Origin of the sequence: Angustibacter sp. McL0619, assembly GCF_049994355.1 — a bacterium.
Taxonomy (GTDB): domain Bacteria; phylum Actinomycetota; class Actinomycetes; order Actinomycetales; family Angustibacteraceae; genus Angustibacter.
In genome coordinates, this window is record NZ_CP188257.1 from 737,253 (window position 1) to 794,923 (window position 57,671).

Consider the following 57,671-nt stretch of genomic DNA (forward strand, 5'->3'; position numbering starts at 1 on the left):
TGTCGCTGGAGGCCTCGGACGACGACATCGACGCGGTGCTCGCGGCCGGCCTGGGGTTCGGCCAGGGTGAGTGGTGGGGGTTGTCCGTGGCTGCCGGGCGTGATCTGGCCGAGCAGTGGTTGGCCCAGGCCCAGGACCCGTACGGGCTCCCGGTCGTCGACGAGGCCGCGTGGGTGTTCGCTGGCGCGGAGCGGGACGACGCCGATGGCTGGCTGCTGCCTCCCGGTCCGGGTGCGCCCGGCCTCGAAGCAGGGCTGCTTGACGGGCAGCTGGACCGGCTGCGCCCGCTGACGCCGGCGACTCCTGAGGTCGTCCCGATGACCTGGCTGCGCGACCACCGTGAGATGGCCCAGCTGCCCGACCTGGCCGCGCGGCGGTTCCGGCTCCGTGCTGACCTCACCGGCGAGCGGCTGGTGGTCGTGGAGGTCCTGCTCGGTGCGGAGCTGCTCTCGACTCGCGACCCGGATCCGCTGCTCGGCTTGGCAGCCGCGGCACGCTCGCTCACCGCGGGCACGTCAGACGTGCGCATCAACGGCGTGCGACACGTCCTGCGCTTCCGGCTCGACGAGGGTGTTCGTGTCGCGGCCGCTCCGGACGGCATCGGGCGCGAGTGGGCGCGGCCGCCGGCGGAGGTGCTCCAGCCGCCCGACGACGTCACGTTCCGCCAGATCGTGGCGGCCCTGGACCGGGCTTCGCTTCCGCGCTTGTCGCCCGAGCTGCAGGCCCGGGTGACCGCCGCACTCCAGCAGGATCTACCGACCAGGCGCGTCGTCGTCCGAGAGCATTCGCCGTTGCTCGCGAGCAGGCGCTCGCTCGTTCCGGGACACACCGACCGGCACCTTCCCAGGTTTGGTTGGCCTCCTGCGACCAGCTTCGACGTCCGCTCGACTATCGTGGCCGATCCGAGTTCTGGTGCGCCGGTGGCAGTCGTCGAGATCGTGGTGCGGGTCCTGCTGGCACGCGAGCCGGGCTCAACCAAACCGATGCGGGACGAGGACCTGGCTGCGGTACACCTGCAGATGCTCAGTGCGGCGCAGGAGGTGTGGTCGCAGAACCGTCCGGTGGCATGGCGTGGGCTGCCGACGCTGGTCCGGGTCCGTTGGGAGCTGGCACTTTCGACGGCGGATGCCCATCGGGTGCTCTTCGTGGCGCCTGGGGAGGAGAGCGAGCTGCGGGTGCCGCCGGACCTCGCCCTCCCCATCGCCGCCCACGAGCTGGGCCACCTGGTGGGGCTCCCCGACCGCTACGAAGACAAGTCGCATGCACTGCGTCCGCGCGCCATCGTGCGGTCCGGTGGGACGGCGCCGGTGCGGCCGACTGGGGTGCAGCGGAATGTCGAGCTGATGGGCCGCGGCCACCGGAAACGCGTTGCGCCGAGGCCGACGCAGGCCGACCTGGTGCAGATCCTGGACCAGATCGGTGATGCGGTGTACGGGACGGCGACAGCCGAGGAGATCCTGCCCGCCTTGATCAGGGTGGACCAGCGTCAGTGGGTGGTCCCTGAACTTGCGGACGTTCGGGTGAACGGCTACTCGGTCCGTACCGCCAGCAACCCGGACGACACTGGGGTCACTCTCCGGGTGCGTCCACACCTCCAGGTCGCGTGGTCGTCCCAGGTGCGAGCGCCGGAGCGAGCGGCCTTCTGGGTCAGGCTCGGGGAGTCGGCCTCCGATGCGTGGCAGTCGGCTCGCGTCGATCTGGATGGTGTGCCTTGGTCGGTGCTTCCGGAGCTGATGGCCCGGCCGCTCGCGCCGAACGGACCTGACCGGCTCGTCATCTTCGAGCACCCCAGCGCTGCCGGGCGGACCATGCAGCCCTGGGAGTACGCACTGGACGAGGACCCGGACGTCGTTCAAGCCCGCCTGCTGGGCTTCGCCCTCGGGCTGACCGCCCTGGCCCCCTGCGAGGCGCCGTCACCCGACCAGGTACGTGCCCTGTTCGACCAGGCTCGAGCCGCAGCGGTCACTGCCGCAGCCGATCTGCCGGTGTCGAGCACCCCCTCCTACGGCCCGGTCGTTCCGGTGCCGCCGTCGGCGCTGGCCGGGCCGCTGGTCCCGCTGGGCTCTGGCACCGGCGTTCCGCCGGCGCTGACCGACGACCTGGGCCTGCCCGCGATGCTGAGCATGGCGGCTGCGTTCGAGCCATGCACGGTCGTCTATCACCCGGCGCCGGCGGGCGGCTCCCCGCGCAGTTTTGACCTGCACACGTACGCACTGCACGACGGCGCCCGGGTGACCGCGCACCTGGTGGAGATGGCCGTGCGGGTGCAGCTCGTTGCGGCGCCCGGCTTCGAGGCCGCGGTCACCGAGGATCAGCTGGGCGGCCTCGCCGTCCGGATGCGGCGCGCCAACTGGTTCGGACCCTTCGCACTGGGCGAGGGACCCGTGAGGCCACCGGTGTTCGTCCGGGTGGCAGCCCACGTGAACGGCGGTGGGCTGAGGGTGACGATGGCGTCCGCGCACTATCAGTGGCGGGTGGCGCCGCCCGGCGAGCGGCCGCCCGCCGGCACGTTCGTGGCGGCCGACATCACCGACGGCGATCTGGCTGCGCAGGTCCTTGCGCTGGTCGGGATGCGTCCCGGTGACGCGGAGTCCGCGCGCACCGCCGTCGAGCGTGCGCTGGGCGCGACCGCTCGCTCACGGCAGGATGACGACCCGCTTCCGCTGACGCCGCACGGTCCGTGGGTCGGCGCGGGAGTGGCCAACGACGGGCAGTGGGACTGGACGCAGGATCTGGACGCCCTGCGCGCCAGCACGCAGCCTCGTGCGGACGGTGTGCCATCCTCGCAACTGCAGCTGGGCGGCCAGCCTGGGCCATTGCTCCAGCACGACGTGCGCGAGTACCGGCTGCGCAACGGCCACACCGGTGCGGTCGTGCGGATGCTCGAGGTCGAGCTGCGGGCGAGTATCACCGACCAACGGGCCGTCAGTAGCAGGACCGCTCGACTCATCGACGACTCCATGGCTTCATCGGTGGCCCAGCGGCTGTCCGGCCTGATGGCGCGAGACGCGCGCGACGGAGTCCGCGACCTCGTGCGGGTGCACTGGGTGGGTGTCCCGGACGGCAGCCCGGACTATCACGTCCAGTACCGGGTGCAGGACTGGCAGCGGGTGCTCGAGGATCGGCGCGCCGAGCTGCTGGCCCGTCAGGTGGGAGAGCCGTCGCCGACCGGCCGGGTGATGGACGGCATCCACCAGACCCTCGAGCAGACCCTCGGGCGGCCGCCCGGGAGCGTGTCGGGCTGGGAGACAGCTGGCGCGCCCGCCCGACCGGACGCGATGCCGCTGGTGGGGTCGGTTGCCTGGGTGCGGGCGCTCCTGCAGCCCGGTGCGCCGGTCGCGGTGCAGGAGCGGGCGGATCAGGTTTGTGAATTGCGGCTGCCGCAGTGGCGGGTGGCCCCGTCGCGGGTTCTGGACGTCGGCTATGTGGCCGCGATGCTGGCCGGCGACTTCGGCGCGGCGGTTGAGGTGGTGGCCGGCGCGGAGACCGAGGGGACCGCCGAGCCAGATCAGCAAGTGCGGGTGCTGGTCCGGCCGGTCGACACCGGGCAGGAAAATGCCGGGCAGGGGGATGCCGAGATCGTGCCGCTGATCCAGGCGGTGACTGGCCTTGTGGGTCGGCTGTTCAGTGTGTCGCCGGTGATCGTCGAGTCGGCGTCCGAGGGTGTTGCGGCCGCTGTCCGCAGTACCGCGACCAGGGCCATGGTCAGCTATCTGGGCAGCCATCCTCGCGCCGACGCTCGAGCGGTGGTGGAGCGTTTTGGTGAGCTGGCTGGCCTGGCTCGGCGGGACAGCCAGGACCGCCCCGGTCTGCGCGGCGGAGCCGACCCGGCCGACCCTGAGGCCGGCTGGGCCGACCCGGCCGGCGGCCGGCCGGCCGGGCAGGGCTCCTCCCGTGACCACGACCCGATCCAGGACGACCTGCTGCTGCACCCCGCCGCTCCCCGCGACCTGGCGGCTGTGCTGACCGCGATGAACTGGGCCGGAATCGACGCGGCCACGCTGGGCGTCGGTCCCGATGCACGGGGTCCGCTGCCGGAGCCGGCCAGCGCGACCCTGGACGCGCTGGCCGGCGCCTGGCCGGCGGACGACGAGTCGATGCCCCCCGACGCCCTTGACGAGCTCGGCCGGTTGAGCCGCAACGAGATCCGGGCGCTGTCCGAGCTGGTCGAACGGGTGTCGCTGGTGCGCGGGCCGGACCGGCGGACGATGATCGCCTCGCTGGCCACGATGGGCCGGGCCGGGCTGCTGGACGACGCGCTGGCCGCGGTGCAGGACCTTGCCGATAGCCGGGCCCTCGATCCTGCCCAGCTTCAGCGGCTCCGCGAGGTGACGGCGAGTATGAACGGTCCGGCGGTGGTCCGGCCACTGCACGCGGACCCTGAGGCCGACGTGCAGCACGCGGTCTTCCAGCTGGCCCGGGCGTCCCGGAGGGGCGAGCAGATCCAGGACGACGTGCTGCTGCGGGCCGCCGCACCGCCCGACCTGCCGACGGCGGCCTTGGTGGCGGACTACCTGGTTGGCCACGGCCTGAGCCCACACTGGCAGACCCTGATGACGAACCTGGACCGCCCGACTGACCTGATCGCTGACCCGGCCGGCGGGGCAGCGGCACCGACCCGGCGCGGCGAGGCACAGCTGGTCACCGACCTGCGGACCGCGATGGCCCGGACCGCCTTGGAGCAGCTGTCGCCGCAGGTGCGCTCTTGGTTGCAGTCCATCGAGGGCATCGCCAGGGAGGCGACCAGCCTGGCCGAAATCGACGACGAGGGCGTCGTCCGGCTGGCGCTGGTGGCTCACCACCGCGGCCTGCTCGCCGCGGCCGCCCGGCCGCCCGACGAGAGCCGCGCATCCGAGGTTGTCGAGCGGCTGGTCATCGCCGCGCAGCTGGCCGGGATATCCGAGTTCCGGCTCGGCGAGTCGGTGGATGCGGTTGCCGCTGGTGGCATTCCTTGGATCTGGGTGCTGAGGCAATGGGTCGGGAGCTGGCCGGCCTCCCAACGCGGAGTGCGCGAATGGCACCCCGCCGCCGCACGGCTGACGGCGCAGTCACCGCCCATCGAGCTGGCCCGGCTGCGGGGGGTGCTGGCCGACCGGCCCGCGCACGTCCTGGATGCCTTGGCGCGCACGGTGGACGACGCCAGCCAGTTCGCCCGGGCGATCGTCGTCGCACAGCGGCAGGGACTCCTGGGCGCGCTGGATGCCGCGCTGGACAAGGTCGCCCGGGCGGCCGAACATCCCGAGGTCATTCGTTGGGCGGAGCTGAACCACCTGAGCGACCTCGCGGGGAGGGATGTCGATCCCGAGTCGACCCTGCGATCCACGCAGGTCGACTTCGAACGGCCCATGTTCTGGCGGCTGGATCGGTTGCGGCAGTGGCGCGTCTTGACCGTTCAGCACCTGGAGCCGCTGCGGGTGCGCGCCCTGGAGTTGGCGACCGGGACCGGGCCGGCCTCGCCGCACGGCCCGTGGGGGACGGATGCTCAGGGCCGTGCGCTGCTCGACCCGGCGGCCTGGCGGGACCGGGTGGAGACCGCCGAGAGCTGGTTCTGGGGGCTGTCCCCGGACCAACGCCAGGACGTGATGCGCGCCGCGTTGCGAGGCGAACGCCCGGTTGCCGCGATCCTCACTCCGCCCTCCGCCACCGAACTGGGCAGGGCGCTGGCGCGAACCAGTCCGCCTGGGGACAGGACGCCGGACGCTGTCCTGCGCGACATTCGGGAGCCCGAGCCGACCGGCCAGGTCATGGCCAGCGTCGAGCAGGTGATGTCGGACGTCGCCGGAAGCGTGGCGGGCTCGGAGACGGCTGCACCGAGTGCACCACCGAACGCGGAAACGGTGGGCACGCTCGATTGGGTGCGCGCGCTGGCGCAGCCGGGTGCGCCGGTCGCCGTGCAGGAGCGGGCGGATCAGGTTTGTGAGCTGCGGCTGCCGCAGTGGCGGGTCGCCCCGTCGCGGATTCTGGACGTCGGTTACGTGGCCGCGATGCTGGCCGGCGACTTCGGCGCGGCGGTCGAGGTGGTCGCCGGCGCGGAGACCGAGGGGACCGCCGAGCCAGATCAGCAAGTGCGGGTGCTGGTCCGGCCGGTCGACACCGGGCAGGAAAATGCCGGGCAGGGGGATGCCGAGATCGTGCCGCTGATCCAGGCGGTGACTGGCCTTGTGGGTCGGCTGTTCAGCTTGCCGCCGGTGATCGTCGAGTCGGCGTCCGAGGGTGTTGCGGCCGCTGCCCGCAGTACCGCGACCAGGGCCATGGTCAGCTATCTGGGCAGCCATCCTCGCGCCGACGCTCGAGCGGTGGTGGAGCGTTTTGGTGAGCTGGCTGGCCTGGCTCGCCGGGACAGCCAGGACCGCCCGGGTCTGCGCGGCGGAGCCGACCCGGCCGACCCTGAGGCCGGCTGGGCCGGCTCGGCCGGTGGCAGGCCGGCCGGGCAGGGCTCCTCCCGTGACCACGACCCGATCTAGGACGACCTGCTGCTGCACCCCGCCACTCCCCGCGACCTGGCGGCGTTGTTGACCGCGATGAGCCGGAGAGGGCTGACCGCGGCCTCGCTGGGCGTCGGTCCCGATGCGCGGGGTCCGCTGCCGGAGCCGGCCAGCGCGATCCTGGACGCGCTGGCCGGCGCCTGGCCGGCGGACGACGAGTCGATGCCCCCCGACGCCCTTGACGAGCTCGGCCGGTTGAGCCGCAACGAGATCCGGGCGCTGTCCGAGCTGGTCGAACGGGTGTCGCTGGTGCGCGGGCCGGACCGGCGGACGATGATCGCCTCGCTGGCCACGATGGGCCGGGCCGGGCTGCTGGACGACGCGCTGGCCGCGGTGCAGGACCTTGCCGATAGCCGGGCCCTCGATCCTGCCCAGCTTCAGCGGCTCCGCGAGGTGACGGCGAGTATGAACGGTCCGGCGGTGGTCCGGCCACTGCACGCGGACCCTGAGGCCGACGTGCAGCACGCGGTCTTCCAGCTGGCCCGGGCGTCCCGGAGGGGCGAGCAGATCCAGGACGACGTGCTGCTGCGGGCCGCCGCACCGCCCGACCTGCCGACGGCGGCCTTGGTGGCGGACTACCTGGTTGGCCACGGCCTGAGCCCACACTGGCAGACCCTGATGACGAACCTGGACCGCCCGACTGACCTGATCGCTGACCCGGCCGGCGGGGCAGCGGCACCGACCCGGCGCGGCGAGGCACAGCTGGTCACCGACCTGCGGACCGCGATGGCCCGGACCGCCTTGGAGCAGCTGTCGCCGCAGGTGCGCTCTTGGTTGCAGTCCATCGAGGGCATCGCCAGGGAGGCGACCAGCCTGGCCGAAATCGACGACGAGGGCGTCGTCCGGCTGGCGCTGGTGGCTCACCACCGCGGCCTGCTCGCCGCGGCCGCCCGGCCGCCCGACGAGAGCCGCGCATCCGAGGTTGTCGAGCGGCTGGTCATCGCCGCGCAGCTGGCCGGGATATCCGAGTTCCGGCTCGGCGAGTCGGTGGATGCGGTTGCCGCTGGTGGCATTCCTTGGATCTGGGTGCTGAGGCAATGGGTCGGGAGCTGGCCGGCCTCCCAACGCGGAGTGCGCGAATGGCACCCCGCCGCCGCACGGCTGACGGCGCAGTCACCGCCCATCGAGCTGGCCCGGCTGCGGGGGGTGCTGGCCGACCGGCCCGCGCACGTCCTGGATGCCTTGGCGCGCACGGTGGACGACGCCAGCCAGTTCGCCCGGGCGATCGTCGTCGCACAGCGGCAGGGACTCCTGGGCGCGCTGGATGCCGCGCTGGACAAGGTCGCCCGGGCGGCCGAACATCCCGAGGTCATTCGTTGGGCGGAGCTGAACCACCTGAGCGACCTCGCGGGGAGGGATGTCGATCCCGAGTCGACCCTGCGATCCACGCAGGTCGACTTCGAACGGCCCATGTTCTGGCGGCTGGATCGGTTGCGGCAGTGGCGCGTCTTGACCGTTCAGCACCTGGAGCCGCTGCGGGTGCGCGCCCTGGAGTTGGCGACCGGGACCGGGCCGGCCTCGCCGCACGGCCCGTGGGGGACGGATGCTCAGGGCCGTGCGCTGCTCGACCCGGCGGCCTGGCGGGACCGGGTGGAGACCGCCGAGAGCTGGTTCTGGGGGCTGTCCCCGGACCAACGCCAGGACGTGATGCGCGCCGCGTTGCGAGGCGAACGCCCGGTTGCCGCGATCCTCACTCCGCCCTCCGCCACCGAACTGGGCAGGGCGCTGGCGCGAACCAGTCCGCCTGGGGACAGGACGCCGGACGCTGTCCTGCGCGACATTCGGGAGCCCGAGCCGACCGGCCAGGTCATGGCCAGCGTCGAGCAGGTGATGTCGGACGTCGCCGGAAGCGTGGCGGGCTCGGAGACGGCTGCACCGAGTGCACCACCGAACGCGGAAACGGTGGGCACGCTCGATTGGGTGCGCGCGCTGGCGCAGCCGGGTGCGCCGGTCGCCGTGCAGGAGCGGGCGGATCAGGTTTGTGAGCTGCGGCTGCCGCAGTGGCGGGTCGCCCCGTCGCGGATTCTGGACGTCGGTTACGTGGCCGCGATGCTGGCCGGCGACCTCGGCGCGCCGGTCGAGGTGGTCGCCGGCGCGGAGACCGAGGGGACCGCCGAGCCAGATCAGCAAGTGCGGGTGCTGGTCCGGCCGGTCGACACCGGGCAAGAAAATGCCGGGCAGGAGGATGCCGAGATCGCACCGCTGACCGGGGCGGTGACTGGCCTCCTGGGTCGGCTGTTCAGCTCACCCCCGGTGATCGTCGAGTCGGCGCCCGAGGGTGTTGCGGCCGCTGCCCGCAGTACCGCGACCAGGGCCATGGTCAGCTATCTGCGCAGCCATCCTCGCGCCGACGCTCGAGCGGTGGTGGAGCGTTTTGGTGAGCTGGCTGGCCTGGCTCGCCGGGACAGCCAAGACCGCCCCGGTCTGCGCGGCGGAGCCGACCCGGCCGACCCTGAGGCCGGCTGGGCCGGCTCGGCCGGTGGCAGGCCGGCCGGGCAGGGTTCCTCTCGTGATCATGGCGCGAGCGATGGCGATCTGGCGGCGGTGTTGACCGCGATGAACCGGGCCGGAATCGACGCGGCCGCGCTGGGCGTCGGTCCCGATGCACGGGGTCCGCTGCCGGAGCTGGACCGGGCGATCCTGGACGAACTGGCCGGGGCCTGGCCGGCGGACGACGAGTCGATGCCCCCCGACGCCCTTGACGAGCTCGGCCGGTTGAGCCGCAACGAGATCCGGGGGCTGTCCGAGCTGGTCGAACGGGTGTCGCTGGTGCGCGGGCCGGACCGGCGGACGATGATCGCCTCGCTGGCCACGATGGGCCGGGCCGGGGTGCTGGACGACGCGCTGGCCGCGGTGCAGGACATTGCCGATGGAAGCGCCCCCGATCCTGCAATGCTGCACCGGCTCCGCGAGGTGACGGCGAGTATGAACGGTCCGGCGCTGGTCCGGCCCCTGCACGCGGACCCGGAGGCCGACGTGCAGCACGCGGTCACCCAGCTGGCCCGGGCGTCCCGGTTCCGCGAGCGCATCCGGGACGACGTGCTGCTGCGGGCCGCCGCTCCGCCCGACCTGCCGACGGCGGCCTGGGTGGCGGACTACTTGGTTGGCCACGACCTGAGCCCACACTGGCAGACCCTGATGACGACCCTCGACCGCCCGATCACTGACCTGATCGCTGACCCGGCCGGTGGGGCAGCGGCGCCGGCCAGACCCGGCCAGGCACAGCTGGTCGCGAACGTGCGAGCCGCGATGGCCCGGACCGCCGTGGACCAGCTGTCGCCGCAGGTGCGCTCTTGGTTGCAGTCCATCGAGGGCATCGCCATGCCGGAGACCAGCCTGGCCGACATCGACGACGAGGGCGTCGTCCGGCTGGCGCTGGTGGCTCACCACGGCGGCCAGCTCGCGGCGGCGGCGGGGCCGCCCGACGAGAGCCGCGCTGCCGAAGTCCTCGAGCGGCTGGCCATCGCTGCGCAGCTGGCCGGGCTGCACGCGTTCCACCTCGGCGAGTCGGTGGAGCTGGTTGTGGCTGGTGGCATTCCTCCGACCAGGCTGATGATGCCCTGGGTCCGGAGCTGGCCGGCCGCCCAACGCGGAGTGCGCGAATGGCACCCCGACGCCGTACGGCTAGCCGGGCAGGCACCGCCCATCGAGCTCGCGCGACTGCGGTGGGTGCTGACCGACGTGGCCCCGCACGTCCTGGATGCCTTGGCGCGCACGGTGGAGGACGCCAGCCAGTTCGCCCGGGCGATCGTGGTCGCACAGCGGCAGGGACTCCTCGGCGCGCTGGTGGCCGCGCTGGACCAGGTCGCCCGGGCGGCCGCGCATCCCGAGGTCATTCGTTGGGCGGAGCTGGAGCACCTGCCCGACCTGGCGGCGCTGCTGCCGGGCCGGCTTCAGTCACGGTCCGCGACGGCCAGCCTCCGGTATGACGGCGAGCTGCGGACCGGGATGGACGTCGACCCCCAGTCGGCCTTGCGATCCGCGCAGTCCCACTCCGGACGGCCCAGGTTGCTACGGATGGGTCGGTTGTGGCAGTGGCGTTCCCTGACCGTTCATCACCTGGAGCCGCTGCGGGTGCGCGCTCTGGAGGTGGCGACCGGGACCGGGCCGGCCTCGCCACTCGTTCCGTGGGGGACGCACGCTCAGGGCGTGGCATTGCTCCGCCCGGCGGTCTGGCGGGACCGAGTGGAGGCCGCCGAGCGCTGGTTCTGGGAGCTGTCCCTGGACCGACGCCGGGCAGTTGCGCGGGCCGCGCTCAGCGGCGAGCGCCCGGTTGCTGCGATCCTCACTCCGCCCTCGGCCACCGAACGGGGCAGGGCGCTCGTGCATACCCTGCAGCCGGCGTCCAGGCTGCTGGCCGTGTTGCTGCTGGCGGACCAGGCCGGGGTCGACCCGCGGGACTGGCGGCTGGACGCCGCCGGCCGGATCGTCGACCCGAGCACCCAGGCGCCACCGGTGCTGGCGTTGCACGGTCCGCGCGCCGTCCTGGCCGCCGACCTGGAGTACCTGGCGCAGGTCCGGGCGGTGTGGTCACTGCTGGCTGGCCCGGCGCCGGACGACCTGCCCGACTGGTTGCGGGATCCCAACCAGCCCGCACCGCTCACGCCTGGAACGGGGACCCCTGCGCCAGCCGCGACCTTCGGCGTCCGGGCCTGGGACCGGCTCGCACAGGACCTCCTGGACGTCGAGGCGGGTCGGCTGGACGCCGGGGACGCCGCCGGACCTGAGTTCGAGGACTGGCTGCGATCGGTGGACCTACGGCGCCGGCTGGCCGACCACGAGCGCGACGACGGAATCGCGAGGCTTGCGAGGGTGTTTGGACGCCGGTTCGACCTGGTCACCCGCTCCGCCGCGGAGCCGATGCGCCTCGCCGCCGAGTCGCGGCTGCGCGAGCTCCGGGCGCTGGTCGAGGGTCAGGCCGCCGGCACGGTGACCGAGGCGGACGCAGCGCGCGAACTCGACCGGTTGGCTGACGGCATCGTGGGCTTCCGGGGGAACGCCTACGGGGAAGCGCTGGCCGGGCGACTGGTGCGCGGCCGGAACGGCGCGCTGTGGATCGCTGCGGCCCGCCAGCTGGACGACCCCAGCGACATCAGTAGCGACTTCGGCTCCTCGTCGGTGACCGCCGCGGGCACCTCGGCGACGTTGGTCGACGCGGGTGGGGTGACTGCCGACGCATCGGCGAGCCAGCAGGTTCCGCCGCAGCCTTCGCCGCAGCCTTCGGTGCAGCCAACGGTGCAGCCAACGGTGCAGCCAACGGTGCAGCCAACGGTGCAGCCATCCGTGCAGCCATCGGTGCACCAGTGGGTGCACCAGGCCGCCCAGCAGCTGGGCCTCGACCTGCCGGCGGTCGCCGGATCGGCGATGTCTCTCGAACCCCAGCTGCGGTCGGAGGGCGGCCCGGACGGGCCGCTGCAGGTGATTGTGCCGGGCCGAGTCGATCCCCTGGACCTGGGGTATGTGGCCGCGATGCTCGCGGCGGCGTCCGGACGTTCAGTTGAGGTCGTCGCCGATGGCGGCACGAGCCCGGTGCGGGTGGACGTGGAACCGTCGCGGCCCCAGCCCGGCGCCCCGACCACGGCCGAAGCCGACCCAGCAGCGGGACGACCGAGCGCCCTGGAGCGTCAGGTCGCGGTCGCCGCCCAGCGGCTGTTCGACCTGCCACTCGACATCACCGAGCCCGGCCCCGAACGTGCCCGCGCCGAGCTGCGCAGCACCACCCTGTCCGCGATGGTCGGCTACCTGCGGACGCACCCCGACGCCGACCTGCCCACCGTCGTCCAGCGTTTCGGTGACCTCGCCGGCCTGCCGCCCAGGACCGACCGCACGCCACCACGCCTCCAGGGCGGCGGAGCCGACTGGGCCGACTCGGGCGGCGGCCGGCCGGCCGGGCAGGGCTCCTCCCGTGACCACGACCCGATCCAGGACGACCTGCTGCTGCACCCCGCCGCTCCCCGCGACCTGGCGGCTGTGCTGACCGCGATGAACTGGGCCGGAATCGACGCGGCCACGCTGGGCGTCGGTCCCGATGCGCGGGGTCCGCTGCCGGAGCCGGCCAGCGCGATCCTGGACGCGCTGGCCGGGGCCTGGCCGGCGGACGACGAGTCGATGCCCCCCGACGCCCTTGACGAGCTCGGCCGGTTGAGCCGCAACGAGATCCGGGGGCTGTCCGAGCTGGTCGAACGGGTGTCGCTGGTGCGCGGGCCGGACCGGCGGACGATGATCGCCTCGCTGGCCACGATGGGCCGGGCCGGGCTGCTGGACGACGCGCTGGCCGCGGTGCAGGACGTCGCCGATGGAAGCGCCCCCGATCCTGCAATGCTGCACCGGCTCCGCGAGGTGACGGCGAGTATGAACGGTCCGGCGGTGGTCCGGCCCCTGCACGCGGACCCGGAGGCCGACGTGCAGCACGCGGTCTTCCAGCTGGCCCGGGCGTCCCGGAGGGGCGAGCAGATCCAGGACGACGTGCTGCTGCGGGCCGCCGCCCCGCCCGACCTGCCGACGGCGGCCTGGGTGGCGGACTACCTGGTTGGCCACGACCTGAGCCCACACTGGCAGACCCTGATGACGACCCTGGACCGCCCGATCGCTGACCTGATCGCTGACCCGGCCGGCGGGGCAGCGGCGCCGGCCCGGCGCGGCGAGGCACAGCTGGTCACCGACGTGCGGGCCGCGATGGCCCGGACCGCCTTGGACCAGCTGCCGACAGAACTGCAGGACTGGCTGTGGCGCATCGAGGGCATCGCCTGGGAGGCGACCAGCCTGGCCGACATCGACGACGAGGACGTCGTCCGGCTGGCGCTCGCGGCCCACCACCGCGGCCTGCTCGCCGCGGCGGCGAGGCCGCCCGACGAGAGCCGCGCATCCGAGGTTGTCGAGCGGCTGGTCATCGCCGCGCAGCTGGCCGGGATCTCCGCGGACGACCTCGAGGAGTCGGTGAATGCGGTTGCCGCTGGTGACATTCCTCGGTCCGGGCCGCTGAGTCGCTGGGTCGGGAGCTGGCCGGCCTCCCAACGCGGAGTGCGCGAATGGCACCCCGACGCCGCACGGCTAGCGGCGCAGTCACCGCCCACCGAGCTGGCCCGGCTGCGGGGGGTGCTGACCGGCCGGCCCGCGCACGTCCTGGATGCCCTGGCGCGCACGGTGGACGACGCCAGCCAGCTCGCCCGGGCGTTCCTGGTCGCCAACCGGCTGGAACTCTCGGGTGTCCTGCAGGCCGCGCTGATCGACGCCATCCGTTCGCCGGACCCATACCACGTGCACATCCTCGCGGCGCTGCTGCCGGGCCGCCACCAGTCGCAGTCCGCGGCGGCCGGCATCCGGTACGACGCCGAGCAGGGAACCGGGATGGATGTCGACGCCGAGTCGGCCTTGCGATCCGCGCAGGTCGACCCCGATCGGCCCATGTTGCTGTTGGCTCGGTTGCGGCAGTGGCGCGTCCTGACCGTTCGGCACCTGGAGCCGCTGCGGGTGCGCGCTCTGGAGTTGGCGACCGGGAGCGGGCCGGTCTCGCCGCACGACCTGTGGGGGACGAATGCTCAGGGCCGCGTGCTGCTCAGACCGGCCGCCTGGCGGGACCGGGTGGAGACCGCCGAGCACTGGTTCTGGCAGCTGTCCCCGGACCAACGCCTGGAGGTGATGCGCGCCGCGCGCCGAGGCAAGCGCCCGGTCGCTGCGATGGCCACCCCCACGTCCGGGGCCGAACGGGGTAGGGCGCTCGTGCGTAGGCTGCAGCCGGCGTCCAGGCTGCTGGCCGTGCTGCTGCTGGCCGACCGGGCGGGGGTCGACCCGTGGGACTGGCGACTAGCTGCCAACGGCCAGATCGTCGACCCGAGCACCCAGGCGCCACCGGTGCTGGCGTTGCGCGGTCCGCGCGCCGACCTGGCCGCCGACCTCGGATACCTGGCGCAGGTCCGGGCGGTGTGGTCGCTGCTGGCTGGCCCGGACGACCTGCCCGGCTGGTTGCGGGATCCCAACCGGCCCGCGCGGGCCGCGCGTGGAACGGTGACCCCTGCACCAGCCGTGACCTTCGGCGTCCAGCCTTGGGACCGGCTTGCGCGGGACATCCTGGACGTCGAGGCGGGTCGGCCGGACGCCGGGGACCCAGCCGGACCTGAGTTCGAGGACTGGCTGCGATCGGTGGACCTGCGGCGCCGGCTCGCCGACCACGAGCTCGACGCCGACGTCACCAGGCTCGCGAGGGTGTTCGGCGTTCGGTTCGACCTGGAACGTCGCGGCTGGTCAGCACTGCGGAGGCGCCGCGCCGTCGAGACGCGGCTGCGCGAGGTCCGGGCGCTGGTCGAGGGTCAGGCCGCCGGCACGGTGACCGAGGCGGACGCTGCCCGCGAGCTCGACCAGTTGGCTCGCCAACTCGAAATCGGCAGTCATCGCGCTGATCCGCGCCTCGGTCGGTTCCCGGGCGACGCCGCAGAAGCGCTGGCCGGGCGACTGGCGCGCGGCCGGAACGGCGTGCTGTGGATCGCGGCGGCCCGCCGGCTGAGCGACCCCTAGGCCGAACGTCGGCCGTCGAAGGCGTCCGCCATGCGAGTCAGCTCGCGCTCCGCAATGCCGTTGCTGGCCCGGGGGACTTCTTGAGGTAGACGTCGACACTGCGGTTCACTGGCGCACTCGCTTCGGCAGTTCGAGGTTCTGCTCTGCCAGAGCCTGACCGAGAGCCGTCTCATAGGGGTTCATGCCCGCAACGACGAAGTCGAGGATGCCCAGCACTCGGCACACCTCTAGGAAGACGTCGAGGCCGACGGTCGCCTCTCCGTGCTCGAGTCTGCGCAGGGTGAGTCGGGTAATGCCCGCCCGGTCGGCCACCTGCGCTGCGGTCAGCCCCTGCAGGCGGCGGAAGGTGGTCAGGTACTCGCCCAAGGTGTGAGCAGTGCGCCGTGCCTTGCTGGATAGCGGCCGAGTTGGCATAGCGCCCTCCCCGAATAAAGGTCAGTACAGTGATCATCCCGCGCTAACTCATGGTTAGTCTAATGACCATTAGGTCTCTGGGGCTTACGGCTCAGCACGCGGCGGCTCAAGGGCTGAGCGCCAGTCGCAGACGCCGGGGGCGGCTCAGACTGGCCACCAGGTACGAGCCCACGAGAGGCCCCCCGCGGCCACCCAACGCGTCGTCCACCGCACCGCAGATGGCCTGGGTGTCCGTCGCTGCGTCGTCCGACAGCCAGCCGGACACCGTGGGGAACGAGCGCAGCTCGCACCGGAACATCGGCGAGCACAGCGCGCGAACCTCGTCACTCAGGTACGCGCGGGCTGGGACGTGGTACTCGTCGCCGTCGTACTCCACCTCCAGCAGGTCCGGCTGGGGCCCGGCCACCGCGCCGAGCCCGACGGGGTGGAGTCCGGTCGGGGTGAGCGCAGCCACCAGGCTGCGCGCGTTGTAGAAGCTCAGTAAGGCCCGCCCGGCCGGCGCGAGCACCCGGTCGAGCTCGGTCAGCAGCCGCACCGGGTCCCGCAGGAAGCTGACCATCCCGAAGGCCGCGACCACGAGGTCGGCGGCCCCGTCCGGGACGTCGTCGAGAAGCCGCTCGTCGAGGTCTCGGCGGACGAGGCGCACGTGCTCGGCGCTGCCGCGTTCGCCCGCCGCCCGCTCCAGCATGCGGGCCGACATGTCGTACCCGCGGACCTCGGCGAAGCGGCTGGCCAGCCGCATGGTGACTCGTCCCGACCCGCAGCCCAGGTCCAGGGCGAGCTGACGGCGGTCGAGGGCAAGGGTCAGCCGGTCCAGCATGGCGGTCTCGGCCCGCAGGTACGCTGCGGTGCCCGGCCTGGTCGCCGCGTAGTCCTGCCGACCGGTGGCCACGGCGTCCGACAACCGGCGGTGCGTCTGCTTGCCGGACACCCATGGGTCGACCCGGGTCATCAGCCGCCCTCCGCCGCGGTGCTGACCGGCAGCGAGGCGAAGCCGTGAAAGCCCAGGAACGTGGTCCGTTGGGCCCGCTGCACGTCGGCCAGGCGAAACGCGGGTACCCGGGCCAAGAGCGCCTCCAGCGCGAGCCGGGTCTGCAGCCGGACGAGATCGGCGCCGACGCAGAAGTGCCGCCCGAAGCCGAACGACAGGTGGCGGTTGGGCGTCCGCGCCAGCCGCAGCTCCTCGGGCTGCTCGAACACGTCGGTGTCGTGGTTCCCGGAACCGGCGTAGAGCAGCACCGGTTGGCCGCGGCGGATCTGCTGCCCGGAGTAGCTGAAGTCGTTCTTCGCGCGTCGTCCGATGAACTGCACGGGCGTGTCGTAGCGCAGCAGCTCCTCCAGGGCCGACTCCATCAGCCCCGGGTCCTGCCGCAGTCGCTGCTGCTCGGCCGGGTGCCGGGCCAACGCGTTCACCGAGTTGGTGATGATGTGCCGGCACGGGGTGATGCCAGCGAACATCAACAGGATGCACTGGGCGTACACGTCGATCTCGGTGAACTGGTAGCCGTCGGTCTGCACCGTGCACAGCTGGTGCAGCATGGTGGGCGCGCCGGCCGCGAGCGCTTCCGTGCGCCGTTCGCGGAAGTAGGTCACGAACTGCTTCACCGCCCAGTTCGCGGCGGCCGCGTCGGCGGCGACGATCTCGCTCGAGCCGAACAGGTAGGCGACCGGATCGGCCCAGCTCGCCAGCCGGGCGTGGTCCTGCGCGGGAACGCCCACCAGGTCGGCGATGACGCGGGCCGGCAGCGGGCGGGCGAACTGCGTCACGAGATCGATCTCGTCGGCGGCCGGATCGATCTCGGCCAGCACGTCGTCGATGGCACCGCTCACCCGCGAACGGAGGTCCGGTGGCGAGAAGCCCTCCCAGATCCGGCGCAGGTGGTGGCGGCGGATCGCGTGCTCGCCTCCGTCGTAGAAGGCCATCCAGTACTTGATCACCTCGACCATGGCCATGAACGGTTCGCGATCGGCTGCCGGCAGTGCCTCCAACGGCAGGCTCGGCCGGTAGGTCGTCAGGTCGTCGGAGCGCAGCAGCGCCTGCACGTCGTGGTAGCGGAAGAACGACCACGACCCGGCGAACACCGGTGAGAAGAAGATCGGCCGGTGCTCACGCATCCAGGCGTAGGCGGGCAGCGGGTCGTCGATGAGGGTCTGGTTGTTGAGGTTGAAGACCGTGGGGTCGAAGCCGGACGAGAGCCGACTGGTCATGCTCATCCTCCTGGCTAGCGGCGTTCGGCGAGGGCCGCCTCAAGGTCTTGGACGGTCAGCACCTCGAGGTCCGACCGGCTGGGTGTGGCCAGGGTGCGCAGCCGGCCCGCCTGGCGGGTCACGGCCCGGTCCAGCAGCTGCCGTGCGAACCGGCCGTTGCCGAACGTCTCGCCTCGCGGCACCTGGGCGAAGTGGCTGCGCAGCAACGGGTACAGGCCCGGGTCGAGCTCGTACCCGGCGGTGGTGGCCAGCCGCTGGAAGATCTGCACCATCTCGTCGTCGTCGTAGGACGCGAAGACGATGCGACCGCTGAACCGTGAGCCCAGTCCGGGGTTGCTGGCCAGGAACCGGTCCATCTCGGGGCCGTAGCCCGCGACGATGACCACGACTTCGTCCCGGTGGTCCTCCATCAGCTTGACCAGGGTGTCGATGGCCTCGCGCCCGAAGTCGTTGCCCCCGTCGGGTGGGCTCAGCGTGTACGCCTCGTCGATGAACAGCACGCCGCCGCGAGCCCGCTCGAAGACCTCGCGGGTGCGGTGCGCCGTGTGCCCGACGTACTGGCCCACCAGATCGGCGCGAGCCACCTCGACGAGCTGACCGGACTCCAGCACCCCCAGCGCCTGCAGCACTTCGCCGTACAGCCGCGCGACCGTCGTCTTGCCGGTGCCGGGTGGGCCGGAGAAGACGAGATGGCGACCGGTGGACGGCGCGGGCAGCCCGGCCGCCAGCCGGGCGCGGGAGGAGACCAGCAGGTCCACCAGGTCGGCGACCTCGCGCTTGACCCCGGCCAGGCCGACCATCTCGTGCAACCGGTCGAGCAGGGTCTCGACGCGCTCGTCGGTGGCACCCGCGCCTGCCTCCGGGGCGGGACGGACGTCCTGCGGAAGCAGCCGGGCGAGCTCGTACTCCGGCAGCTCGGGTTGCTGGGCGAGCCGGTACGCCTGCCGGCCGAGCATCTCTTCGAAGAGGCTGCGAGCGGCCCGGGCGTTACCGAACGTCTCGCCCCGGGGCAGCTGGTCGAAGTACGTTTCCAGCGCGTCCCTGGTCTCGTACTCGATCGCGTAGTGGTGGGTCCGGCAGAGCCGCTCGACGATGGTGACCAGCTCGGACGAGCTGTAGCTGTCGAACTCGATCGTCTTGGCGAACCTGGACTGCAGGCCGGCGTTGGCGGAGAGGAAGGTGCGCATCTGCGGGGTGTAGCCGGCCACGACCACCACCAGCTCCTCGCGGTGGTCCTCCATCAGCTTGACCAGCGTGTCGATGGCCTCGCGCCCGAAGTCGTTGCCACCGCCGGAATCCGCGGGGCTGAGGGTGTATGCCTCGTCGACGAAGAGCACCCCGCCCAGGGCCTCGGTGAACTTCTCGGTCGTCTTCACCGCGGTGCCACCGATGTGCTCGGCCACCAGGTCGCTGCGGGACACCTCGACCAGCTGGCCACGGCTGAGCACGCCCAGCTCGGCCAGGATCTTCCCGTACAGCCGGGCCACCGTGGTCTTCCCGGTTCCGGGCGGTCCGGCGAACACCAGGTGCCGGGACATCGGCGGCGAGGAGAGCCCGGCTGACGCGCGTCGCCGCGCCACCTGGTGCAGCCCCACCAGCATGGCCACCTCGCGCTTGACCGCAGCCAGCCCCACCATCGCGTCCAGCTCGGCCAGCAGCGGACGTACCTCGTCGTCGGCCGGCGTTGATGTCGCTTCCGCCGCCGAGGCCGGTGTGGCGGCGGCGAGGTCGTGCCCGTTGACCGCGGGTGCGGCCGGTGCGTGGTGCAGGGCGCTGTCGACGGCGCGTTCGGCACCGCGTTCGGTCCGCTGGTCCGTCTCGACGTCCTCGACCTGTACCTGTACCGAGCGCGTGGACGTCAGCACGCCATCGTCGTTGCCACGCAGCAGGCAGCGGATGAGGGTGACCGGCTCGGGGGTGTCCACGTCGATGGCAGGTCCGGCGTTGTCGAGCAGCTCGACGTCGGTCAACCGGGTGGGACCGGACTCGATCCGCACGCCGGCCCCGCCGTTCTGCACCCGGGTTCGCCCGGCCTCGAACCTGGCGTCCTCGGCCACCAGCACGCCCACGCGGCGTGCGCCGCGGATCTCGCCCGATGTCAGCGTCGCGGTAGCGGAACCGAGGACGGCGATACCCGTGGTGCAGTCGGCGACGCGCACGTCGTGCAGGGTGGCCAAGGACTCCTGCTCGACGGCCACGCCAACGTCCGCGCCGGTCACCGTGAGGTCCGACAGCTGTGGGGTGCAGCTGCCGCTGAGCAGCACGCCGCCGAGCTCGCAGCCCTTGATCCGCAACCCTTCCAGGACCGGTGCGGCTTGCTCGAGCACCACCACGCCCACGACCGGCAGCCTTTCGACGCCCAGCTGGTTCAGCCGCGGCGCGGCGGACCCGGCGACGTACACCGCGTGGCCGGTGCAGTCGGCCACGGTGCCGTCGGCCAGCACGGGAGCGGCCTGCTCGAGCACGACCACCGCGTGTCCGCGACAGCCGGACACGAGGTAGCCCGAGACCTCGGCCCGAGCGGCGCCGGTGAAGACCAGGCCGACGTCGCAGGAGTGCACGGCGAGGCCGGATGCGGTCAGCGAGGCGGTGTCCTGGACCACCAGCGCGGAGCCGGCGACGTCCCGCACCTCGCAGTCGACCAGGCTGGGTGTGCCGGCCTGCGCGACCAGCACCCCGGTACCGCGGACGTCGTGGATGCGGCACCCGCGAAGCACCGGGCCGCCGGTGCTGGTGATGACGACGGCCGAGCCCTCGATGTCACCGATCTCGCAGTCCTGCACGGTGCCGGAGCCGGTCTCGATCACGATGCCGGCACCGTCCGGACTGTGCACCTGCCCGCCGATGACGTCCAGCCGTCCGTTGCCCGCGGCGTGCACGGCTGCCACCCCGTGCGCCCGCACGTTGCAGCGGTCCAGTCGCGCCGTCCCGCCGAGCACCTGCACGGTCGGTCGGTCGGCGCTTCCGCCACGCAGCTCGAGCTCGCGCAGCACGATGCTCCCGCCGACCACGAGGACGGCGCTGTCGTCGACTCCTTCCAGCACAACGGTTCCGGGGCCGTCCTCGCTCACCAGGGTGATGTCGCGATCCAGCACGATGGGCCCGCGGTAGGTCCCCGGCTGGATGGCCACGGTCGAGCCGACGGGTGCGCGCAGGACGACCGCGGCCAGGTCGTGGACGGTGCCGGAGGTGTTGCTGGACACGGACACGACGGTGCTGCTCACTGGACGCTCCTAGGAGTCGGATCGGCGTCGTCCGCGGGTGCGGTCGCAAAAGGTTGGCCATCGTGGCCCGCACCCAGCGGCAGGCCGCGGCCGGCCAGCACCAGGTCGTCCTGCGGGTCGTGCTGGAGCGCGACGCGAAGCCGGTCGAGCACCTCTTCGTCGGGCAGTTGGCGGATCGGTGCGGTCAGGTCCTTCAGGAACACGGTCAGCGGCCCGCCGCCGGCGCCGGCGTCGACGTTCAGCACGCCGAACCGGGTGCCGGGCTGGAGCAGCACGGTGGGGCAGGGCGGGTCGGCGGCGGTCAGCAGGCGTTCGGTGCGCCGTCCCGAGGTCGACCACACGGCGTACTGCACCGGGCAGGTCGCCTCGGCACCCGGACGTCGTGCGGCGCCGACGAACGACGGTTCGACGATGACCTGACCCGGCTGCAGGCCGTTCACCGAGGCGCGCGTGACGTCCGCCGGGATGAAGACCGGACCGCGCAGGGCCGGAAGCACCTGCGTGCCGGCCATGGCACAAGACGCGAGCACCTGCCAGGCGGCGGCGTCCCGGCGGGCGGTGTCGTCCTGCCCCGCGCTCGGCTGCGCCGCGCGCAACGCCGCGTCGACCTCGGCGGCCCGGTCGAGCAGGTAGGCGCGGACCGACACCAGCGAGGCCAACGGGTCGATGCCGGCCAGCGCCGACCGCAGGCCGGGCTGGAGCGCCAGCACGCCGGTCACGGCTCGGCTATGAGTCTCGTACCGCCAGCCGAGCAGCTCCTGCAGCGTCTGGCGGTCTTCGACCTGGGCGCCAGGCTGAACTCTGGTCCACGGCAGCGAGCCACCGGCGGTCGCCGGCTGCGCCGGCTCCGCGGCTTGCGCGGTCTGCGCGAGTTGCTCGACATCCGCGGCGGACGCCGCAGCCGGCGGTGCGGACAGGGTCCTGGAGGTCGTTGCATCCGTTGCCGCGGTTACCGCCGCCGGAGCCGTCACGGCTTCAGCGGCCGCAACGGCCACGACGGAATCCGGGGCTCGCCCGCCGGGCGGCTGCGGCCCGGACATCCCGGCCGGCCGCACAGCAGCGGGTACCGGTGAGCGCGCGACGAAGGCGGTCATGTCGAGTGGGACCGAACCGCCCGACCCGGGCCGCCGGGGCGCCAGCTCGGGCAGCCGTCGGCCAACGACGCGCCCGCGAACCTGCAGCGACACAGCCGGCACACCACCGGACGCGAACGGCCACCAGCACCAGAACGGCTCGCTCGCGAGCAGCAGGCCGTGGGCGGCGCGCACCGCACCGCTGCTCGCGTACACCGGGACGCCGAGGTAGGCCACGAGCGTCGTGGCCAGCTGCGGCGCCAGCCCGGCGTTCAGCGGCCTTCCGTGCGCAACGAGGACCACCGGACGACGCGCCCAGTCAGGGGTGCCGGCGACGTGCTCGGCCAAGTCCTGCACCGGCGCGGGCCCCCCATCGAGCACGAGCCCGGAGCCGTCCAGCTCGATGTGCACGGCGAACAGGCCGAGCGGCGGATGCGGCAGCTCGCCGAGGCCGCGTGCCTGCAGCTGGATGCTGTCGGACGTCGTCATGTCGGCGTCACCGCCTCGTGGTGCGCTGCGAGACCGAAGGCCGCCGCCAGCACCCGGTGTCGGGTCACCTCGTCGAGCTCGGCCGTGGCTGGGTCGCCCTGCGCCACCTGCTCCAACAGGTGATCGCCCAGCTCCGGGTCCAGCGGGACGCCGTGCTGCTCCAGGTAGTACGCCAATGACTCCGGCCACACCCAACGACCGTCGCTGCGCAACGACGTGGGCACCACCGCACCGCGGCGGTGGTCGACCCGGTCGTCTACCCGCTCCGTCGCCGCGACGACGAGTGGGGCGGAGCGCAACGCCGTCAGCAACGCCGGAGTGCTGCTGCTCGCCGCTGCGGGACGGTGCTCGGCGGGCTCGCGAGCGAGCCGGACGACGGGCAGCTCGGCTCGCGCCCAGAGCAGCGCCGACGTCGCGCGGGCGCTCGCGGCGTACGGGTTCGGCCGGGTGGCGGCCGCTTCCACCTCGACCATGCAGCACGCGCCGTCCGGTCCGTCGCTGGCCCGGGCCAGCCGGTTCGCGAGATCGGCCGCGACAGACGCGGTCGCCGTCGGGGCGAGCGAGACGAGAAAGATCCGGCACGGAGCCGGCCAGCCGGCCCCGCTGCCGGGCCGGCGCCAGGCGCGCCAGACTGCCACTGATGCTGGGTCGGCGGCGGCGACGTCCAGGACGGCCCGATCCACCGCGTCGAGCTGTCCGGCGGCCGGACCGGTCAGGTCGGCCGGCATCCCCAGGTCGTCGTCGACGAACGGTGAGAAGCTCCACAACCGCGCAGTGCGGGCGCTTGCCGCCAGCACCCCGGCCTCGTCGCTCACGCCCACCTCGTCGAGCAGCGCCACGGCCGGGTCTGACTCGTCCAACGTCGAACGCAGCACGCCCAGCTCGTCCAGCGTCAGCTGCTCGCGGGCGATCAGCAATCCGGTTGCCAGCACCTCCGTCAGCTCGCGGGTGTCGCCACCAGCAAGCAGGCCGCGGCACTCGCGCACCAGCTCGTCCTGCCCGCTCGACGCCAGGCGCAGCAGCAGCTGGTGCAGGGTGGCCACGACCGCCTGCTCGGACCCGTCGGTCCTTCCCGCGGGAGCTGGGCTTGGAGCCTTGGTGCCGTGCATCGAGCCTCCGTGCAGGGTGCGGGCATGGGGTTGACGTGCGTTGCTGCAGGACCCGCCGGCTTCGGCAGACAGACATCACGAGAACGAGCCCTCGACGACGATGGTTCATCGCCGGCGGGCGCCCCGGCGGGCCCGATGAACCCGAACGGCGCGGTCCGCGTTGTTGCTCCTGAACGAGGCGGGCGGGAGCCGTCTGTCATCGTGACTCCGTGCTGACGGACGGCGCGACAGGCGAGGACGCATGGGCAATGAAGTTGGTGGCAGCTGGATCTGGGCGGGGTCAACGTCGGCGAGCGAGGATCCCAGAGCGCCTCGGCGCGACGTGGGCCGGCCAGTCGGTGAGCCGCGGGCAGCCGGCGAACACGCCGAGGAGTTCGAGGACCTGACCATGCTGGTCCTGGCGGCACTGTCGCCGGACGAGCGGGCGGCCACGCTTGCGCACGTGGCCGGGTGCTTGCGCTGCCAGCGGATGCGGGCGAGCCTCGAGCTGGGCGTGCAGGCGCTCGACCGGGTGCCCGCTGAGATGTTCCTCGACGGCCCGCCGAAGGGCGCGCCAGGACTGGTGCGGGGCGCGATGCGCCGGTTCGAAGGTGACGCCGGTCCTGCCGGGGGGCTGCCGTCGATCCCGGCCGGGGGCCGCGCCGATCGCCGCTCCGATCGCCGCTCCGATCGCCGCTCCGATCGCCGCTCCGATCGCAGGGTCGGTCGTCGGGTCGGTCGCTCAGGCAGCCGACTGCTGGCGGCCGCGGCAATCGTCGTCGTGCTGGTCACCGGCGGCGTCGTGCTGGCCGCTCCGGTGAGCCCAGCCCCGTCGGTGACGACGCTGCCGAAACGACCGCCGGGACCGGCCGCGGTGGCCGGCACCCGCATCGGGTCCGTGGTGAACCGGACGACCCGCGCCCGGCTGGAGTACCGTGTCGAGCCCGCGATCGGTTGGGTTCGGCTGCAGGTCTCGGCCCGCAACCTGCCTACCGGGGTCTGCCGGCTGGTGGTGGTCTCAACGTCCGGTCAGAGCGAGCAGGCAGCCAGCTGGTTTGTCTCCGCCGCGGCAGTCGGCCCGGGCCCGACGGTCCAGGGGGCTGCCGCGATCGCTGCGGCCGACGTGGCCAGCGTTCAGCTGCTGGACCAGCGCGGTGTCGTCCTGGTCAGTGCGGCTCTCTAGAGTCGCCTACTCCTCCGGCGCTCAGGTCGGCTGTCGACTCCTGCGTCGCCGCCAGCAGGTCGCGCAGGCTACGCAGCGCGTAGTACGAGCGCGACTTCACAGTGCCGATGGGGATGCCGAGCTGGCAGGCCGTCTCCTCGGCCGTCCGACCGGCGTAGTAGATCTCGATCAGCACCGCACGGTGCGCCGGCGACAGCGTGTCCAGCGCCGCGATGACATGCATCTCGTTGACGACCTGGTCGGCGTGGTCCTCGGTGCGCGCCACCGCCATTGGCGTCTCCTGCACCTCCGACGGCCGGCGGCCGCGGGCTCGGGCCTGGTCGATGACGATGTTGCGCACCACCGTGAACAGCCAACCCCGGCCCGAACCGGGTTGCCCGCACAGCAGGTCGCGGTGGCGCCAGGCTCGGATCAGGGCCTCCTGGACGACGTCCTCAGCCCGATGGCGATCGCGGCACAGCCGCGTGGCGTACGCGAGCATGGCTCCGCCGTGTTCGGCCACGAGCTGCCGCATCCAGCGCTCGGCGTCCGGTGGGGCATCGTTCGACGTGGGAACGTGCAACGCTCAGACCTCCCGTGCTCGGTTCGGTCGCCCCGGTCCGCTGAAGCTGCGGGCCGGGCACGACGCTACGTCGGGTGACCGCCGGACCGGCGCGTCCCTTTCGATGGGTGAAATACGAGCCCCCCGGGTGCGCTCAGCCGACCAGCGTGGCCGACGCTCCGTCGTCCATCGAAATGGTGCCGGGCGAGCTGGTCTGTTGAGGAAGCGCGACCCGCTGACCCAGGCCCAGTCCGTGGGCGAGCACCGGCCCTGGTCCGGTGCTGAACTCCTCGCGCAGGCGACGCGCGACCTCGCCGGCCAGCTCGTCCAGCTCGGGCAGCATCAGGACGTCGGCGTTGCCCAGCGGGTCCGTGCGCAGCTCGATGCCGAGCACCGGTTCGGTCAGACTGAGGTTGACCGATGCGTGCGGGACTCCGGCCGGGACGATCACGAGCTCGTCGTTGCGGTGCGGCTTGGCCCGCATGTCGTCACCGACGAGGGTCACCGCATTGCCCATGAAGGCACAGACCACGATGGTCGAGCCCGGATGGGAGTGCGCTCGGGACTGGACACCGGGCGGCAGCAGTACCGCCAGGATGCTGAACGGGATGTCCGGAACCTCAAGCGCAGTCAGGATCGTGTTGAGGGCGACGCCCTGTGGTGAGTTGGGCGCAGGAACGAAGTGCAGGGTCCGAGACTGGAAACCGTCGATGGCCCAGTCAGAGAAGTCAGCCATGCTACCTCCGTGGTGGGTTCTCAGTGGTCAGGTCGCCGCTGCAGGGGCACGAACCTCGGCCGTGCCGGGCATGGGACGCGACCTGGCGCGGTCCGGTTCATCACAGTCTCCGCAGGTGGGCTGGATCGACTGAACCAGCGCGGCGGCGGATCCGTCTCTCGGCCGTCGCCTGCAGGTTGCCCAGCCTGCAGGCGACACCATGCTTTCGGCGCCCGATATGAACCTCGGCGGTCGGCCGTTCGTACTCCCTGTACTCGGAACTTCTTTTGGGGAGGGGACTCCATGACGACGATTACGGCGACCTGTCCGGTCTGTGGCGTGGTCGATCTGAACAGCTTCCAGGTGCGCCTCGTCCAGTGCACGATCGCTGACTGGTCCTACTACACGTTCACCTGCCCAACCTGTGGTGACAGCGTGCGCAAGCCCGCCATGGTCGAGGTCTGCCAGCTACTCAAGACCGGCGGGGTTGTCGCGGAGCCCTGGCACGTCCCGGCCGAGGCGCTGGAGCAGCACTCGGGTGACGCGATCAGCTATGACGAGATCCTGGACTTCGCCTTGCGGCTCAACGCCTTGACGTCACCGCTGCCGGCGCTGATGGCGCTCGGGCCGCCGCCCGGGGGTGCCTGACATGAGCAGGTCAGGCAGCGACGAACACCGTTGCGTACCAAAGGATCCCGGCTGCGCCGGGGATTGAGGTGGACGAGATCGAGGTCGACACGGCCGGGCTCGAACGCCTTGCAGCAGTGCTGGATTCGTCGGCTCAGTCCCTGCCGGTCGAGTCGGGTAGGCCTGGCACCGAGGCGTTCGGGAACGGTGCTGCGGGGCAGGACGCGGAGGTCGCGTACCGCCACCTCAGCCAGGAGATCGATGCGAACGTGGAGCGCCTGAGGACGGCGGTCGGCGTCCACGCCAAAGCGCTGGCGCGGACGGCGCGCGCCCTGGAGGTGGCCGAGGCGCAGGCGCGCCATGCGGCCGACTGGACCTGATCGTGGACGTCAACGCCGTGGTCAGCGGCTGGATCCTCGGCATCTCCGACGAGCTGGGTGATCCCGAGCAGCTGCGACAGCACGCCGAGCGGGTGCGTGCGCAGTCCGCGCAGCTGTCCGAGCTGACCGACGCTATGGACCGCGAGGTCGCGGCCCTGGCCTGGACAGGGACTGCGGCGCAGGCCCATCTGGAGTCGTGGAGCAGGAAGTACGCGGCTGCCCAGGAGCTCACGGCGGCGATGGACGCCGGTCGACAACAGCTCGAGCGGCACACCGAGGGTTCCCTGGTGATCGCCAGGACGATCGTCGGGCTCTTGCTGGAGCTGGTCGAGCTGCTGGCCGCCGGGTATGCCCTGACCTGGCTGACCGCCGGACTGTCCGACCTGCTGTGGGCCCGAGCGGTGGAGTTGATGGTGCAGATCGAGCGGCTGCTCACCGCCTTTCGCAGCGCGATGAGCTCGTTCGCAGCCGCGGCCCGCGAGCTGGGCGTGGTGGCCGGTCGGATCGGGGCGACCATCGAGTCCCTGGTCATCGACTTCGCACCGGCGTACGTGCGTGCCTTCGCCGGCTTCTACCTCGGTGCCGCGGTCCCGCAGGCAATGAGCGGCCGACCGGTGGACTGGGCCGGCAATGCCTGGCAGGTCGCCGCGTTCGTCGGCCTGGACGCCACGTTCAACCTCGGCTGGAACGCGCTCGAAGCCACCCGCGCGGGGGGCGCGATGCGCCGTTTCGTCACCGGCGAGCCGGCGCCGCCGGGCTCGGCCGCTGCGGCCGAAGCCGGACCGGCGTCGGTCGGACCTCCCAAGCTGCCTACGTTCGAGTTCGAGCAGGTGGAGCGGTCGCCCTTGGCTTCCGAGCGGACCAGCGGGGAGTCCATCGGGTCGACCTCGCCCGCGTCGCCGATGCTGCCGGTTGCTGAGCCGCTGCCCGCGTCATCGCAGGCGGGGTTCGTGCCGATGACGGGGCGGCAGGCGGTGTGGTCCGGACTGAAGGAGGGGATCAACACGGGTACCGGCAACGTGGTGCTGTCGGCCGCTGCCGCGGCGAAGGACCACACAAAGCTGAACGGGCAGGACCTCGCGGTCTCCGCCGCCCTGGGATTCGGCATGGCTGGCACCCGGCAGGGCCTGTACCACTACCTGCCCTACGGGCAGCCGTTGGCGCACGCCAAGGCGCCAGAAGGTGCACCCAGCTGGCAGCGTTGGCTGGCCGAGACGCCCGTGTCATGGTCGTACTACGACGTGTACTTCGTGCTGAAGGACGCCTTGGTGAACGTGATCCACGGCACCACTCCGCCGACCGAGCTCTCTCGGTTGGACCCCGACGTCCCAGCGTGAGTGGTCAGCTGGAGAACCCCGCAGCCACCCGGGCGAAGGCCCAGTCCTCCTGGACGAGGCCGCTGCAGCTGCCGGCCTCCAGGGAGAAGCCGGAGCTCCCGCCGCAGGAGCGGTCACGGTTCGTCGCCCAGTACGACAGGCGGCTGACACCGAGGCGCACCGCCTCGTCGCGGATCGCTGTGAACCCATCGACGGTGAGCTGCTCGCCGGTGTCCGTCGTGCCGTTCATCGCGACGATTCCGGTGTGCCGGTAGGCGTCCTGCTCGGTGTAGCCGTAGGCGGCGCGCAGGTCCTTGTTCAGCAGTGCCGCGGTCCGGGCGGAGGCCTGCACCAGGTTGACCCGACCCGCCGCGAAGTCGAACGGCATCAGCATCCAGGCGTCCGGCGCGACGCCGGCCGCGGCGACCTCGGTCACCAGGCTGGTCTCCGGGCCGGACAGGTCGGTGCCCATCGTGACCAGGAGCTGGGTCTGCGGGTGCTCCTCGCGGATCAGCTCGAGCGCGCCGGCGATCCGCTTGCGCGACCCCGCGTCGCTGAACTCGGTCGACTCGACGTCCAGGTCGATGGCGCGCAGCTGGTAGGCGTCGATGACGGACTCGTACGCGTCGGCCAGCGATCGCGCGGATCCGCAGACCAGGGCGAGCTTGGAGCCCTCCCACCCGCCGAAGGACACGATCACATCACCCCCGGCGGCGCGCACGGCTGCGATGGTCCGCTCCTGCCAACCGCCCTTGATCGGGTCCTCGCCGTCCCAGGCCGGGTTGCAGCCGTTCTTGGCCAGCATCGCCGACATCGTGAAGGCCTGGATGCCGGTCGCCTTCATCACGGCGACCACGTCCGGTGTCTCGTTTCCGCTGTAGTACAGGTACGGCGCCGCGGCGGCGAGGTCGGCGGTCGGCGCGGGTGCGGTGGACCGGGCCGGCGGGTTTGGCCCTGCCGAGACGTGGGTCCGAGCTGTCTTTGCGGCCGGCTCCAATCCTGCGCCGGAGCCGCCTGCGGACCGCAACAGCAGTGGCACGACGGCGACCGCGACGACCGCGGCTCCGAGCGCTGCGGTACGGCGATGGCGGAGCTTCCTCGGTGCGACGGCGTCGTCGTCCACGTCGCCGTGGTTGTCGTCCAGGTTGTCGTCGTGGTTGTCGTCCTGGTCGTCGTCCTGGTCCGTTCGAGTCATGGCGCCTCCCTGGCCTGCCCATGCAACGTGCCGCTCGGGCATCGCGTTCAGCGGGCTTGCGCCCCTTCGGCGCCGCAGGGCGGTTCAGGCGAGGCGCGTCACACCGGCCGGCCTGAACCGCCGCCCGGTGGGCGGTCGTCTTGGTCCTAGGTGTTACAGGTCCGGGCATCGGTCTGCCGCGCTCGAGCACAGTGCCGACGACTGTGGAAGGGGGGTGTGCGGTGGCGACTGGCCTGCCGGGTTGGGTTCGGATGTTGATGTTGGCGTCTAGTGGTGTGTCGCCTCCGGATATTGATGATCGGGCTTGTTTGGCGTTGGCTGCCTCGTTTGAGCGGCTTGGTGTGGATTTGGAGCAGCAGGTGGGGCCGGCTATCCGCACGGCGGTGGGTCAGGCCTCGGGTGGGATGGGTGGGCGGACGCGGCGGGCGTTCTTGGCGTCGATGGAGCGGTTCACCGGTGCTGACGGCGGCGGCGGTGGTGGTGGTGGGTTTGTGGGGGTGGCGGCTGGGCAGGCGCGGGGGGCTGGGGGTTACTCGCGGTCGATGGCCACCCAGGTGACCCAGCTGAACTGGAACTGCTATTTGACGATGCTGTATCTGTTGTTCGAGCTGGTCAGTGCCTATGTGGAGTCGTTTTTTGACCCGGTGGGGGCGGCGGCGCGGGAGGCGGCGGCGCGGGAGGTGGCGGCGGCTTCGGTGCGGGCTTCGGTGCGCTCGTTCGCGATGGGCGCGTTGCGGTCCGAGGCGCAGATGGCGGTTTTCGACGCCGGGTTGCGGTTGGCGATGGATGCCTCTCGGCAGCTGTTGCAGATCGCTGAGGGGATCCGGTCGTTCGGGGTGGGCGCGTTGCGGTCCGAGGCGTACATGGTCGGTTTCCAGGCGGGCATGGACGGGACCGTGCAGCTGCTGCAGATGGCCGACGGCACCCGGGACGGCTTCGACGTCGGGGAGCTGGCGGGCGCGGCCGAGCAGGGTGCGGTGGCTGGGCTGGCGGTGATCGCCACGGTCGGCCCGGCCGCTCAGGTTCTGGCTGGGTTGGCCCGCGCGGCTGGGGTGTCGGAGGAGCTGATCGAGCACGGCGCGGAGCTGGCCGCCGAGAGCGCGGGCGAGATGGTCGGTGGCGCCGCGGCCGGGTTGGCGGCGTCCGGTGATCCGTCGACCGGTTGGTATGACGCGACCTCCGGGGGTGTCGAGGGAATGGCTTCGATCGCCGGTCACAAGCTGGGCCACCGGGGTGGGGTCCATGGCGCCGCGACGACCGAGGGCCCCGACGCCCCGCAGATCCCCGACATCCCCGACATCCCCGAGTTTCCGCTGAGTCCCCAGATCGCCCAGATCTTGGACAGTCCCGCACCGGCAGCCGGACCGGTTGACGCGCCGACCGCCCCACCCGCCACCGACCCCAGCGCAGCGCCGACCGCGCTACCCACCACCGACCCCAGCGCGGCGCCGACCGCCGGACCAGCAGTGGCACCGGAGGTGGCCGACCCGGCCACACCGTCCCTGCAGGCCCCCGACGGTGTCGCTGCCACCGCGCACCATGTGTCGGCCGAATCCGTCCCCAGCCACGCCGGCAGCGACACCAGCAGCGACACCGACTCCGCGTCGGTGACCTCCACGGACACCTCGGACACCTCGGACACCTCGGACACCTCGGCGACATCGGTCGACCCGGGCGGGGTCACTGCCGACGCGTCGGCGGACCAGCTGGCATCGCCGCAGCCATCGCCGCCGCCATCGCCGCAGGCCCCCGACGTTCTCGCTGCCACCGGACACCACCACCCGGCCGAATCTGTCCCCAGCGACACCGGCAGCGACACCGGCAGCCACAGCGACTCCGACTCCGCGTCGGTGACCTCCGCGGACACCGTGGACACCTCGGCTACATCGGTCGACTCGGATGGGGTGACGGTGCAGCCGTCGGTGCACCAGTGGGTGCACCAGGCCGCCCAGCAGCTGGACCTCGACCTGCCGCCGGTCGCCGGATCGGCAATGTCCGTCGAGCCCCAGCCCGCGACGCTGGGTGACGGGCTCTCGGTGGGCGCGCAGCTGCGGTTGGGGGACGGCCCGGACGGGTCGCTGCAGGTGCACGTGCCGGGCCGGGTCGGGTCCCTGGACCTGGGGTATGTGGCCGCGATGCTCGCGGCGGCGTCCGGTCGTTCAGTTGAGGTGGTCGCCGATGGCGGCCCGAGCCCGGTGCGCGTGGACGTGGAACCGTCGCATCCCCAGCCCGGCGCCCCGACCACGGCCGAAGCCGACGCAGCGGCGGGACGACCGAGCGCACTTGAGCGTCAGGTCGCGGTCGTCGCCCAGCGGCTGTTCGACCTGCCACCCGTGATCACCGAGCCTGGCCCCGAACGCGCCCGCGCCGAGCTGCGCAGCACCACCCTGTCCGCGATGGTCGGCTACCTGCGCACGCACCCCAGCGCCGACGCTCAAGCGGTGGTGGAGCGTTTTGGTGAGCTGGCTGGCCTGGCTCGCCGGGACAGCCAAGGCCGCCCCGGTCTGCGCGGCGGAGCCGACCCGGCCGACTCGGCGGGCTGGCCGGCCGGGCAGGGCTCCTCCCGTCACCACGACCCGATCCAGGACGACCTGCTGCTGCACCCCGCCGCTCCCCGCGACCTGGCGGCGGTGTTGAGCGCGATGAACCGGAGAGGGCTGACCGCGGCCTCGCTGGGGGTTGGTCCTGATGCGCGGGGTCCGCTGCCGGAGCCGGACCAGGCGATCCTGGACGAACTGGCCGGCGCCTGGCCGGCGGACGACGAGTCGATGCCCCCCGACGCCCTTGACGAGTTGGGCCGGTTGAGCCGCAACGAGATCCGGGGGCTGTCCGAGCTGGTCGAACGGGTGTCGCTGGTGCGCGGGCCGGACCGACGGACGATGATCGCCTCGCTGGCCACGATGGGCCGGGCAGGGCTGCTGGACGACGCGCTGGCCGCGGTGCAGGACCTTGCCGAGGGTCGGGCCCTCGATCCTGCGCAGCTGCACCGGCTGCGCGAGCTCAGGGCGGGACAGTACGGCCCGGCCGTGGTCCGGCCCCTGCTGGCCGACCCGGAGGCCGACGTGCAGCACGCGGTCACCCAGCTGGCCCGGGCGTCCCGGAGGAACCAGCGGATCCACGACGACGTGCTGCTGCGGGCCGCCGCCCCGCCCGACCTGCCGACGGCAGCCTGGGTGGCGGACTACCTGGTTGGCCACGACCTGAGCCCACACTGGCAGACCCTGATGACGACCCTGGACCGCCCGATCACTGACCTGATCGCTGACCCGGCAGACGGGCCAGCGGCGCCGGCCCGGCGCGGCGAGGCACAGCTGGTCACCGACGTGCGAGACGCGATGGCCCGGACCGCCCTGGACCAGCTGCCGCCAGACATGCAGGACTGGCTGCGGCGCACCGAGGGCAGGGACGTCGTCCGGCTGGCCCGCGCGGCCCACCACCGCGGCCTGCTCGCCGCGGCCGCCCGGCCGCCCGACGAGAGCCGCGCTGCCGAAGTTGTCGAGCGGCTGGCCATCGCTACGCAGCTGGCCGGGCTCTCCGCCCACCACCTCCAGGAGTCGGTGGATCTGGTTGCCGCTGGTGACGTTCCTCGGCCCGCGCCGCTGAGGCGCTGGGTCGAGAACTGGCCGGCCTCCCAACGCGGAGTGCGTGAATGGCACCCCGACGCCGCACGGCTGGCGGCGCAGTCACCGCCCGACGAGCTGGCGCGGCTCAGGCGGGTGTTGACCGGCCGGCCCGCGCACGTCCTGGATGCCTTGGCACGCACGGTGGACGAGGCCAGCCAGCTCGCCCGCGCGTTCCTGGTCGCCCAGCAGCAAGGACTCCTCGGCGTCCTGGAGGCCGCGCTGATCGACGCCACCCGTTCACCGGACCTGGACCACCTGCACCACCTGGCGGCGCTGCTGCCGGGCCGTCTTCAGTCGCAGTCCGCGACGGCCAGCATCCGGTACGACGCCGAGCTGCGAACCGGGATGGAAGTCGACCCCGAGCCGGCCTTGCGATCCGCGCTGGACCACTCCGCGCAACCCCGGTTCATTGGTCGGTTGCGGCAGTGGCGCGCCCTGACCGTTCAGCACCTGGAGCCGCTGCGGGTGCGCGCGCTGGAGCTGGCGACCGGGACCGGGCCGGCCTCGCCGCACAGCCCGTGGGAGACGGACGCCCTGGGCCGTGTGCTGCTCAGCCCGGCCGCCTGGCAGGACCGGGTGGAGGCCGCCGAGCGCTGGTTCTGGGAGCTGTCCCCGGACCAACGCCAGGAGGTGATGCGTGCCGCGCTGCGAGGCGAGCGCCCGGTCGCTGCGATGGCCACCCCCACGTCCGGGACCGAGCGGTGGCGGGCGTTGCATGGCTTCGGCTCCGCGTCGGTGACCTCCGCGGACACCTCGGCGACGTTGGTCGACTCGGGTGGGGTGACGGTGCAGCCGTCGGTGCACCAGTGGGTGCACCAGGCCGCCCAGCAGCTGGACCTCGACCTGCCGCCCGTCGCCGGATCGGGGATGTCCGTCGAGCCCCAGCCCGCGACGCTGGGTGACGGGCTCTCGGTCGAGCCCCAGCTGCGGTTGGAGGACGGCCCGGACGGGTCGCTGCAGGTGCACGTGCCGGGCCCGGCCGAGCCCCTGGACCTGGGGTATGTGGCCGCGATGCTCGCGGCGGCGTCCGGTCGTTCAGTTGAGGTGGTCGCCGATGGCGGCCCGAGCCCGGTGCGCGTGGACGTGGAACCGTCGCATCCCCAGCCCGGCGCCCCGACCACGGCCGAAGCCGACGCAGCGGCGGGACGACCGAGCGCACTTGAGCGTCAGGTCGCGGTCGTCGCCCAGCGGCTGTTCGACCTGCCACCCGTGATCACCGAGCCTGGCCCCGAACGCGCCCGCGCCGAGCTGCGCAGCACCACCCTGTCCGCGATGGTCGGCTACCTGCGCACGCACCCCGACGCCGACCTGCCCACCGTCGTCCAGCGCTTCGGGGACCTCGCCGGACTACCGCTCAGGACCGACCGCACGCCACCTGGCCTACCGGGCGGCGGTAACGGCGTCCCGGCTCCCGACGACGACGTCGTGATGGAGGTCGAGGACAGCCGCCCGTCCGAGGTGAGGCTGCCGGAGCCGACTGACGCCCAGCGGTCCTGGGTGCAGACGTCGGGGATGGAAGTGGTGCCGGTAGCGCACGGCCCCGACCGGCTGTTCGCCGCGATCTCCGCCGCTCTCGGGGTGCAGCGCGCGGCGGCCACCTCACCCGAAGCCCTGCGGGCCGCTGCGGCCGCCGCGCTGGAGACCCGATGGAACGGCTTCGAGGCACAGGTCCGTCAGGCCGGCCTCGATAGGACGACCGCCTTGCGGTCGGTCCGGGACCAGGCCGCAGACGACCCACGGCTAGACGACGTCGTGCAGACCCTGCTGGCGGATGCCCTGTCGACGCGGCTCCAGGTGGTCGACCCGGACGGGACGGTACGCGCGGTCGGCCCGGAGGAGAGGCCGCTCGCCTCGGTGCTGCGGGTCGGATCGGCGGACGCGCAGGCGACCTACCTGGCGGTGCGGCCGGCCCTGACCACGGGCGACGCCGGGACGGCGAGCGAGCACGGCGCACACCATCGAGCCTTCGAGAGAGCCGTTCGTACCGGCCTGGCCGAAGCAGAGCGTCGGCTCGGCCGCGTGCCGGTGGACGTCGAGTCCCTGCCTGAGCTGATCCAGGCCCTGGTGCTGTCCGCGGTCGCACGCGTCGCCGACCGTCACGAGCTGGTGGATGACGTCGAGTTCGCCGACGACGAGCAGGACGTTGAGCCGCTGCTGCCGCTGCTGGCGCGTGATCTGGTGGACTCGTTCCTCGCCAGCACCGGGAACCGCCTGCTGATGGAGCGCCCGGCGACGATCGCGGACCGACTCCGGGGATCGAGCGGCCCGCCTCAGCGGCTGCGCGAGCTCGCCGGTCTCGTCTGCGCCGAGCTCGCCGTGCGACCGCAGACAACAGCGGCTGAGGCGTACGACCTGATTCGGACGGTGTGGTCGCGCTCCCGCGCCGTCGCACCCGATCTGGTGCCGCACCCAGCCACCATCCTGCCGTTCGATGACGTAGTGGCCGAGATCGTGAGCGCCCACCTGAGCCTGGCCCTGCTGCACGAGCAGGTGGCAGTCCTCTACGCCCGCGCCTGGGCCCGTCACCAGACCGGCCGCGCCGGGTCCGACCTGTCGCCGGCGGCTCGCTCCGAGGTGGAGCGTGAGGTGGCGCTGCTGCACGAGTCTGGGCGGCTGCCCGAGGAGGTGGCCCGCGCGGAGGCAGACCTCGCCGCAGTGCGGCCGAACGAGCTTGATGACCTGCTCGAAGGAGGGCTTCGTTGGGCGCAGCGAGACCCAGTGCTGGTGACCGCAGTCCTGCAGGAAGCGCCGCCGGGGTACCTCGACCTCCCCCCCAGCTACCCGGCGCCGCCCCGCTACCCCGCGACCCATGACGCGGCGCCGACCGCCGATGCCCTCGCGTCCGGCATGTCGACGACTGCTGCGGGTCTGCCGGCTGAGCTCCAGGAGCTGGCCCTGCTGATGCTCGCCGCCAGCGTCGAGGTGCGGACCGACTGGTCCGACTCGAGCGCGTTGCCTCCGCTGCAACTGCGCGCATCGATCGCCCCCGTCGAGGAGGTGGGCGAGGAGGTGGGCGAGGAGGTGGGCGAGGAGCTGATGGAGGAGGGCGAGGACGGCGAGGAGGTCGACTATGACATGGGCGAGGAGGCCGGCGAGGAGGTGGGCGAGGAGGCCGAGCCTCAACGGGACGGGCTCCTGCTGCTGCTGGGCACCCTGGAGAACGGCAAGTCGACCGCGACCGAAATCGAGGACCTCCTGCGTGACCTCGTCACAGCGGCGGTTCCGGACGATGGCCCGTCGGGAAGGCAGTTCCAGCATCTGCGCACGGCGAGCGCCGACGGCCGCATCCTGCGGCACTTGGCAAGGGAGCTGCGCCGCTTGCATCGACGTGCCAGCAGGGCGGACGTCGACAGCCTGGTCAGACTGCGACTGCAGTTCAGCGCCGTGTTCGCCATGGACCTGCTCCAGGAACACACTCGCGGCCAGACTTCCGAAGTGCTCGACTGGCTGCACGGGCTGCACGAGACCGCGAGCACAGAGCTGCACAGCCCGCCGCCTCCCTTGGGCCTTCCGGGGGCCCTGGAGCGGGACATTCCCGCAGAGCCTGGCCCGCTCGACTGGCTGGGCGCTCGCGGCCTGGTGGCGGTGCCCGTACCAGCGGATGGGGACTGTGTTCCGTCCGCCGTCGCGGCCTCGCTTCTCGCCAGTGGCGAGCTCGCGCCCACGGTTGGGCAGTTGCGGGAGCTGGCGGCCGGTCAGCTCGAGCGCGAGTGGGACCACTACCAACCCTTCCTCACAGATGGTGCCGATCTGGCCGACGCCGCCAGAGCGCTGCGCACGCCCGGGTTCTGGGCCGATCGGCTCGGCGACCTCATGCCCACGCTCATCGCGGACGGCCTCGGGCGGCGGCTCGTCGTCGTCGACGACTCCGGGCCGCAACCGGTTGGGCGATCGGACCAGCGCCCCGTCGTCGTCCTGCGCTCAGGGACAGGAGGTGGGCACTATTCCGGTGTCGCACTGAGCCGGGGTGAGCTCGCCCGGTCGGTTCCCGAGCTGGTGTTCACCGATCCCGAAGCGTTGGCCGGCCGACGCGAGGACGATGACCGCGTCAGTCGGCTGTACCGAGAATCGCTGTCGGCAGTCGACGCCCCCGACGAGGAGTTCGATCGGGTCACGGTCGAGACGACCGACGCGGGCGGGGTCATGATCGGACTGCGTTCCGTGGTGGACGCGTCCGCCGACCGGTTGACCGTCGGGTACGTGGCGAGCATGATCGCCAGCGACCTGCGTCGTCCTGTCTGGATCGGCTCGGTCGTCACCCCCCAGGTGGCGAGCGAGTCCGTGACCATCGGGCCGCCGCCAGGCGGATGGCCCCAAGTCGACGAGTTCGACCTGAGCTGGGCCCATCCCGCGCTGGCCGAGATGGCTCACCGCGCGCGTGGGTGGTTCATCCTCGACACGCGGGAAGACGAACTCGCGTTCATCGACACCGGACCGGACGTGAAGACGGTCGTGTGGGCCATGGCGCTGTTCGCCATCGCGTACCCCGACGCGGACCGCTCCGAGATCGTCCGCCGGTTCGGTGCCCTCGGCGCCCTGCAGCCCCGTGTGCACCCGGAGGGCGGGCGGCCGCGTCAGGTCGCGGAGTCAGCTCTGGCGGCGATCTGGCGCCGGCGCCCCGCAGCGTTGGCTCGCCCGACCGACGACTGGCGGCGGGTGTGGTCGCTGAACGTCGACCTCGTCGACGGCTGGGTTCGGCTCCAGGTCAGCGAGTGGGTTCAGCACCAGGTCAGCGAGGACTGGGACGGCGCCACGCCGCTGGGCGTCGACGCCCTCGAGGCCGCCTGGCTGGCCAGGCAGGTGTCCGGCGAACTGGGACACGCCGTCCACGTCCGCATCGACCGCCGGTATGGGGGAGCGCTCGACGCCGAGGCAGACGTGCGTGAGGCGGGCGTCCAGTTCGACGAGGATCCGGTGGCAGCGGCGGCAGGGGGCATCGCCCGGACGATGGAGCGGCTGTTCGGTGAGCCGGCCATCACAAACTTCTCGACGCGACAGCGCACCGAGGAGCTCGTGCAGGACTATCTGATCGACCACCCGAACGCAGACCAAAAGTACGTTTCCAGCGTGTTCGGCGAGCTCGCCGGTCTGGGCGACGGGCCGGCGCCGGTGGCCGAGCTCGAACCGGCCACCCAGGTCTCCGGGCTGGCGTCCGTGCACGGTCGGTACGGCGAGCGCGCCTTCGAGGTGCGCCGGCAGCGACCCCAGCCGGACGGCGGCCCGCTCCCTGAGGTGTTCGAGGTGACCCACCGGGACCGCCTGGTACCGCTGCCCGGCGCCGAGCAGGACGTCCCTCCCGCCGACGTCGCGGCGCTGGGGGATCGGCTGCTGGCCCGTTCCGAGGCGGCGTCCGAGACGACCGGTATCCAGTGGGTCCCGGGTGACAACGAGCCGGGCCGCCCGTTCAGCGCGGGTCGCTACGTCGTGTTGCGGTGGGACGGTGTCCTGGGGGCTGGCATCGGCAGGCTGGCCGGGCCGGTGCACGGCCAGGTCGTGGTCCTGCCGGCCGGTGCGTCGCCCGAGACGGTGCCCGGTCGCGCGCTGCCGCTGGATGCCTCCGACGACCAGCTCGACGACGTCCTGCGGTCCGGGTTCGGGCTGGCCGGCCCGGGAGGCCAGGCGCTGTCCGCCGCCGAGGCGGTGGACCTCGTCGAACAGTGGTGGGCCGGGAGAGAGCATCCCTACGGCGTCCCGACGGTCCACGAGTCGGCGTGGGTCGCCGCACCGGCGGTGACCGCAGCCGGCAGCTGGATGCCCTGGTCGGCGCCGACGGCCGAAGGCTGGCGCCAGGAGCTGGCGACCCAGGTCGACGGCCTTCGGCCGTTCACGCCCGAGCTCGCCCGCGCCGTCCCGCTGGCGCTGGTGACCGACCAGCCGAGGCTGAGCGGACACGCCGATCTCAGCGCGCGGCGCTATCAGGTCCGCCACGATCGCACCGGTGAGCGCGTGGTCGTGGTCGAGGTCGTGCTGGGCCGCACCATGCTGGCCACCACGAACGGCCGTGACGGCTGGCAGGTCGCGCCGGACGCGACCGATCGGCTCATGGAGCACGCCCGCGCCCTGACGTCGGCGACGCCGCTCGCCCGGGTGGACGGCGTCCGGCACGTCCTGGTCTTCCGCGCGGACGACGGACTGGACGACCCGGGGTACCGCGAGCGAGTCGCCCGGTTCTGGCGCGGGACCGGGGTGCCGCCGATCGAGGACCAGGCGGCTTTGCTGCGCGCGCCGGAGGACCACACGGTCCGGCGGATCATCACCGAGCTGGAGCGCGCAGCGCTGCCCAGGCTGACTCCGCTGCTTGAGCAGGCGATCGACTCGGCGCTCGCGGGGGTCCGCGTCACCCGGCGGGTGGTCCACTCGCATCGCCTCGCGGCCGACGGAAGGTCCCGCACGACCGAAATCGGTGCCCCGGAAGGGTTCCAAGGCGTCGGTCGGCTCCTGCCCACCGTGGTCGCCACCGAGGACACGCCGTTCGACGTGCGGACGGCGACCGCCGTCGACCAGGCGTCGGGGCGGGAGGTCACCGTGGTCGAGGTCGTCGTGCGTGTTCTCCTGGCCCGCTCGGTCACCGCGACCGCAGAGGTCACCGACGCCCAGCTCGACCGCATCGCGGCCGACCTGGACCGGGCCGCCCGGCGAGTGTTCTCCCAGACCGAGCCGGTGCCGTGGCGCGGGCAGCCGACCGTCGTGCGGGCCCGTTGGGTCCGGGCCCGGTCGCTGCAGGACGCCCATCGCGTGCTGTTCGTGACCCAGGAGATGGCCCGCTCCGCGGAGTTCAATGTGGCGGCCGACGTCGGGTACGAGGTACTGGCCCACGAGCTGGGCCACATGTTGGGGTTGCCCGATCGCTACCCCCGACCCGAAGAGGACCTGCTGCGCGCGCCTTGGCTGGGCGCGCGCAAGCAGCCGGCCGGACCCGATGCACCGGTGGCCCTGCGACCGACGGGAGTGCACAGCCCCCTCGAGCTGATGGCCGACAATCTGGTCGACCTTCGGCAGCGGTTCCTGGCGCCCTCGGCGGAGGACCTGCTGGGAATCCTCGCGGCGGCGCTCGACGGCGCCCCGGCGATCGCGGCGGGCGGCCCGAACGCTCGCGCGTCCTTCCACGTGGAGGCGGCGAGCTGGGTCGTGCCGTTGTCCGGTCAGGTGCTGGCACCGGGCTATGCGCTGGACGCCACCGGCATCCGCGGCCAGACGCCGACCATGATCCTGCAGCCGACCACCAGGGTGCTGCCGGACCCGTCGGTGGACGACGACCGCAGAAGCCGCTTCCTCGACGACGTCGCCGAGACCGCGTCGCACGCCTGGGCGAGCAGCGTCGTCCACCTTGACGGGGTGCCTTGGCACCTCGATCCGCGGATGGCTTTCGAGATCGGGGCCCAGGACGTTCGCGGCCCGCTGCAGGTGGTGGTGGAGCACGCCGAGTCGCGCGGCAGGGCGATGCAGCCGTGGGAGTACGCCCTCGACGAGAACCCGACCATCGTGCAGGAGCGGCTGCTGGGGTACCGGCTGGGCCTGCCGCTCGGCAGTGCAGGCACGCCCACCTCGGACTACGCGCAGCTGGTGTTCGACCATGCGCGATTCTGGCGGCTGCACTCCACCGCCGCCGAGCCGTCGGAGGCGGGCTACCGGGTCGCCTACGGGCCGCTGCACCCGACTGAGCTCGCCAGCCTGCCGGCCGCGCTCGGTGCGGTCGACGCGACGGACCCGGACTGGATGCTGGCGACGCTCGCGACCAGCGACACGGTTCGGCGTGCTCTGTCGGCGGCCGCCGCAGACCTGCCAGGGACCGCCGTCCGCACGGCCTGGCTCCCCGGCGGCAGGGCGCGTAGCTTCGACGTCCGCGCCTACGAGCTGCACGACGGCAACCAGGTCCGTGCCCAGGTCGTGGATCTGACGGTCCGGGTACAGCTGGTGCCCGCGGACGGGAGCACCGAGCCGGTCAGCAACGACGCCGTCATCGCGTTGATGAGTGCGCTGAGCCAGCCCGTGGTCGTTGGCCCGTTCCGCTCCGCGGACGCTGAGGGACGTCCGCTGCTGATCCGGGTCGTGACCCAGCCCTCGGTCGCGGACGCAGTTCCCGGGCAGCCGTCACCGCACCACCAGTGGCAGGTCCGCGCAGGTTCACCGGCTGGTGAGCGCGGCGGCATATCGATCAGCGTCGCTGCCGATGCCGACACGGTGCGCGAGGAGGTGCTGGCGCTGGTCGGGCTGCACCTCGGCAACTCGATCCAGGTGCTGGAGGCGGCGGAGCGGCTGCTCGGGCAGCTGGACAACGTCCAGCTGAGTAGCGACCAGCTCCCGCAACGGAATTCTTCGCCGGGCCGGCTGCTCGGCGGGACGTCCCGCGGCGGTAACCAGCGCCCACGTCGGGACGGCGACCCTCGGCAGGGCTCGTCCCGCGACCACGACGCCCCGACACCGACACCGACACCGACCCCGACCCCGACCATGGCGACGTTGCTGGCGGCGATGACCCGGGCCGCCGTGACTGTCGTCGAGCTCCCGTCGGACGAGGGGACCGGGCGGAGCGCCGTCGACCCGCGGGTGGTCGCGGCGCTGGCCGACGCTTGGCCGGACGACGGTCGACCGGGACCGGCCGACCTGGCGCGCGCGCAGGCCCTCGGCCCGGATGACGTCGTGTTTCTGTCCGACCAGATCGACGCCGGGCTGGTCGACCAGGTCCAGGCGCTGCGTGCCGAGCGCATGGTGGGCTCGCTCGTCTGGGCCGTCGACGACCAGGTCCTGGACGACGTGTTGCTGGCGCTGCGCGGTCTCGCCGCCGGGCGCACGCCGGATCCTGCGGTGGTGCACGAGCTTGCCGAGCTCGAGCTGGACACGCTCGGCCGGCACGATCTGCTGGCGACCCGTCCGCTGCTGATCGACCCCGAGGAGGATGCCCGACTGGCCGCCCTGCAGCTGGCCCAGCAGGTGACCGCTGGCGACCGGGTGTCTGAGCCGGCCCTCACCCACCTGCTGCACCGAGCCGGCGAAACCGTTCACCCCGACCTGCCGGTGGCCCGCGTGGTCGACCTGCCGGTGGCCAGGGCGGTCGCCCGCTATCTGCTCGACGAGGGCCTGGACCGGCAGTGGAGTCAGTTGCACCGCGAGTACGTCTGGCCACGGTTGGTCGCGGTCGCCGAGCAGGCCGCCGATCCGGCTGCCGCTGATCTTCCTCCGCTCGACGTCCCGCCGCCCGATGACGCGGCCGCCGCGGCCTGGCCCGCCCGACTGGCCTCGGCGCGCCGTGCGCTCGAGGCCGATCCGGACCGCGCGCTGGCGGTGCTGCAGAACACTCGACCCGAACGGGAGACCGTCGCGAGTGTCGACCTCGCACTGGCCGCCGGCATCGCTCGAGCGGCGCTGGACCAGCTGCCGGACTCGCTTCGGGGCGCACTGCTTGCTCGGGTCTTGCGTCCGGACGCGGACCTGAGGCTGATGCCGGACCGGACCGTGCTGAGGGTTGCCGACCAGGCCCACGTCGAGGGCTTGTTCGTCCGGGCGTTGCGGCCGCCGGGCCACGAGAGCGACGTCGCCAGGATCGCTCGACTGTTCACCGCGGCCCGCTCCGCGGGACGAGCCGAGTGGCTCGATGCCGCTGCCGCGGGGCTGTCCCGCGGGGCCGATCCCGACCCGGACCTGCTCCTCGCCCTGGTGCCCCACTGGATCATGGCGCAAGGGTTCGTGGCCACCGAGAGCGCGATCGACTCGGTGGTCAGGGATGGCCGGGCTGCCGACGTCCGGGCTGCCCGGGACCGGCTAGAGGTTCGCGACCGGGGTTCGTCGGTGTGGCGGCTGCGCCGGGCGGCGGACACCGAGGGGTGGCGGCTGCTGTCGATGCACGTCACGGACATGGTCCAGCTCGTCCGTGCGGTGCTCGCCGCCAACAATGTGGGCCTGCGCGACGTGCTGGCCGCTGAGCTGACCCGGGAGCTCGACGCCTCGGCGCCCCACACTCGGCTCGCCGAGTTGGCCGTCGTGCTGCCTGGCCCGCTGCAGGCCGATTCGGCCCGCGAGGCCAGCACGTTCGACCGCCGCCGACGAACCGGGCTCGACGTCGACCCGATCGCCGCCGTTCGAACTGTTGTCGAGCTGAACGACCGGCGACTGCTCAGCCTTGGATCCCTGCGGGCGTGGCAGCGCCTGCAGTCTCTGGATCTGCCGGCCGAACGTGCGCGCGTTCTCGGCCCGCTTGCCGTCGGCCCCCCGCCCTGGCCCGGGGACTCCCTGGTCGTCAGTCCGCCGCAGGCCCTGGGCCGGCGGCTGTTGAGCCCGTTGGCCTGGGACGTCCAGCGGCAGGAGAACGAACGACGCTGGTTCGCGCCGTCCGACCGGGACCGGGGGGCGCTGCTCAGCCGCCTCCCGGATGTTGTGCCGAACGTGCCGTCACCGCTCAGACCCACCGACCTGGTGTTCACGTCCGAGGCCAGGTTGCTGGCAATGACGCAGCTCGGTGAGCAGCTGCGGGCGGCGCCGCTCGACACCTGGCCGTGGGAGGTGCAGCCGCCCCTGGCCCGATCCGTGGGCGCCTTCATGGTTCGCGCCGGGATCGCGTTGCCCTGGCTGTCGATCGTTTCCGGGTACCTCCGAGCCGTGGAAATCAACGTCTGGAACAAGGCGTATCCCGACCGCCAGCGGTCCTACTGGCTGGCGTTGGGCCAGCTCATGGCGCCAATCCTCTGGCCGTGGCTCGGGCCTTCGCGTCCTGAGCAGCCGGCCCGGCTCTGGAGGGTCCGGCCGCCGGAGGCGCTTGCGACGCCAGGCGATGCCCCGCCAAGCTCGGCGCCGCTCAGCCAGTTCCTCGACCGTGCCGAGTGGGTCGAGTCGTTGATCGGGCCGTCCGGGCCTGGCTCTGAGCTCAGGCCGACACCGCCGGGCTGGTCCGAATGGGCCCTGGGGGAGTGGCCGCAGTTCGCGCCGTTAGCCCGCCGTGCGGCCGTGGATGAAGCCGCGCAGCGCGTCCTCGGGCAGCTCATGTCGAACGCCGACGGGATGGATCCGAGGGCGCGCGGCCGGTACGAGGACTGGTTGCGAGACGTCCAGCAGAGCCAAGTCGTGGCCGAGCGCGAGCTGAACGCGGCCGAACGACGGCTGGCCATCCTATTCGCCGCGCGGACGTCGGCCGTCGGGCGCATCGCGGCGGCTGACTCGGCGGCCGAGCTGGCGGCCCAGGCGATGTTCGACTGGCTGACGAAGACCGTCGTTCCACGCGCCCGGGCCGCGGCGTCCGACCTCTACGCGGCCGCGCGCGCGCAGCTCGATCGCGACCGCGATGCGCTGCTGCGATCGGGGGCCGAGTCGGACCTGCGCGACGTTGACGCCGCGATGGCCGACCTGCAGCAAGTGGTCGGCTGGGCTGCGGGTTCCCGGGACCAGGCAGTGCCACCAGGCGTTCTCGCGCGGCTACCCGACCTCGAGCTGCTGTCCAGCAAGGGCGATGCGCCGAGCGATGAGGACCGGGCGAGCGCCCGTCGGCTGGTGCGCGGACCAGACGGACGGCACTGGGTGTCGCTGATGCGCGCCGTGCACGAGCGCGGTGCACCGCTGCTGCCAGCGCCTGCCCCTGGCCCGTTCGTCGCCGCGACCACCAGCAGATCGCCCAGCGACGCCGGCTCGCCGGACTGGATCCGGTTGCACGTCCAGGCGGCCGGACAGCTGCTGGGAGCGGCGTGGACCGTCGAGTCGATCCTGACTCAGGTCCCGTTGCCGCCCGAGGCCGACCTGCTGGCCGACCTGGACCTGCGGGCGCGCCCGGACGGACGGCTCGAGCTGATGTTGCCCAGCTGGCGGATCGAGGCGGGAACGTCCACCGACGTGCTGGACGTCGGTTTCGCCGCAGCCATGCTCGCAGCCGGCACCGGTCGCGACGTGTCCGTCGTCGTGGACGTCGTCGTGGACGGCGCGTTTGACGCCGACCGGGGGCGGGCGGCCGTCCTGGTCCGCGGGGTGCCGGACAACCCGTTCTCGACGTTCCCCACGCCGCTGCAGACCGCGGTGGCCGATCTGGCCGGTGAACTCTTCGACCTGCCGCCGACGATCAGCGACCCAGGCCTGCCGGATGGCATGTCGCTGCGCCGCACCGTGCTCGCCGCGATGGTGCAGTACCTGACAGGGCATCCGGGAGCCGACCGCACCGCCGTGGTGCAGCGCTTCGGTGACCTGGCGGGGCTGTTCCGACTGACTGACCGGCATGGCCAACCCGGCGGAAGCCAGCCCGCAAGGACGCTGTTGCCGCTCGGCGCGGATCCTCTGACGTTCGAGCCCGACGACCTGGCCCGGCTGGCCACGGCCTTTGAGCTGGCCGGAGTGACGGTCGAAGCGGCTGCCGGGGCGTTGCTGGGTCACAGCCCGGACCTCCTACTGCTGCAGCGACTCGCGGACGCATGGCCACGCGACGCAGAGCAGCCGGCCGCGGACCAGTCGGCCTGGGCGCAGGGCCTGACACCGGCCATGGCACGGCAGTGGACCGCCGTCATTGAGCAGGTGCAAGCTCGCCGGATGCAGGCGTTCCAGCGGATGACGAACACCCTCTTCGCGGCCGCCCAGGACGGTCGGCTGGACGAGGTGCTGGTGGCGATCCGTGACGTCGTGCTGGGCCACCCACCGCGTTCACAGGTCGTGGATCGACTGGCTCGCCTGCTACGCGCTGGCGCTGCGGAGCCGGTGGCCGGCTCCCAGCTTGCAGACCCCGAGCAGGACTCACACCTCGCGATCGTCCAGCTCGCTTCCCCGGCAGTCGGCCCGTCACCGGCGGCACCGCCCACGCTGGACCGGACCGTGTTTCGTCGGGCGGCGCGGGCCGACGGGCAGGATGACGTCCGGACGGTCATCGCGGTGGCCGGCCACCTGGTCGACACCGGTCAGCACGACGCCTGGCGCCGACTGCTGCGCGAGCACGTCGAACCCAGGATCGCTGCCGGCGCCTCGGACGTCAGCCAGGACCGCCTACCGTCTCGGCTCTCCGTCCTGGGCTCGAGGGGAGCGGTGGCGCAGACCGCGCTGCGCCAGTTGCCGGATCCGGTGCGGACCGCCCTCATGCTCGGCGCCGGCTATGCCGCGGATGACGAGCTGACATTCCAACGGGCAGTCTATGTAGCCCGGTACGCCCACGTGCGAGGCGCTTTCGCCGCGGCTCAGCGGCCCCCGGAGCGCGCTGCCCTGGTCACGCGGGTTGCCCGGCTGTTCACTGCCGCCCGTCTCGCCGGCCGCGCACCCGAGCTGGACGTCGCGGCCGAGCGGCTTGCACTCGGCGCGGAGCTGGATCCCGAGCTGCTGCTGGCCCTGGTGCCGCACTGGCTGCAAGCGCAGCACCCGCCGACCGGCGGCGGCGACGCGCGTCGATCCCGGGATGCGTTGGCCGCAACTGCCCGGCTCGCGGCGTGGCCGACAGCGGCGTGGACGACTGCGACCGCTGCACCCTGGCTCGAGCTGGCCGACTTGACCGACCAGCTCACCCAGCTCCTGCGCGGGCTCCTCGTCGCCGACGACCTCGACATCGTGGAAAGTTTCGTCGCACAGATCCGGATGGTGGTCTCCGGGCAGGAGCTGAACCCGGTCCAGCTCTATCGGATGGCCTCGACCCTCCCCGGCCGACTGCAGACCCGCACGGCACAGGACGCCGTTCGCTACGACGTGCAGATGGAGACCGGCCTGGACGTCGCGCCCGAAGCTGCTACCCAGCGTGCCAGGGACCTGGTGGCGGTGTACGACCCGAGCGGCGACCTGTTCGCCGTCAAGACGCTGCGCAGCATGCAGAATCTGGAGCGGTTGCACCTGGAGCAGCTGCGGGTACAGGCGGCGGAGCTGGCCAACGGGCGGCCGGCTGGCGCGGGCCCGCTCAGCCAGCCCTGGCCTGACGCGACGCTGTTGGTGGGTCAGCGAACGCTCAATCCAGTGGCGTGGGAGGAGCGGGTTCGTTCCGCCGAACGGTACTTCTTCGCGCAGACGCGTCAACGCCGGGCCAGGCTCATCTACGACGTGGCCGTGCTCACCCTGGGTCAGCAGGAGGCCGAGACGCTCCGGGCCGGCAACGACGCAGGCGAAGACGTAGTGGGCACGATGACGCCCGAGTCGCGGCTGTTGGCCATCTCGATGCTGGGTGATCGCGCGCCGCAGCCACCCGAGCAGTGGCCCATGGTTGCGCGGCACGGGGCGCCCAACCCGCTGCTGCGCCGTTGGGTGCGCAAGGCCGGGCTGTGGTCCCTTGGCGGCGCTGTCGTGTCTGGCGCCGTGACCGCAGGTGTTCGCTACCTCGGTGAGCAGGCACATTCCGGAGCTGTTGAAGCCGCCTACCCGCACCTGTTCCCCGAGCTAGCGCGCGAACGGGCCATTACTTCGACACTCGCCCCGTTCGCCGAGGTCCTGGGGTCCCTCGCGTTCGCTCTGATCGGCATGGCCAGTGTTCGGTGGGCACCTCCGTGGCGGGTACGGGCTCCGGAGCTCTCGCTGTTGTCCGAGTCCTCGCCCTCAGGCTTGCCTGCCGGCCTCACCGGGGTGGCCAGCGTGTTCGACCACCTCCCCAGGATGTGGTCGCTGCGCGACCCGCTCGCCGGGCAGGTACCGAACTGGTGGCGTCGAGCCGACGAGCCGCGGCGGCCGCCGGAACCGACGGTGTCGCCGGGCGTCATGCACCAGGTGCTTGGCAGCCGTCTCTGGCGGCCGGCCGAAGCACTCGGTCCAGACCAGAGACTGAGCGCCTTCAATGCCGTAAGTCGACAGCTGCTGGATATACCTGAGACCCCCGACGACCGACCCGGCTACCAGGCGTGGCTGCGGCATGTCGACCTGACCCACCGGCTGGCCAGCCGCGAGCTCGTGGCCGCCGAGCGGGTGATCGCCGGCGCCATCCTGCTGCGTACCGCGCCACTCGAGGCGCTGGCCGAGGCCGAGGCCAACTATGCAACCGCTCAGGAACGCGTGCACGCTTCCGCTGTCGACCTGCGTCGCGCTCTGCGACGCAGCCGTTGGGGCGGTATCGGACGCGGCACCGCGCCGGACCTTGAGGCCGGGCCACTCCCGGAGGTTCAGGACAGGATCAAGCACTTGCGCGTCGCCGAAGGCAATGCCGCTTCCCAGCTCAACCGGGCGCAGCGACGGCTGACGCAGGCCCGGGAGGCGCTGTCGGAGGTGGACGGGTTGCTCGGGCAGCTTCGGTCGATGGCCCTGCAGGACGGCTCATGGCAGCCCGCGCAGTTGCGTAACGCCGCCTGGCGGCTGCAGGCCCGCGGAACCCTGGCCGCCGCTGCTGACGTTGGTCTTCCTGGCACGCGTCTCGCTCGGGCTGAAGCGCGACGCCTGCTGCGCAGCCGGGACGGTCTGCAGTGGCTCGAGCTCGCCCGCGAGCTGAGGTGGTGGACGGACGGCGCCCAGGCCGTCGTCGAGGCCCCGGCTTGGGCGGCCCAGATTGCGGCCGGCCAGACGCCTTCCGTGCAAGGGTCCGGTCAGGGCGACTCGGAGGGTCAGGGCGACTCGGAGGGTCAGGGCGACTCGGAGGGTCAGGGCGACTCGGAGGGTCAGGGCGACTCGGAGGGTCAGGGCGACTCGGAGGGTCAGGGCGACTCGGAGGGTCAGGGCGACTCGCAGGGTCAGGGCGACTCGCAGGGTCAGGGCGACTCGCAGGGTCAGGGCGACTCGCAGGGTCAGGGCGACTCGCAGGGTCAGGGCGACTCGCAGGGTCAGGGCGACTCGCAGGGTCAGGGCGACTCGCAGGGTCAGGGCGACTCGCAGGGTCAGGGCGACTCGCAGGGTCAGGGCGACTCGCAGGGTCAGGGCGACTCGCAGGGTCAGGGCGACTCGCAGGGTCAGGGCGACTCGCAGGGTCAGGGCGACTCGCAGGGTCAGGGCGACTCGCAGGGTCAGGGCGACTCGCAGGGTCAGGGCGACTCGCAGGGTCAGGGCGACTCGCAGGGTCAGGGCGACTCGCAGGGTCAGGGCGACTCGCAGGGTCAGGGCGACTCGCAGGGTCAGGGCGACTCGGAGGGTCAGGGCGACTCGGAAGCTCAAGACGGTGTCGTGCTCTCGCTGGTGCGAGCGGCTGGAGAGCTGATGGGGGTGGCGCCGGAGCGGATGCCAGGGTTCGCTCCGGCGATGGCGGTGCTGGACGACGTCCGGGTCGAAGTCGAGGTGGAGTCGCATCCGTTGGAGGTGCGGTTCTCGAACTGGCCCTCAACGTCGGATACCGAGCTGGAGGTGGGGTTCGCGGCCGCGGTGCTGGCGATGGCTGCTGGGCGTGAGGTTCGGGTGGTGGCGCGTGGGGAAGGCGTCGAGCGGGTCGCGCTGGTACGGCCCTTCGATGAGAGCTTGGACAACGACGACGTGGCCGCGCTCGTGGTGACGGCGGTGGTGGCGGCGTTCGTGCCGGCGCCGGTGGCCGCGCGGCCGGGCGACGGACAGGCGTACGGGCATCTGCGTGGGCAGGTGCAGGACGCGGCCGCGAGCTATCTGAGTAGCTACCGTGGCGCGGACCTGAGTGCGGTGGTGGGCCGGTTCGGAGATCTGTTGGGGCTGACGCGTCGTACCGATCAGGTCGAGCAGGTGGGGCGGGTGCTGACGGCGCTGGCCAGGCGCGGCGTCCTCACCGATGAAGGGGTACGACAGGCGGCGCTGACCGGGGATCCGTTCCTGTTGGAGGCGCTGGCCCGGGGGTGGCCGGACGACAGCGAGCTGGTGGACCGCGGACGGGTTGAGCGGGCGAGCGGGCTGGACGCGGACCTGCGGGGGGTGCTGTCGGGTCTGGCCGATCGGGTCCAGGCCAGGCGTGGGGAGTCCTACCGCCGGCTGGTGGGCACGTTGGTTACTGCGGCGCGGGCCGGTTTCCACGAGCATCTGATCGCGACCGTCGTCCATGTCGGTGAAGGCGGTTTCCCGGACGCCGACCACGTGTATCGGATGGTTGAGATCGAGCTGGCCGCGCCGGAGCAGGGGGCGCTGTCCCGGCTGGCCGATCCGCAACTGGACGTGGACGCCGCGGTGCTTGAGCTTGCGTCCGAGGTGAGCCGCGGGGAACGTCGCGACCGAGACGGCCGGTCCGAGGTTCAGGTCGAGGTGGGCGCGGACCTGCTGGAGCGGGCCGCGGTGGACCCGCAGGCGATGGTGGAGGTCCGGTCCGCGGTGCTGTTCGCCGGCGAGCTGCTGGACCGCGGTTTGCAGACTGCCTTCGACACGTACCTGGGGATTGTCCACTCAGTCCTCGTGGACATGCATGCAGCCTTCGAAGCGCGGTCGGACAAGCTGGCGACGGCGACCAACGAGGACGAGGACGAGGACTCGGCCGTCGACAAGCCGGATGTCGATGAGGAGGTTTGGCCGGGGGTCCTGGCGTGGCCGGATCCTGGTCAGATCCAGGCGCCGCAGTGGCGAGAGCAGGTAACCACCGCCCGTCAGGTGCTCACCCGGGAACCGGTGTTCGTTCGGGAACACCTCAGCCGGGCCTGGCATCATCTTCCTGAGCCTCGGCTGGTTGCCACCGACATCGGTGGGGCGGCTGCAGTCCGCGCGGTCGACCTTGCCCTGCAGGGCCTTCCTTCACACCTTGGCGAGTCCTTGATGGTCAGGGCTGCCCAGGCCATGCCACCAATGGGCGCCCTGGCCCGCGCGAGTGAGCTGCAGGACAGACAGCGCCGGTGGGCGGTCTACCTGGGCCATGCCGACGGAGTGTTCCTGCGAGCGGCCCGCCCGCAGAGCTACCCGGAGGAGTTGCGGCAGGTCAGGCGGCTGTTGACCGCGGCCCGGCATTGCGGGTTGGCCCGGCGCCTGGACCGGATCGAGGCTGCGGCAGAGCAGCTCGCGGCCGGCTCGTTGCCCCCCGGTGACTTGCTGCTCGGCCTGCTGCCGGCCTGGATCGGCACCCAGAGCCAGGTCCGGCTAGGCGGAGCCGGCTTCACGGTCTCGACGGTGGCAGCCGAGTACGACGCCGGTCAGGCCAGCCAGCGCATCGGGGAGCCGCCTTCCGGTGATCCTCGCGAACCGCAGTACGAGCGGCGTCGCGAGGGCTTGCTCGCACTGGCTCGGCTGATGGATAACACGACCCAGCTGGTCCGGGCTCTGGTTGTCGCGGATCGGTGGGATCGTCGCGAGGAACTCCTGGGGGCCCTGCCGGGCATGCAACAGGGAGGATGGGACCCGCAGTTTCGGCTGGGCATCCTCGGGCAGCTGCCCGGTGAGCTGCAGGTGCTCTTCGGGGACGAGGCTCTGCTGTTCGATGGGAGCCACACGAACTTGGGCACGGACACCGGCGCTGTCCTTGCGCAGGTGAATTCGGCACTGTGGTCTGCTGGCGACCCCGCGTTGCTGGTCCAGGCCTGGACGCTGCTGGATCGCTGGCAGTTCGCACCCGCTCGCGTGGAGGCCGCTGAGCTGCTCGAACGGCTGCGCCGCGAAGGAACGACGGAGCAGCCTCTGGAGCAGCGTCTGCACGAGCTGATCACCGACCGTGTGCTACGGGAAGAGGCGGTCGACGGGCCGCACCGGATCGCGCGGGCGGTGCTCAGCCCCGAGCTCTGGCACGACCGCGTGCTGTGGGCCGAAGGTCGGCTGCTCTTGGAGCCTCCGCCGCGCCGAGAGCAGGTGCTGGCCTCCATTCAGGCATGGCGGGAGGAGCGGCCCTGGCCCACGTTCGCGCCAGAGCGCATGGAGCAGCCTGCGGTCGGCGAGGCCGTCATTGCGGCCAGTCGACTGGTCGCGGAACGCGTGCTCGACGACGCAGGTGTCGACGGGTTCGACGTTCGGTTGCTGCCGGTCCCCGACGCCGACACCGTGCTGCGCGGCGAGCTGGGCGTATGGGCACTGATTCGGACCAACTGGGGGGTGGTGCCGTCCTGGCTCGCTCCCTCCGGCACCCCGGTCGAGGATGACCAGCTCGTCCCACCGCTTCTGAACGCCGAGGAGGCCGAGAGTCGAGCCGACGGCGTCTTGCCAAGGTTGGAGCAGGTCGATCTGCCGTGGCTTCGCAGAGTCTCGGCGATGCAGCTGCGCCTGCGAGGGCACGTCGCGCACGTCGAAATGTTCCTGGCGTTCGCCCTCGCCACCAGGTCCGCAGCCAGGCTGGAGCTGGACAGCGCAGCGCCGGGAACCTCGCGGCTCGTGCAGGCGCAGGACCGGCTCGATCGGGTGGAGGCGGGCATCCGTCGCCTGCACACCATGGCCGGGCAGTTGACGAGCGGGACGCTGGACAGCATCGATCCTGAAGGCGAGCTGGACCACGCGATGCGGGAGGTGCTCCGCGTCAGGCAGGCGGTGGGCAGGGTGACCACCGGGGAGAAGGAAGCCGCCGCGAAGCTGGCGCGCCAGCTGGTGCGCAGTCCGAACCTGCGAGGTTGGCTGCTGGTGTTGAGCGCGATGCGTGACCGGGCGACGCTGCCGGCCGACGTGGTCTCCACGGACCGTCGTCTGGCCCCGGACGTCAGCGCGCCGGTGGTGGGCGAGCAGGTGCCGGCGGCGCCGTCGGTGGACGAGTTGATGGACGAGCTTGCTGGCGAGCTGGTGGGCGAGTTTGTGGGTTCGCCGGGGTGGTTGCGGGATGTGGTGCAGGCGGCGGGGGGGTTGATGGAGACGTCCTGGAGTGGGCAGGGCGGGGCCGAGCCGGTGCTGGGGTTCCTGGACGCGAACGCTCCGGTGCTGGATGAGCTGGAGTTCGAGGACGTGGAGGAGGAGGGGGTGCTGCAGGTCCGGTTGGCGGGCTGGCAGGTTCCGGCAGGGGACCTGGATCAGGCGGTGGCCGGGCTGGATGTGGGGTTCGTGGCGGCGATGCTGGCCAGTGGGTCGGGCCGGGTGGTGCGGGTGGTGACGGCGGCCGGTGCTGGTGAAGTGGCCGTGCAGGTCGATGGGGCGGTGGTCGGCGGCCCGGTGGTCGATGGTGGCGTGTCGGGCTCGCCGTCGCTGGAGGTCGCCTACCAGCGGTTGCGGCGGGTGTTCGTCGAGCCGGCGATGATTGCCGAGCCGGGGGGTGAGCGGTTGGAGCGGGACCGGTTCCAGGCGGCGGTGGCGGCGGTGGCGGCCTATCTGGAGGGTGGTCGGCAGGCCTCGTCGGTGGTGGTGGCGGAGCGGTTCGGTGATCTGTTGGGGTTGACCCGCCGCGACGGGCGCCCACCATCGCCTGGTCTGTTGGGCGGATCCCCGGGCGGCTTCGAACAGGGCCGCACGGACGGGCAGGGTTCGTCTCGGGACCACGACGACGGCGGGCGGGACGAAGGGGCGCGGCTGCTGATGGCGTTGGCCGGGCGCGGGTACCTCACCTTCGAGAGCATCCAGGGGGTAGTGGCCGGGGATGACCCGTTCCTGCTCGAGGCGTTGGCCGAGGAGTGGCCGGACGACGGTCAGCCGGTGGATCCCGCTGCGCTGGACACGGTGCAAGCATTCGACGAGGCCCGCCTGATGGATCTGACTCAGCTGGCCGGGCGGGTCCAGGTCAGGCGCACCGAGTCCTACCGGCGCCTGGTTCGCACCCTGGTGGACGCGGCACGAGACGGTGTCCTGGACCGGTTGGCGGCCACCCTCGCCGACCCCGGTCCGGTCGACCCGTGGGTGCTGGCGTGGATGGTCCAGCATGAGCTGACCGGGCCCAGCGAGGGCGTGCTGTCCCGGCTGGTCGAGCCGCAGCAGGACGTGCACCGTGCGGTGCTACAGGTCGCCCAGACCCTGAGCCAGGGGGTCCGCAGGGTCCGGGTGGACGGGGCGAAGCGGGTCTCGATCGTGAAGGCGGTCGTCAGCGATGACCTGCTGTCCCGGGCGGCCGTGGATCCGGCGGGCATGCTGGACGTGCGGGCCGCCGTGCTCTACGCCGAAGCCATCCTGACGCAGGAGGTGACCGGGTCCGAGTCGGCTTTTGAGTGGTTGGTGGGCCGGGCCGAGTCGGCGCTGGTCGCTCTTCACCGCGGGATCACCGTGACGGACGCCGACGCCGACACCGACACGGACGCCGACGTCGACGCCGGGAGCGGCGTCGTCCTGGACACCCCTTCCCCTGACGAGCTGCGCCGGCCGGACTGGCCGGACCACGTGGCTGCGGCTCGCCGGGAATTGACCAAGCAGCCGGACATCGTGCGCCGGTGGCTGGCCCGGGTGCGGCAGGACCCGCCGCCGCCGCTGCCGGAGACCGACGACGTCACGTCAGAGGTCCTCACTCGCGCGGTCCACCTGGCTCTGGACGGGCTGCCCCGGTACCGGCAGGTGACCTTGTTGACCCGAGCCGATCCGGATGAAGAGAGCACTGATTCGGACGCAGCGAGGATCGGGCCAGAGCAGGACCTCAGCCTCCTGCCGGCTGACCGGCGCTATCGGGCGGCGGTGCTGGGCGATGCCGAGGGCGCCTTCCTGCGCACCGTCCGCCCACCGAGCGCGGAGGAGGACCTGCGCCAGGTCACCCGGCTGTTCGCCGCGGCCCGGCTCGCCGGGCGCCGGGGCGAGCTCGCCGCGGCCGCCGAGCTCGCCGCCAGCGGAGGCCAGCCGGACGGTGAGCTGCTGCTCGCCCTGCTGCCATGGTGGCCCGACACCCAGGATCCGATGCAGCTGGAGGCATCGGATAGCGGGATCTCGACGGTCGCCGCCGGCTGGGACCGGGGCCAAGCCCGACAGAACCTGGGCAGAGCGGGCGACGAGCCTGGACGCGACGGCTGGGTCGCGCTGGCCGGGATGATGGACGACGCCACCATGCTCGTGCGCGCCCTTAACCTGACCGTCGGTCGAGGGCGGGCCGTCCTGCTTCAGGCACTCGTGGGTGCGTCGGAGGACATTGTGGCGCACGACATCCTGTACAAGCTGGCCGCCGAGCTGCCGGGTGACCTGCAGTTGTTATCCGCGCAGGAAGCGGCCGCGTTCGACGCGCAGACCCAGACCGACTTCGACAGCGCCCTGGAACGCGTCGGTCCGACCCTTGCCGCCAGTGGTGACTTCGCGACGCTGGTGCAGGCCTGGGCGATCCTGCAGCGCGGGACCCTTGCCCTGATCCGGGTGCAGGCTGCCGAGGTGCTCGCCCAGGTGAGCCGAAGCGAGTCGACGTCGCCGCACTGGGTCCAGCGACTGCACGAGGTGGTCCAAGGGTCCTGGCTGCGGGGCGGGGACCTCGATGGACCCCAGCAGATGCTCCGCGGACTTCTGAGCCCCGCGTTGTGGCACGACTACCTGCTGTCGGCCGAGCGGCAGTTCTTCGCCGAACCCCTGTGGCGACGAGTGCGCGTGCTGAGCGCCATCCAGGCTCACCGGATGGGTGATATGCCTGCCCCGTTGATCTTGGCATTCGCTACGCCGTCGACCGCGTTCGTGGACGTCCTGCCGCAAGAGGGTCTGCTCATGGTGGACCGGGTGCTGGACCTCGTGGCGGGCGACGGCAGCGAGGACCCCGGGCAGGGCCGGCCGATACCGTTGCCTGGCCTGGAGACGGTGCTACGCGGCCAGTCGGACACCTACCTGAGCGTCGACGGCGACGATCGGGCGGCGGTGCCGGCGTGGTTGTCAGTCCCAGATCTTGCGGATCAGCCCGGACAGCCCGATCACCCCGGCCGCGGACCGCGACCGTCCCGAGCGGACCTTCATGACCGCGAAGCTCGCGCCCGATCCCGGCTGGAGTCCGTCGACCTCGACTGGCTGCGGCACGTCTGGACCATGCATATGCGGCTCGACCGACTGGCTACCCAAGCCACGACGCGCCTGGCCGGGCTGCTTGCCGGCCGAGAGGCCGCGGTGCGCGAGCTGGACGCCGCCCTCGAGTCCGACCCGCTCGGGGAGGGTGGGCTGGTACAGCCCGCCCAGCAGACGCTTGACCTGCTGGAGTCCGGCCTGCGCCGCCTGCACACCCTGGCCGTGCGGTTGACGCGCGGGTCGGTGGACAGCGTCGAGGCCGACATCGAGCTGGGCCAGGCGATGCAGGAGCTGGGCGGACCGCACTGGGGAGAGTCGGAAGCGGCCGCCGACCTTGCGGTGGGACTCGTGTTCGGTCCGAACCTGCGGGGCTGGCTGATCGTGATGAGCGCGCTGCGTGACCGGGCGACGCTGCCGCGCGACGTCCTGACCGCGTTGCCCGAACCTGGCGAGCCGGTGGTGAGCGGGCAGCTGCCGGTAGTGGGCGAGCAGCCGCTGGCGGCGCCGGTGGTGGGGGAGGTGGTGGGGTCGCCGGGGTGGTTGCGGGCTCGGTTGCAGGCGGCGGGGGTGTTGCTGCAGACCACGTGGAGTGGGCAGGACGGGGCTGCCGAGCCGGTGCTGGGGGTGCGGGTGGGCCCGGACGCCGCGGTGCTGGAGGAGGTGGAGCTCAGCCAGCAGGAGGGGGTGGTGCAGGTCCGGCTGCCCGCGGGGCTGGCTGAGGAGGTGGCCGAGCTGGATGTGGGGTTCGTGGCGGCGATGTTGGCGGTCGGGGCTGAGCGGGTGGTGCGGGTGGTGACGGCGGCCGGTGCTGGTCAGGTGGCCGTGCAGGTCGATGGGGCGGTGGTCGGCGGCCCGGTGGTTGATGGCGGGGTGTCGGGCTCGCCGTCGCTGGAGGTCGCCTATCAGCGGTTGCGGCGGGTGTTCGTCGAGCCGCCGATGATCGCCGAGCCGGGGGCTGAGCGGTTGGAGCGGGACCGGTTCCAGGCGGCGGTGGCGGCGGTGGCGGCCTATCTACACGCCCGTCCGCAAACCTCGTCGGCGGTGGTGGCGGAGCGGTTCGGTGACCTGTTGGGGTTGACCCGCCGCGACCGGCGCCCACCACCGCCTGGTCTGTTGGGCGGAGCCCCGGGCGGCTTCGAACAGGGCCGCACGGACGGGCAGGGTTCGTCTCGGGACCACGACGACGGCGGGTTGGACGACGGGGCGCGGCTGCTGATGGCGTTGGCCGGGCGCGGGTACCTCACCGCGGAGAGCATCGCGGGGGTGGCCCGGGACGACCCGTTCCTGCTCGAGGCGTTGGCCGAGGAGTGGCCGGATGACGGTCAGCCGGTGGATCCCGCTGCGCTGGACCAGGTGGCAGCACTCGAGAGGAACAATCGGATGGATCTGACTCAACTGGCCGAGCGGGTCCAGGTCAGGCGCAGCGAGTCCTACCGGCGCCTGGTTCGCACCCTGGTGGACGCGGCACGCGACGGTGTCCTGGACAGGTTGGCGGTCACCCTCGCCGTCTCAGGTCCGGTCGACTCGTGGGTGCTGGCCTGGATGGTCCAGCACGAGCTGACCGGGCCCAGCGAGGGCGTGCTGTCCCGGCTGGTCGAGCCGCAGCAGGACGTGAACCGTGCGGTGCTGGAGCTTGTGTACGAGGTGAGCCGGGGGGAACGTCGCCGCGGCCGCGACGGCCCGTCCGAGGTCAGGGTGGAACTGGGCGCGGATCTGCTGCAGCGGGCCGCGGCGGACCCCGCGGCGATGCTGGACGTGCGGGCCGCCCTGCTCCTCGCCGACACCCTGGTGGAGCGCCGGGTGCTCGGATCACGTTTCATAGAGTTGACGGGCCAGGCCGAGTCGGTGCTGGTGGATCTTCACCGCGGGATCACCGTGACGGGGGCCGACGCCGGCGCCCACACCGGGAGCGACGTCGTCCTGGCCCCCCCTGCCCCCGGCGAGCTGGGCCGGCCGGACTGGCTGGACCGCGTGGCTGCGGCTCGCCGCGCGCTGACCGCGCAGCCGGACATCGTGCGCTTGTGGCT

The 57,671-nt window shown here is 72.4% G+C and carries 16 protein-coding genes (2 of these 16 cut by a window edge); 7 read left to right on the top strand and 9 right to left on the bottom strand.

Going from position 1 to position 57,671, the window contains the following annotated elements; translation table 11 throughout:
• On the top strand, nucleotides 1-6,464 hold the end of the coding sequence (locus ACPPVT_RS03350; protein WP_426565452.1) for a hypothetical protein. 26,500 nt of this gene lie to the left of the window's left edge; only the last 6,464 of its 32,964 coding nucleotides appear in the window; its start codon lies off the left edge, out of view; its stop codon occupies nucleotides 6,462-6,464.
• A 57-nt stretch (nucleotides 6,465-6,521) separates the two neighbouring features.
• Nucleotides 6,522-14,996, top strand: coding sequence for a hypothetical protein (locus ACPPVT_RS03355; RefSeq protein WP_426565454.1), 8,475 nt, complete (start codon nucleotides 6,522-6,524; stop codon nucleotides 14,994-14,996).
• A gap of 105 nt (nucleotides 14,997-15,101) precedes the next feature.
• Here the strand turns inward: ACPPVT_RS03355 and ACPPVT_RS03360 are convergent, their stop codons facing one another.
• The 6 genes from ACPPVT_RS03360 to ACPPVT_RS03385 form a co-directional block, all read right to left on the bottom strand.
• The gene (locus ACPPVT_RS03360; RefSeq protein WP_426565456.1) at nucleotides 15,102-15,410 is read right to left on the bottom strand and encodes a helix-turn-helix domain-containing protein; all 309 of its coding nucleotides are present in this window, start codon (nucleotides 15,408-15,410) and stop codon (nucleotides 15,102-15,104) included.
• A 106-nt stretch (nucleotides 15,411-15,516) separates the two neighbouring features.
• The gene (locus ACPPVT_RS03365; RefSeq protein ID WP_426565458.1) at nucleotides 15,517-16,362 is read right to left on the bottom strand and encodes a class I SAM-dependent methyltransferase; all 846 of its coding nucleotides are present in this window, start codon (nucleotides 16,360-16,362) and stop codon (nucleotides 15,517-15,519) included.
• On the bottom strand, nucleotides 16,362-17,618 hold the full coding sequence (locus ACPPVT_RS03370; RefSeq protein WP_426565460.1) for a cytochrome P450: 1,257 nt from the start codon (nucleotides 17,616-17,618) through the stop codon (nucleotides 16,362-16,364). The genes ACPPVT_RS03365 and ACPPVT_RS03370 overlap by 1 nt, the downstream gene beginning before the upstream one ends.
• A gap of 14 nt (nucleotides 17,619-17,632) precedes the next feature.
• Nucleotides 17,633-20,842, bottom strand: coding sequence for an AAA family ATPase (locus tag ACPPVT_RS03375; protein ID WP_426565462.1), 3,210 nt, complete (start codon nucleotides 20,840-20,842; stop codon nucleotides 17,633-17,635).
• Nucleotides 20,839-22,404: a hypothetical protein gene (locus ACPPVT_RS03380; RefSeq protein WP_426565464.1), complete on the bottom strand. Its 1,566-nt coding sequence runs from the start codon at nucleotides 22,402-22,404 to the stop codon at nucleotides 20,839-20,841. Before ACPPVT_RS03380 ends, ACPPVT_RS03375 begins: the two co-directional genes overlap by 4 nt.
• Nucleotides 22,401-23,447, bottom strand: a complete 1,047-nt coding sequence (locus tag ACPPVT_RS03385) for a hypothetical protein (RefSeq protein WP_426565466.1) — start codon at nucleotides 23,445-23,447, stop codon at nucleotides 22,401-22,403. The genes ACPPVT_RS03380 and ACPPVT_RS03385 overlap by 4 nt, the downstream gene beginning before the upstream one ends.
• 307 nt (nucleotides 23,448-23,754) lie before the next feature.
• Between ACPPVT_RS03385 and ACPPVT_RS03390 the strand changes: the two genes are divergently transcribed.
• Nucleotides 23,755-24,675, top strand: coding sequence for a hypothetical protein (locus ACPPVT_RS03390; RefSeq protein ID WP_426565467.1), 921 nt, complete (start codon nucleotides 23,755-23,757; stop codon nucleotides 24,673-24,675).
• Here ACPPVT_RS03390 and ACPPVT_RS03395 read toward each other — a convergent pair.
• Both ACPPVT_RS03395 and ACPPVT_RS03400 read right to left on the bottom strand, forming a co-directional pair.
• Entirely contained in the window at nucleotides 24,659-25,189 is a 531-nt protein-coding gene (locus ACPPVT_RS03395; RefSeq protein WP_426567043.1) for a sigma-70 family RNA polymerase sigma factor, read from the bottom strand. The two genes, ACPPVT_RS03390 and ACPPVT_RS03395, sit on opposite strands and share 17 nt — an antisense overlap.
• Before the next feature lie 181 nt (nucleotides 25,190-25,370).
• Entirely contained in the window at nucleotides 25,371-25,952 is a 582-nt protein-coding gene (locus tag ACPPVT_RS03400) for a hypothetical protein (protein ID WP_426565469.1), read from the bottom strand.
• Between the two features lie 282 nt (nucleotides 25,953-26,234).
• Here ACPPVT_RS03400 and ACPPVT_RS03405 point away from each other — a divergent pair, with 282 nt between their 5' ends.
• The 3 genes from ACPPVT_RS03405 (at nucleotide 26,235) to ACPPVT_RS03415 (ending at nucleotide 28,275) form a co-directional block, all read left to right on the top strand.
• A complete protein-coding gene (locus ACPPVT_RS03405) occupies nucleotides 26,235-26,579 on the top strand; it encodes a hypothetical protein (protein WP_426565471.1) in 345 nt (114 codons plus the stop codon).
• A gap of 68 nt (nucleotides 26,580-26,647) precedes the next feature.
• Nucleotides 26,648-26,938, top strand: coding sequence for a hypothetical protein (locus ACPPVT_RS03410; protein ID WP_426565473.1), 291 nt, complete (start codon nucleotides 26,648-26,650; stop codon nucleotides 26,936-26,938).
• A 2-nt stretch (nucleotides 26,939-26,940) separates the two neighbouring features.
• Nucleotides 26,941-28,275 (top strand): WXG100 family type VII secretion target, encoded by a 1,335-nt coding sequence (locus ACPPVT_RS03415; RefSeq protein ID WP_426565475.1) that lies wholly within the window; start codon nucleotides 26,941-26,943, stop codon nucleotides 28,273-28,275.
• A 4-nt stretch (nucleotides 28,276-28,279) separates the two neighbouring features.
• Here ACPPVT_RS03415 and ACPPVT_RS03420 read toward each other — a convergent pair whose 3' ends face one another.
• Nucleotides 28,280-29,449 (bottom strand): chitinase, encoded by a 1,170-nt coding sequence (locus ACPPVT_RS03420; protein WP_426565477.1) that lies wholly within the window; start codon nucleotides 29,447-29,449, stop codon nucleotides 28,280-28,282.
• Nucleotides 29,450-29,991: 542 nt separating this feature from the next.
• On the opposite strand from ACPPVT_RS03420, the gene ACPPVT_RS03425 reads away from it, so the two are divergent.
• Nucleotides 29,992-57,671, top strand: the 5' portion of a protein-coding gene (locus tag ACPPVT_RS03425; protein ID WP_426565479.1) for a hypothetical protein. Its footprint extends 19,933 nt past the window's final position; the window shows 27,680 of its 47,613 coding nt (coding positions 1-27,680); it begins with the start codon at nucleotides 29,992-29,994; its stop codon lies beyond the right edge, outside the window.

Excerpts from the sequence above, each read along its gene's own strand:
- ACPPVT_RS03395 (WP_426567043.1), bottom strand. The coding sequence starts at position 25,189 with ATGCGGCAGCTCGTGGCCGAACACGGCGGAGCCATGCTCGCGTACGCC.
- ACPPVT_RS03405 (WP_426565471.1), top strand. The coding sequence starts at position 26,235 with ATGACGACGATTACGGCGACCTGTCCGGTCTGTGGCGTGGTCGATCTG.
- ACPPVT_RS03355 (WP_426565454.1), top strand. The coding sequence starts at position 6,522 with ATGAGCCGGAGAGGGCTGACCGCGGCCTCGCTGGGCGTCGGTCCCGAT.
- ACPPVT_RS03400 (WP_426565469.1), bottom strand. The coding sequence starts at position 25,952 with ATGGCTGACTTCTCTGACTGGGCCATCGACGGTTTCCAGTCTCGGACC.
- ACPPVT_RS03365 (WP_426565458.1), bottom strand. The coding sequence starts at position 16,362 with ATGACCCGGGTCGACCCATGGGTGTCCGGCAAGCAGACGCACCGCCGG.
- ACPPVT_RS03380 (WP_426565464.1), bottom strand. The coding sequence starts at position 22,404 with ATGACGACGTCCGACAGCATCCAGCTGCAGGCACGCGGCCTCGGCGAG.
- ACPPVT_RS03360 (WP_426565456.1), bottom strand. The coding sequence starts at position 15,410 with ATGCCAACTCGGCCGCTATCCAGCAAGGCACGGCGCACTGCTCACACC.
- ACPPVT_RS03420 (WP_426565477.1), bottom strand. The coding sequence starts at position 29,449 with ATGACTCGAACGGACCAGGACGACGACCAGGACGACAACCACGACGAC.
- ACPPVT_RS03390 (WP_426565467.1), top strand. The coding sequence starts at position 23,755 with ATGGGCAATGAAGTTGGTGGCAGCTGGATCTGGGCGGGGTCAACGTCG.
- ACPPVT_RS03370 (WP_426565460.1), bottom strand. The coding sequence starts at position 17,618 with ATGACCAGTCGGCTCTCGTCCGGCTTCGACCCCACGGTCTTCAACCTC.